Source organism: Roseburia sp. CLA-AA-H209 (assembly GCF_020687575.1).
In the GTDB taxonomy this organism is placed as follows: Bacteria; Bacillota; Clostridia; order Lachnospirales; family Lachnospiraceae; genus Roseburia_C; species Roseburia_C amylophila.
Genome location: NZ_JAJEQU010000010.1, coordinates 1 through 57671 on the forward strand (window position 1 = coordinate 1; position 57671 = coordinate 57671).

The 57671-nt window shown below is 40.7% G+C and carries 50 protein-coding genes, 2 pseudogenes, 1 riboswitch and 1 other annotated feature (1 of these 54 running past the window's edge); of the genes and pseudogenes, 7 read left to right on the top strand and 45 right to left on the bottom strand.

Annotation, left to right across the window (positions count from 1 at the left end; genetic code table 11):
• Positions 1–249: 249 nt before the first annotated feature.
• From LKD41_RS10165 to LKD41_RS10175, 3 genes are all read right to left on the bottom strand, one after another.
• Positions 250–564: a DUF1540 domain-containing protein gene (locus LKD41_RS10165; protein ID WP_022243376.1), complete on the bottom strand. Its 315-nt coding sequence runs from the start codon at positions 562–564 to the stop codon at positions 250–252.
• Positions 565–786: 222 nt separating this feature from the next.
• Complete coding sequence (gene thrS / locus LKD41_RS10170) at positions 787–2748, bottom strand: threonine--tRNA ligase (RefSeq protein WP_227701109.1); 1962 nt, start codon at positions 2746–2748, stop codon at positions 787–789.
• 194 nt (positions 2749–2942) lie between these two features.
• Positions 2943–3145 (bottom strand) — a binding site (T-box leader).
• 93 nt (positions 3146–3238) lie between these two features.
• Complete coding sequence (locus LKD41_RS10175; RefSeq protein ID WP_227701110.1) at positions 3239–3739, bottom strand: SEC-C metal-binding domain-containing protein; 501 nt, start codon at positions 3737–3739, stop codon at positions 3239–3241.
• 191 nt (positions 3740–3930) lie between these two features.
• Here LKD41_RS10175 and LKD41_RS15825 point away from each other — a divergent pair, with 191 nt between their 5' ends.
• Positions 3931–4233, top strand: coding sequence for a hypothetical protein (locus LKD41_RS15825; protein ID WP_331470914.1), 303 nt, complete (start codon positions 3931–3933; stop codon positions 4231–4233).
• Positions 4234–4270: 37 nt separating this feature from the next.
• On the opposite strand, the gene rplT is transcribed toward LKD41_RS15825, so the two are convergent.
• From rplT to LKD41_RS10220, 8 genes are all read right to left on the bottom strand, one after another.
• Positions 4271–4627 carry a 50S ribosomal protein L20 gene (gene rplT / locus LKD41_RS10185; RefSeq protein WP_022244106.1) on the bottom strand — a complete coding sequence of 119 codons (357 nt, stop codon included), beginning with the start codon at positions 4625–4627 and terminating at the stop codon, positions 4271–4273.
• A 24-nt stretch (positions 4628–4651) separates the two neighbouring features.
• Positions 4652–4849, bottom strand: a complete 198-nt coding sequence (rpmI, locus tag LKD41_RS10190) for a 50S ribosomal protein L35 (RefSeq protein WP_022244105.1) — start codon at positions 4847–4849, stop codon at positions 4652–4654.
• 22 nt (positions 4850–4871) lie between these two features.
• Positions 4872–5366 (bottom strand): translation initiation factor IF-3, encoded by a 495-nt coding sequence (infC, locus tag LKD41_RS10195; RefSeq protein WP_022244104.1) that lies wholly within the window; start codon positions 5364–5366, stop codon positions 4872–4874.
• Between the two features lie 238 nt (positions 5367–5604).
• Entirely contained in the window at positions 5605–7245 is a 1641-nt protein-coding gene (locus tag LKD41_RS10200) for a MutS-related protein (RefSeq protein WP_227701111.1), read from the bottom strand.
• A 12-nt stretch (positions 7246–7257) separates the two neighbouring features.
• Entirely contained in the window at positions 7258–9060 is a 1803-nt protein-coding gene (locus LKD41_RS10205; RefSeq protein ID WP_227701112.1) for a hypothetical protein, read from the bottom strand.
• 182 nt (positions 9061–9242) lie between these two features.
• A complete protein-coding gene (locus tag LKD41_RS10210) occupies positions 9243–9425 on the bottom strand; it encodes a hypothetical protein (protein WP_227701113.1) in 183 nt (60 codons plus the stop codon).
• An 18-nt stretch (positions 9426–9443) separates the two neighbouring features.
• Positions 9444–12368, bottom strand: coding sequence for a hypothetical protein (locus LKD41_RS10215; RefSeq protein WP_227701114.1), 2925 nt, complete (start codon positions 12366–12368; stop codon positions 9444–9446).
• Positions 12369–12534: 166 nt separating this feature from the next.
• Positions 12535–13716, bottom strand: a complete 1182-nt coding sequence (locus tag LKD41_RS10220) for an AfsR/SARP family transcriptional regulator (protein ID WP_227701115.1) — start codon at positions 13714–13716, stop codon at positions 12535–12537.
• A gap of 176 nt (positions 13717–13892) precedes the next feature.
• Here LKD41_RS10220 and LKD41_RS10225 point away from each other — a divergent pair, with 176 nt between their 5' ends.
• Positions 13893–14765: a PHP domain-containing protein gene (locus LKD41_RS10225; RefSeq protein ID WP_227701116.1), complete on the top strand. Its 873-nt coding sequence runs from the start codon at positions 13893–13895 to the stop codon at positions 14763–14765.
• Between the two features lie 318 nt (positions 14766–15083).
• Here LKD41_RS10225 and LKD41_RS10230 read toward each other — a convergent pair whose 3' ends face one another.
• Genes LKD41_RS10230 through pheA form a run of 4 tightly spaced genes read right to left on the bottom strand, consistent with a single transcriptional unit; the run spans position 15084 to position 21299 of the window.
• Positions 15084–17279: an RNA degradosome polyphosphate kinase gene (locus LKD41_RS10230; RefSeq protein ID WP_022244097.1), complete on the bottom strand. Its 2196-nt coding sequence runs from the start codon at positions 17277–17279 to the stop codon at positions 15084–15086.
• A gap of 12 nt (positions 17280–17291) precedes the next feature.
• Positions 17292–18821, bottom strand: coding sequence for a Ppx/GppA phosphatase family protein (locus LKD41_RS10235; RefSeq protein WP_227701117.1), 1530 nt, complete (start codon positions 18819–18821; stop codon positions 17292–17294).
• 30 nt (positions 18822–18851) lie between these two features.
• A complete protein-coding gene (locus LKD41_RS10240) occupies positions 18852–20147 on the bottom strand; it encodes an ATP-binding protein (RefSeq protein WP_117698734.1) in 1296 nt (431 codons plus the stop codon).
• 21 nt (positions 20148–20168) lie between these two features.
• Positions 20169–21299 carry a prephenate dehydratase gene (pheA, locus tag LKD41_RS10245; protein ID WP_022244094.1) on the bottom strand — a complete coding sequence of 377 codons (1131 nt, stop codon included), beginning with the start codon at positions 21297–21299 and terminating at the stop codon, positions 20169–20171.
• 304 nt (positions 21300–21603) lie between these two features.
• Between pheA and LKD41_RS10250 the strand changes: the two genes are divergently transcribed.
• On the top strand, positions 21604–22623 hold the full coding sequence (locus tag LKD41_RS10250) for a DUF5050 domain-containing protein (RefSeq protein WP_022244093.1): 1020 nt from the start codon (positions 21604–21606) through the stop codon (positions 22621–22623).
• A gap of 143 nt (positions 22624–22766) precedes the next feature.
• Here LKD41_RS10250 and LKD41_RS10255 read toward each other — a convergent pair whose 3' ends face one another.
• The 12 genes from LKD41_RS10255 to LKD41_RS10310 all read right to left on the bottom strand — a co-directional run bounded on the left by LKD41_RS10255 (position 22767) and on the right by LKD41_RS10310 (position 35176).
• The gene (locus LKD41_RS10255; RefSeq protein WP_022244092.1) at positions 22767–23612 is read right to left on the bottom strand and encodes a nucleotidyl transferase AbiEii/AbiGii toxin family protein; all 846 of its coding nucleotides are present in this window, start codon (positions 23610–23612) and stop codon (positions 22767–22769) included.
• Positions 23609–24241 (bottom strand): type IV toxin-antitoxin system AbiEi family antitoxin domain-containing protein, encoded by a 633-nt coding sequence (locus LKD41_RS10260; RefSeq protein WP_022244091.1) that lies wholly within the window; start codon positions 24239–24241, stop codon positions 23609–23611. Before LKD41_RS10260 ends, LKD41_RS10255 begins: the two co-directional genes overlap by 4 nt.
• 143 nt (positions 24242–24384) lie before the next feature.
• Complete coding sequence (gene ilvA / locus LKD41_RS10265; RefSeq protein ID WP_022244090.1) at positions 24385–25596, bottom strand: threonine ammonia-lyase; 1212 nt, start codon at positions 25594–25596, stop codon at positions 24385–24387.
• On the bottom strand, positions 25590–26561 hold the full coding sequence (ftsY, locus tag LKD41_RS10270) for a signal recognition particle-docking protein FtsY (RefSeq protein ID WP_022244089.1): 972 nt from the start codon (positions 26559–26561) through the stop codon (positions 25590–25592). The genes ilvA and ftsY overlap by 7 nt, the downstream gene beginning before the upstream one ends.
• 29 nt (positions 26562–26590) lie before the next feature.
• Positions 26591–30151 carry a chromosome segregation protein SMC gene (gene smc / locus LKD41_RS10275; protein ID WP_227701118.1) on the bottom strand — a complete coding sequence of 1187 codons (3561 nt, stop codon included), beginning with the start codon at positions 30149–30151 and terminating at the stop codon, positions 26591–26593.
• Positions 30152–30163: 12 nt separating this feature from the next.
• On the bottom strand, positions 30164–30862 hold the full coding sequence (gene rnc, locus LKD41_RS10280) for a ribonuclease III (protein ID WP_022244087.1): 699 nt from the start codon (positions 30860–30862) through the stop codon (positions 30164–30166).
• Between the two features lie 229 nt (positions 30863–31091).
• A complete protein-coding gene (gene acpP / locus LKD41_RS10285) occupies positions 31092–31322 on the bottom strand; it encodes an acyl carrier protein (RefSeq protein WP_022244086.1) in 231 nt (76 codons plus the stop codon).
• Between the two features lie 13 nt (positions 31323–31335).
• On the bottom strand, positions 31336–32355 hold the full coding sequence (gene plsX / locus LKD41_RS10290) for a phosphate acyltransferase PlsX (protein ID WP_022244085.1): 1020 nt from the start codon (positions 32353–32355) through the stop codon (positions 31336–31338).
• A gap of 81 nt (positions 32356–32436) precedes the next feature.
• The gene (locus LKD41_RS10295) at positions 32437–33090 is read right to left on the bottom strand and encodes a YesL family protein (protein WP_227701119.1); all 654 of its coding nucleotides are present in this window, start codon (positions 33088–33090) and stop codon (positions 32437–32439) included.
• Positions 33091–33206: 116 nt separating this feature from the next.
• Entirely contained in the window at positions 33207–33386 is a 180-nt protein-coding gene (gene rpmF, locus LKD41_RS10300; RefSeq protein ID WP_022244083.1) for a 50S ribosomal protein L32, read from the bottom strand.
• Between the two features lie 4 nt (positions 33387–33390).
• Entirely contained in the window at positions 33391–33915 is a 525-nt protein-coding gene (locus tag LKD41_RS10305) for a YceD family protein (RefSeq protein WP_227701120.1), read from the bottom strand.
• Positions 33916–33985: 70 nt separating this feature from the next.
• Positions 33986–35176: an acetate kinase gene (locus LKD41_RS10310; RefSeq protein ID WP_022244081.1), complete on the bottom strand. Its 1191-nt coding sequence runs from the start codon at positions 35174–35176 to the stop codon at positions 33986–33988.
• A gap of 226 nt (positions 35177–35402) precedes the next feature.
• On the opposite strand from LKD41_RS10310, the gene LKD41_RS10315 reads away from it, so the two are divergent.
• Positions 35403–36662, top strand: a complete 1260-nt coding sequence (locus LKD41_RS10315; protein ID WP_227701121.1) for a nucleotidyltransferase — start codon at positions 35403–35405, stop codon at positions 36660–36662.
• 543 nt (positions 36663–37205) lie between these two features.
• Here LKD41_RS10315 and LKD41_RS10320 read toward each other — a convergent pair.
• The 11 genes from LKD41_RS10320 to LKD41_RS10370 form a co-directional block, all read right to left on the bottom strand.
• Positions 37206–38384 (bottom strand): phosphoribosylaminoimidazolecarboxamide formyltransferase, encoded by a 1179-nt coding sequence (locus LKD41_RS10320; protein ID WP_022244079.1) that lies wholly within the window; start codon positions 38382–38384, stop codon positions 37206–37208.
• A 40-nt stretch (positions 38385–38424) separates the two neighbouring features.
• Positions 38425–39138, bottom strand: a complete 714-nt coding sequence (locus LKD41_RS10325; protein ID WP_022244078.1) for an IMP cyclohydrolase — start codon at positions 39136–39138, stop codon at positions 38425–38427.
• Between the two features lie 135 nt (positions 39139–39273).
• A riboswitch (ZMP/ZTP riboswitch) is annotated at positions 39274–39354 on the bottom strand.
• 42 nt (positions 39355–39396) lie between these two features.
• Entirely contained in the window at positions 39397–40590 is a 1194-nt protein-coding gene (locus LKD41_RS10330) for a glycosyltransferase family protein (RefSeq protein ID WP_227701122.1), read from the bottom strand.
• Between the two features lie 24 nt (positions 40591–40614).
• Positions 40615–41979 carry a PFL family protein gene (locus tag LKD41_RS10335; RefSeq protein WP_117698745.1) on the bottom strand — a complete coding sequence of 455 codons (1365 nt, stop codon included), beginning with the start codon at positions 41977–41979 and terminating at the stop codon, positions 40615–40617.
• Positions 41980–42083: 104 nt separating this feature from the next.
• Positions 42084–42368, bottom strand: coding sequence for an ACT domain-containing protein (locus tag LKD41_RS10340; protein ID WP_022244074.1), 285 nt, complete (start codon positions 42366–42368; stop codon positions 42084–42086).
• Positions 42369–42403: 35 nt separating this feature from the next.
• Positions 42404–43201, bottom strand: a complete 798-nt coding sequence (locus tag LKD41_RS10345) for an MBL fold metallo-hydrolase (protein ID WP_227701123.1) — start codon at positions 43199–43201, stop codon at positions 42404–42406.
• Between the two features lie 20 nt (positions 43202–43221).
• Entirely contained in the window at positions 43222–45393 is a 2172-nt protein-coding gene (locus tag LKD41_RS10350; protein WP_227701124.1) for a cell division FtsA domain-containing protein, read from the bottom strand.
• The gene (coaE, locus tag LKD41_RS10355) at positions 45386–46000 is read right to left on the bottom strand and encodes a dephospho-CoA kinase (RefSeq protein WP_227701125.1); all 615 of its coding nucleotides are present in this window, start codon (positions 45998–46000) and stop codon (positions 45386–45388) included. The genes LKD41_RS10350 and coaE overlap by 8 nt, the downstream gene beginning before the upstream one ends.
• Positions 46001–46015: 15 nt before the next feature.
• Positions 46016–48652 carry a DNA polymerase I gene (gene polA / locus LKD41_RS10360; protein ID WP_227701126.1) on the bottom strand — a complete coding sequence of 879 codons (2637 nt, stop codon included), beginning with the start codon at positions 48650–48652 and terminating at the stop codon, positions 46016–46018.
• Positions 48653–48658: 6 nt separating this feature from the next.
• On the bottom strand, positions 48659–49126 hold the full coding sequence (locus tag LKD41_RS10365; RefSeq protein ID WP_022244069.1) for an acyl-CoA thioesterase: 468 nt from the start codon (positions 49124–49126) through the stop codon (positions 48659–48661).
• A gap of 90 nt (positions 49127–49216) precedes the next feature.
• On the bottom strand, positions 49217–49720 hold the full coding sequence (locus tag LKD41_RS10370; RefSeq protein WP_227701127.1) for a cysteine hydrolase family protein: 504 nt from the start codon (positions 49718–49720) through the stop codon (positions 49217–49219).
• A gap of 116 nt (positions 49721–49836) precedes the next feature.
• On the opposite strand from LKD41_RS10370, the gene LKD41_RS10375 reads away from it, so the two are divergent.
• Positions 49837–50019, top strand: coding sequence for a DUF6774 domain-containing protein (locus tag LKD41_RS10375; protein ID WP_227701128.1), 183 nt, complete (start codon positions 49837–49839; stop codon positions 50017–50019).
• A gap of 547 nt (positions 50020–50566) precedes the next feature.
• Positions 50567–50692 (top strand): annotated as a pseudogene (locus LKD41_RS10380) (DUF6061 family protein); the annotation flags it as partial.
• A 143-nt stretch (positions 50693–50835) separates the two neighbouring features.
• Here the strand turns inward: LKD41_RS10380 and LKD41_RS10385 are convergent.
• From LKD41_RS10385 to LKD41_RS10405, 5 genes are all read right to left on the bottom strand, one after another.
• On the bottom strand, positions 50836–51798 hold the full coding sequence (locus LKD41_RS10385) for a carbohydrate kinase family protein (RefSeq protein ID WP_227701129.1): 963 nt from the start codon (positions 51796–51798) through the stop codon (positions 50836–50838).
• Positions 51782–53146: an MFS transporter gene (locus LKD41_RS10390; protein ID WP_227701130.1), complete on the bottom strand. Its 1365-nt coding sequence runs from the start codon at positions 53144–53146 to the stop codon at positions 51782–51784. Before LKD41_RS10390 ends, LKD41_RS10385 begins: the two co-directional genes overlap by 17 nt.
• A gap of 18 nt (positions 53147–53164) precedes the next feature.
• Positions 53165–53557: a VOC family protein gene (locus tag LKD41_RS10395; RefSeq protein ID WP_117841973.1), complete on the bottom strand. Its 393-nt coding sequence runs from the start codon at positions 53555–53557 to the stop codon at positions 53165–53167.
• A 9-nt stretch (positions 53558–53566) separates the two neighbouring features.
• Positions 53567–54595, bottom strand: a complete 1029-nt coding sequence (locus tag LKD41_RS10400; RefSeq protein ID WP_227701131.1) for a zinc-dependent alcohol dehydrogenase — start codon at positions 54593–54595, stop codon at positions 53567–53569.
• Between the two features lie 252 nt (positions 54596–54847).
• A complete protein-coding gene (locus LKD41_RS10405) occupies positions 54848–56056 on the bottom strand; it encodes an ROK family transcriptional regulator (RefSeq protein ID WP_331470915.1) in 1209 nt (402 codons plus the stop codon).
• 1 nt (position 56057) lies between these two features.
• Between LKD41_RS10405 and LKD41_RS16060 the strand changes: the two genes are divergently transcribed.
• Positions 56058–56210 (top strand): DUF6774 domain-containing protein, encoded by a 153-nt coding sequence (locus LKD41_RS16060; protein WP_431978800.1) that lies wholly within the window; start codon positions 56058–56060, stop codon positions 56208–56210.
• Positions 56211–56793: 583 nt separating this feature from the next.
• Here LKD41_RS16060 and LKD41_RS10415 read toward each other — a convergent pair.
• Positions 56794–56889 (bottom strand): annotated as a pseudogene (locus LKD41_RS10415) (cytidylate kinase family protein); the annotation flags it as partial.
• 13 nt (positions 56890–56902) lie between these two features.
• Positions 56903–57671, bottom strand: partial view of an MATE family efflux transporter gene (locus LKD41_RS10420; protein ID WP_227701133.1) — the 3' portion only. Its footprint extends 620 nt past the window's final position; only the last 769 of its 1389 coding nucleotides appear in the window; its start codon lies off the right edge, out of view; its stop codon occupies positions 56903–56905.

The following is a 57671-nucleotide window of genomic DNA, read 5'->3' on the forward strand; positions in this document are numbered from 1 at the left end:
TAAATATCTGCAATTTTCAAGGTTCATTTGAGCCTATTTTTCTTCGGCTCGTTTTTCATAGCTTACTTGACACTATCACCATCTACACCTTACACATTACTTCTGCTTTATTTATGCTTCAATCACATTATACTTTCTTTCATCTCATTTACAATAGTATTTTTCTTAAGATTCTTCTAAATTTCTGTGTCCAATCTGTTAAGAGTAGACACAGAAATATTTTGCTAAAACTTACTGATATTCCACTTTTTAGGAACAGCAGAAGCTTGCACACTCTGTTTCCATACAGGTACAGGCATTCGTTCCGGCTACCTGGATGTCTTTTGCATGACATTTTCTTCCTTCATTGAATTTACAGTTTACTGCCTCACAGGTAACATCGCTCATCTTAGGCGGTTTACCGGTCGAATTGGCACATCCACAGTTTTTCTTCTCTTCAAAACTTCCACAGCTTGTCTCGCTGTTGCGGTTTGCATGTGCACCCTCTACCGTAATATTTCCACGGCAACAGCAATCATCTTTCTGGAAACTGCAGCTTCTTACAGAACATTTTAATTCTGTCACAAAAATCATCTCCTTTCTTTTGTTACACGTTTAGTATCTCCAAAGGAAATCTTTTTATGTTACCAACTTCATGAAAAAAAGAATGTACCTTGACACATTCTCGTGCCTGCGGCGGTCGCTTTCCTGTAAAGCAAAAAAGACTGTTGTCCGGTGCAAATGCCAGCAACAGTCTTTTTGAATCCATATAAATTATAAAATTAAAAATTAGATTTTATTGCATTTTTATTTTTCTTCTGCAACTTCTTCCTTACGGATTTCCTTTGTACGAATCTCTTCGCAGATTGCATCAATGAATTCTCCTAAAGGTTTTACGCCTTCATCTCCTGCAAAACGGCTTCTTACGGATACGGTTCCGTTCTCTGCCTCCTGCTGACCAACTACCAGCATGTACGGCAGCTTATCCAGTCTTGCTTCACGAATCTTGAATCCGATTTTCTCAGAACGGTTATCAACCGTTACATCTACATCATGAGCTGCTAATTCTTTTCTTACCTGCTCTGCATAGTCTGCATATTTTTCAGAAATCGGCAATACTCTTACCTGTTCCGGGCAAAGCCAGGTTGGGAATTTTCCTGCATAATGTTCAATCAGCCATGCAAGGGTACGCTCATAACATCCCATGGATGTACGATGGATAATCCAAGGAAGTACTTTCTCACCCTTCTCATCGATATAGTACATGCCAAACTTCTCTGCACTTGCACAGTCAAGCTGGATGGTAACCATGGTATCTTCTTTTCCATATACATTCTTTGCCTGAATATCAATCTTTGGTCCGTAGAATGCAGCTTCCCCATCTGCTTCTGTATACTTGATGCCATTCTTATCCATAACATCACGCAGATACTGCTGGGTACTGTTCCAATATGCTTCGTCGCCCAGATATTTTTCTTTGTTGTTCGGATCCCATTTGGACAGACGGTAAGTAACATCTCCATCGATACCAAGTGTAGTCATTACATAATGGCAAAGTTCAGTACATCTGGTAAGTTCTTCTTCCGCCTGTTCCGGGCAAAGAATAATATGTGCCTCTGTAATAGTAAACTGTCTGACACGGGTAAGTCCATGCATCTCTCCGGAGTCCTCATTCCGGAACAATGTAGAAGTCTCTGACATCCGATATGGCAGATCTCTGTAAGAGTGCTGTTCATTCATGTATACATAATACTGGAATGGACAGGTCATCGGACGCAGTGCCATTGTCTCTTTGTCGTCGCTGTCCTTATTTAAAATGAACATTCCATCCATGTAGTGATCCCAGTGTCCGGAAATCTTATAAAGGTCGCTCTTTGCCATCAGCGGAGTTCTGGTACGTACATAACCCCACTCTTTATCCTCTAAGTCTTCTATCCAACGCTGCAGTTTCATAATCATCTTGGTTCCCTTTGGTGTAAATAAAGGAAGTCCCTGTCCGATAACATCAACAGTGGTAAATAATCCCATTTCACGGCCAAGTTTGTTATGGTCACGGCGTTTGGCATCTTCTAATTTCTCTAAGTATTCTTTTAACTCTTCCTTCTTATTAAAAGCAGTACCATAAATTCTCTGTAATCTTGCTTTGTCAGAATTACCTCTCCAATATGCCATGGAAGATGATGTCAGTTTAAATGCCTTTACGCCCTTGGTTGTCATCAGATGTGGACCAGCACATAAATCTACGAAGCCGCCCTGGTCATAGAAAGAAATTTCTTCTCCCTCTGGTAATTCTTCAATCAGTTCTACTTTGTATGGCTCATTACGTTCCTGCATGAATTTGATTGCTTCCTCTCTTGGAAGTGTGAATCGTTTTAATTCATGACCTTCCTTGATAATCTTCTTCATCTCTGCTTCCAGATTATCGAGGTCTTCTCTTGAAAATGGGGCATGATCAAAATCATAATAGAATCCATCTTCAATTGCCGGTCCAATCGTAATCTTGGCATCCGGGAATAATTTTTTTACCGCCTGAGCCAGTACATGGGATGCAGTATGGCGGATTACCTTTAATCCTTCTTCATCACTTGCTGTTATAATATTTAAATTGCAGTCCTTGTCAAGAACGGTTCGTAAATCCACCACTTCTCCGTCTACTTCACCGGCGCATGCAACTCTTGCAAGGCCTTCGCTGATATCTGCTGCAATATCATAGACTGATTTTGCTTCACTGTACTCTTTTACTGAGCCATCTTTTAATGTGATTTTCATGTTCAAGTCTCCTTTTCTTATTATATTGGTATTAAAACTACGAGAAACACGCTTTGCGAGTTTCTCGCGCCTGCGGCGGTCGCTTGCGACATTTACCTTATACGCCGCAGTGCGCATCCTCGCGGAGCGTTTTTTGCTTTACAGGAAAGCAATTTCCTGTAAAGTAAAAAATCCCTGATGCATAAAATTTATGCATCAGGGACGATACTCTATCGTGGTTCCACCCTGCTTGCTGTACTTATCGTACAACCGCTCATTCTGATGATAACGGAATCACCGGACCGGATTGGGGTCACTCAGAGCTGGTCTTCACATTACACTCCATCAGAATACTCTCACCAACTGTATTCCTCTCTTTGACTTCCTGTCATGCTACTCGTCTCTTCTTTGTTTTGTCCTTTTGACAAAAGCTATTTTATACTCTTTTTTCTGCTATGTAAAGAGTTTTTCTGTGAAATATTTTCCAAATGTTTTCCAAAATATTTTATTCTTATCTTCCGCAGCAGAATTTATATTTCTTTCCACTTCCACAAGGACACGGATCATTTCTTCCGACTTTCTTTCCAACTACAACAGTGCCGGATTTCTTCTGCTCTAAATAAAGCTTTCTCTTGGTATCTGCATCAAAAATTTCATCCCACTGTGGTAATTCATAGAGCCAGTCAGCTTTGGCATCTACCATGTTCTTGTATAATTTTTCTTTATTGAATGCAAGGCTTACCTTGGTATCCTCTTCCATAGTATCAATTGGGTTTGGTGTTACCAGGCTGTCATTGATTCCATCTAAGAATCCAGTCATATCCATAATGCTGAGGTCGTATTTCTCTGCCAGCTCTTTTACAGTTCCTTCTACCTTCTCATCCGGGTTTGTTAAAAGCTTCTCATATACGCCCTTCTCTAACATAAAATATCTCTGCCAGAACTTCTGTAATTTTCCTCTATCTGCCTGCTGATCATAAGCAATCTTCTGCCATTCTTCTAATAATGCCATTGTTCATATCCATCCTTTAATCCATATTTAGTCGTATAACGCTTGTTTCAGTATAGCATATTTTGTGCTTTTTTCAAGTATTTATCCTCTGCAACTTTACATTTTCTGATTGACTATCCGCTGTCAAATGTTAAAATAATATATATTGCTTTTTTCTAAAAACAGGTCATCAAAGAAAGTTGAGGTCATATATGAAAAAGACAAAACAGATTCTTGCAATTATCGGTGTTGTACTCTTAGTTGCCCTCTATGTTTCCACTCTTGTTTTTGCATTGATTGGAAGCGATCTTGCCACAAACTGTCTTAAGGCTTCCATCTATGCCACTGTGGTTGTCCCGGTTCTCATCTGGGCTTATACCATGGTATACCGCTTACTTAAGAATCATTACTCTTTAAGAGAAGATTTGGATTCCATCAAAAAAGAAGCTTCCGGGCAGGATGCTTCCGCAAAAACTTCAAATGAACCAAACATCAAAAAAGAGGATTGCGAATAACCACAATCCTCTTTTATAACTTGTCCACTTCTTAAAATTAAGCAAGTTTTGTTTTTGCAAGCTCTGCTAATGTTGCAAATCCTTCTGCATCATTTACAGCCATCTCAGCTAACATTTTACGGTTCATATCAACACCAGCTAATTTTAAACCATACATAAATTTGCTGTAAGATAATCCATTCATTCTTGCTGCTGCGTTAATACGGGCAATCCATAACTGTCTGAACTGTCTCTTTCTCTGTTTTCTTCCTGCATAAGAACTTGTTAAGGCTCTCATGACAGACTGTTTTGCTACTCTATACTGTTTGGAGCGTGCTCCTCTGTAACCTTTAGCTAATTTTAATGTTCTATTATGTTTCTTTTTAGCGTTTAAGCCGCCTTTAATTCTTGCCATGTTCTATTCCTCCTTAACCAATTCTTATAAATATGGTAAAATCTTCTTCATATTCTTAACATTTGTTGCATCTGTCATTGCAGGTTTTCTAAGATTTCTCTTAGTCTTAGTTGTTTTCTTTGTTAAGATATGTCTCTTATAAGCCTTGTTTCTCTTTAATTTTCCTGTTCCTGTTAATTTGAAACGTTTTGCTGCTGCTCTGCTTGTTTTCTGTTTTGGCATAATTTATTCCTCCTTAAAATCATTATCTTTTCTCTGCCAGCACCATACCCATGCTTCTGCCTTCCAGCTTTGGTGCTTTCTCCACTACTGCAATATCTGCAAGTGCTTCTGCAAAATCATCCAGAATATGTTTGCTTGCCTGTACATGTGCCATTTCTCTGCCACGGAAACGAAGTGTAACTTTTACTTTATTTCCTTTGGAAATGAACTTTCTTGCGGCATTCATTTTGGTATTCAAATCATTGGTATCGATATTTGGAGAAAGACGAACTTCTTTTAATTCAACCGTTTTCTGTTTCTTACGTGCTTCCTTCTCTTTTCTTGCAAGCTCATATCTGTATTTACCGTAATCGATAATCTTACATACAGGTGGCTTTGCTCCAGGAGCAATCTTTACTAAATCAAGTTCTGCTTCCTGTGCCAGCTTATATGCTTCTCTTGCTGACATGATACCTAACTGTTCACCATCCGCGCCAATCAGGCGGACTTCCTTATCTCTGATTTGTTCATTGATCATTAACTCGCTAATGGTCGTACACCTCCAAAATTAAATTCACCACAGCTTTGCCAGACAACTTTCCGTTTATTTCCGCAAAAAAAGTGGATAGACAGACTATCCACTTCAAAATGATTCGCTCATTGCATACTCATTATAAACACTTAGTCACTTGATTGTGCTAAGGTGAGAGTGGATACTCTACTTTCTTCAACTTGCTTATAGTACCATATGTCATTTCGTTCGTCAAGCATTATTTTTACCGATATTCGCTTCTGATATTTTCCGCCCTCTCAATAATCGTTTCCGGGAACCCGGTAAAGGAAAGCAGGCGGATTGCATTCTGGGAATTTGCCGGTCCCTTCTGCAATTTATAATCAAATACAATATCCTCTTCTCCAAACTCTTCGGAAAAATGATAATTGTCATAACCAGTTTTTTCAAGCTCCGTCAATTCCTTATCATGGGATGCCACAATTGCAATGCAGTTATGATGTGCCAGATATTCCATGATTGCTTTTGAAGCTGCAATACGCTCCTGGGTATTGGTTCCTCTTAAGATTTCATCAATAACACAGATAACCAGTTCATCCTCCGACAAAGCATCCAGAATACGTTTTAAATATTTAATCTCTTTGATAAAATAACTGTCACCGGATAAAATATCGTCTCTTACCGCCATGGAAGTAATCATTTTTGCATGAGGCAGATGCATTCTTTTTGCGGTGCAGGTATGAATGCTCTGTGCCAGTATCACATTGACAGCTATGGTCTTGATAAAGGTTGACTTACCGGAAGCATTGGAGCCTGTGATAATGCAGTTATGCTGAAGTTCCATAGAATTGGTCACTGCTCCATGAAGCAGCGGATGATAAATTTCTTCCATCTCAAGCTGCTTTGTTTCCTCATATTCCGGTACTGTCACAAGAGGCAGACTCTTTCGGAAAGAGCCTGTGCTGACCGCTGCATCCAGTTCTCCTACCACCCGGTAAATCTTAAGATAAGCATCCTGGTTATCCATAAACTGATTCAATACTTTCATATAAGTAAGGATATGCCACTGGGTTACCCCCAGCAGGAAATCCTGCAGCATTTCAAACACATCTCCCATGGCATTTCTGCTCTGGATATTTAGCAGAAATGCCTTCTTATCCATTTTGGCAAATACCGGAAGCAGCGGTGCCAGTTCTTCACAAATTTTGTCTTTCCGGTATTCCTGCTCCAGTTCTCGTGCTACCGTAATCAGGTATGCCGCCGTTCCCATCATATGAATCTCCTGGTCAAACTTCAGCCGGACCGTAAAGATATACACCGACAAATTCACAAGAAATACTACCACCAAAGCTGACAGAGCATATATATTATGAAATACGACTGCCGCCACAACAACTACCACCAGCAATATCCGGAGCATCTGATAAACCCAGAGATTTGAAATTGCAAAATCCTCTACTGTCTGGATAAAGGATGGAATATAGTAAGCCTCGTCTCTCTTTCCAAGCTTTGACAAAGTTTCTTCCAGATGATAGCGTTTTTCATCATCTGCTTCACAAAAAGCTATTCTTTTTTCTAAAAGCTCCTCTTCTTCCTTCGTCTGCTTCGCATAATGAAGCTTTGCATATAAAATTTCTTCTCCCATGGTGGAATCACAGTTGTTGATTCTCTGGTACACATCATCCATATTAAGGTCATTCCATGTGACCTCATCCACCTGCTGTGTTCCACCCACAGTATCCAGATAATTTCTTATCAGTTCTCTTTTGAATTCCTTTTTCTCAGGTTCTTTTCCATATTTTTCTTTCAGTGTCCGTTTGCAGCGGTTCTTCCAACTCTCTTTTGTTTTAATTGCTGAATAAGTAAATCCTGCAATCATAATTACTACAAGGATTGCTGCTTCCATTTCTTCGCCTTCCTACTGCATGATTCCAATGGTATCTATCCAGTAAATATTATCTTTATCCATAATTCCATTTACAGTAACAGTATCTCCCTCATGCAGGAAAATCAATTGTTCATTATCAGAAAACTTCTGCCAGTATACCATACCGTCGTCTCCTGCCAGATAAACATAGGTCTCTCCTGCAATCTCAACATACTGCATTTCACTGATTACAAAACTTCTTGTCTCTGTCTCACCTTCCGGAATTGTTTTTCCCTTGGCTGCTGTCTGTGCATTACCTGCAGTGCTGTTGCTGTCCCCGGAAGAATTTTCTGCCTCTTCCGGATTCCCAGTGTTTTCTGTACCATCACTGCCTGTCATCTTACGATACTTTGCAAAGCACTCATCGAGACTGGCTGCTGTTGTTACCATATTATAAGATTCTACATTTACCATGCCATAAAGCTTCACTATGCCGCTGGCATCTTTTAATACCATAATATAAGTCGGCTGACCATCTACATTAATCAAAGACGGGAAAGATGCACGGTATCCTTTCTCCTGCACTTCTCCTTCTGCAGCAGCCATTGCAGAGCTTTCATCTGCTCCTGCAATACTGTAATAATGTGCTTCTGAAGTCCGCTCATTTACCAGTATAAACCCGATATTGGAGGCATCATCATTGACAGAAGTAACTCCGGTATAAATCCAGATATCCCCGTCTTTGGCAACATAGCCGAAGTTTGCTTCGTAAGATTCCTCATCTCCGTCTTCATCCTCTACTACCGTTTCCGTACATTTCTTACAGCCTTTTTTGCCGAAGATGCTGTTCATAAATCCATTAGATAATTCTCCATACCAGTTATACTGTTCCACCAGAAGATCCCCGTCAAAGACATCATCCATCCAGTTCGGCACTTCTGATGCATCATAATACTGACAGTCTCCGCTGATTGGGTCACAGCTGATTGCACCCTCGACGGTTTCTCCACCAAATAAACCGATGGTGTATTTGTATACACTGGCAATATAGTATGGGTTTCCATCTTCGTCCACTTCAAAATGAAGATTTCCGAAAAGTTTATCCGGGTAATTCATACGGATATGCCTTCTTAAATCCTTGCCAAAGTAAGCAGACGGAACATAAATCATTCCTTCCTTTACCGGAACATACTGCGCCTTCTGTCCTACCGGATCAACAGTTATATAACCCGGAACACCATTTTCCTTATTTCCCATATATTTAAAGAAGCCGGCATACTCTAATGCAGATACTTTCGTTGGTGCCCCCTGATAATCAATCTGTGTGTAGTCTTCCGATACATTATACTGGCTCACCACTTCTGAAAGGCTTCCGATTTCACGATTACCCAGCAATACTGCACTGTCCGTATCCATTAACGCAATCTTTGATACAGAAGATGCTGTATTGATATCGCTGTTAAAATCACTGTCTTCGATGGTCAGGATATCTGCATATGCCTGTGCATGGAACATTTTGCTGCCATAAAATAAAAGAATCAGGAACAGAATTCCGATTACTCCAACTGCTGCAAAAATACCGTTTACCGGCTTTTCCAGCTTTCCTGCGGACTTACCTTCCGCCTTCCTGGCTGCCGATACCAACGCACCTATTATTCCTAACGGGAATAATATAACGCCTAATACAAACAGCCATAAACCTCTGGAATGAATATTCAGTGCCGGAAGCAGAAGATAATACATCACTGCCACCCATAAAATATAAATAACCGGAAGCACAATGGACAGCCCCTTTACATGAGGCAGCTTTACCTGCATTGTTTCAAACTCCATTTTCTTCTTTTTCTTTGCCATACCTAATCTCCCTTTTCTTCTTTGCAATTATTATTGTATTATTTAATTAATACAATAACTCAATTTTAAAATAATGTCAAGTGAAAGCTTTCTTCAAATGGCTGGCAACTAAAAACAGCAGGACGACAAAATGTATTTTCATTTTCTATCGTCCTGCCTGCAATACTTATTTATATTATTTTTTAAGCTCTTGCTGCTTTGCTATCACGCTTTTTATTCTGGATAACCATACATGCTACTGCAGCTGCGGTAACAGCCAGTGCCAGAATTCCCATTGGAAAATCTTTCTCACAGTCTCTCAAGAAAAACAGCACTGCCATAGCAATTACATATATAACAGCAATGATTCCATCTACTATCTTCATACTTTCTGCCTCCTGCTTTTATGCATTTTTCTTCTGACGAAGTACTGCCCTTACTACATTATATCCTGCAAATACAATCGTAAGAATCATCATAATCCAATGGATGATACAGTTATCTTCTCCCGCCGGATTTGCTGCCAGAGGAACTGCTTCATCTTCTAATGCAGTTACTTCCTGTTTTGCATTATCGTCCGTTATATTCGCCAGCGGAACCTCTTCATCTTCTAAAACCACCGGTTCTTCTGCGTCCTGTGGCTGTTGTGCTGCCTGCTGCTGTCTGACTGGTGTCTGTGCCACCTGGGTCTGTGCGACCGGAGTCTGTGCCTGGATTACCGGTGTCTGCGCTGCTGTCTCCGGCTGCGTATTATCATCTGCTGGAGTTACCGTTATTTCTGATGATGCAGACTGGGTTGGATTTTCCGGCTGTGCCGGTTCCGTTGATTCTGCCGGCTGGGTTGATTCGGCTGGCTGGGTTGGTTTGGTTGGCTCGGTCGGCTCAGTCGGTTCGGTTGGCTCGGTCGGCTGGGTTGGTTCGGTTGGCCCGGTCGGTCCAACTGGTTCAGTCGGCTCAGTTTCTTTCTCCTTTTCATCAAAAGAAGCATACACTACGATACTATCATTTAAATCTGCAACATTTACTTTACTGCCATCTTCTAAAGTCCAGCCGGTAAATTCATAAGTTGTTGTCTCTGTCTCTGCCTTTACAGGATCTGTTACAGAAACTTCCGTTCCCTTTACTTCGCGTACTTCCTGATATACATTTCCGTCTACCATAAAAGTAACGGTATAACTGTTATCAACAATTTCTCCATCAATATGCCAGGAATTCGGATTAATCATCCGGTACCATTCGATGCGGTAGAATCTTGCATCATCCCCTGCAATGCCACTGTTTGCTGCATATGCATCTAAAACAGATACAAGGGTTACCGGCATCTTTCCATCATAATTCTTTTCTGCATCAAAAGACGCTGGTGCAGTAAAACCGGACATATCAGTTGTCACTTTCAGCTGATTTAAAGAAACTGCTGCTCTTCCCACATAATCATAATTTGCTGTTGCATCACCAACTGTTCCTTCCGGACGGACAGTTCCTGCTTTCCGGATGTAGAACTCTGCCTTCTGTGTAAATGTATCTGCTACCTTTACATATACGTTATAACCCTCTGTATTGCGGAAAAGTTTTGTATATGTTGTCACTACACCTGCATTTTCATCCTCTAAGATGAATCCACGGATTACGCTTTCCTCTGTGGTTGCATAATCTGCTGCTTCTTCTAATACAGCCGGGTCTAAAATACAGTTTCCGCTTAACAGCAGCAGTTTTCCATTTCCATATTTGGCATATACTTTTGCACGAATCTTACTGATTCCAAAGCTTACATTTACAGTTCCACTATAGTTACCGGTAAAGGTTACGGTTGCCAGCGCAGTTCCCTCTTCTACATTATCTTTGTAATTACCAACAGTATAATCGTTTCCTGCTGTTAATACTTTCCCATTATAAGTTACAGTTACATCTTCTTCACTGAGTGTTACTGCTTTTCCGGTATAATATTTTTCCTTTGCAGTTGCAATCACGCTGTCATTTTCCACTTCTTTCGGAAGAATGGTATAGGTTGTATTTACCGTTCCTTTATAGTTACCGATTCCGGTAATTGCTGCTGATGTCTCTCCTGCATTTGGATTACTTCCACTGTATATTACAGTATAATCTTTTCCTTCTACTAATGTTTTGTCTCCATCCTTTACCACAACTGCAACTGTGTTTCCAGTATACTCAGTATCCTTTGCAGTTACCATTTCATTCGTCAACGTTTTCTGCCGGATAGTAAAGGTTGCTTCATTACTGTCTGCGGATTCAAATTTCTTTGCACTGGCTGTTGCAATTACCGTATAAGTTCCTGCATCCACCGGTGCCTTGCTTAATTTGTTTCCCGCCTCATCATAATAAGTATAAGTAATGGAAATGCTTGGATTTTTTTCAATTCCCCAGCTGTATGCATTAGCATCACAGCTTAAGTTTTTCTCATCATTACTGCCATTATATTCAAAATCACTGACTGTAAGATTTGCATACAATGCTTTTAAATAGGTTCTTACCGGTACAATAAATACAGTCTCTTTATAGTTCTCTGCTGCATTTCCTTCCGGCACAAATACTACATGATGGTCTACATCTTCAAAGATTGCAGTTCCGGTAGTATTAAACCACAGTGTCTCATCCGGGCTCTGCCACTCAAAATGGCCTTCCAGTTCCTGGTTCTCATCATTGACCGCTACTGCCATTCCGCCATTCAGATGGGACTCTCTCAGTTTTCCGGACATATGATTGATTGTTGCAGATGGTTTTTCCTTAATTACTGCCTCTGCCTTATTTACAGTTACCGTATAAGTCCTGCTTCCTGCCTCATATACATCTGTTGCCGGTGTTGTAATCGTATAAGTATAAGTTCCTGCATTTAAAATCTCTTTGTCACAGGTTCCAACAATACCACTCTTTGGACCATCCTTTACAAAGTTCTTTGCATTCAGTGTCTGGACTTTTCCGTTATAAGTCAGATTTGAAATGCTCTCTTCAAATACCGGAGTTCTCTTACTGATTTTAATGGTATATTTTTCTGTTTTCCATTGAAAGAGATAATTCTTATACTTGCACTTCAAGGTAACTGTTCCTGTCTTATCCGCAGTTACAGATACCTCTTTCTTATTTGTATTTTTTAATGTTACCTTATCTTTTCCACTGGTAACACTCCATTTGGTTTCGTAAGCAATCCATGCAGAACACTCGATTTTCTTCGTATCCTGCAGCTGCATCGTAATTGTATCATCCTTTTCGGCAGCTTTTACTGTCATCCCGGTTATTCCGGATAAGGACAATACCATCAATGCCGCCATTACAAAAGCTGTAATTCTTTTTCCCAACATTTTGGCTACTCTCATGTTTTTTCTCCTTTTATTCATTTTATCCATTTCCTGTTGATTTATGAATTGTATAACCAATCATAGCCTACTCTGTGTTATAAAAAGCGTTATATTTTTCTATTTTTTCTTTATTCTTCCGAATTGTACTTAAATCTTCCTGTTTGTATTGTATTTCTCCTCGTATCTACTCGTCTGTTCCATTCACCAATACTTTATGATATTTCACATATTTCTTTCCAGCCGTCCGTTCCATGTTGTCATTGATTCTTTCTATCACAAGTCCGCAATTTTCTTCTTCAATACCTATTAAAAGTATCAGATACTGGTTTGTGCTGTACCTGGTATACAGGTCACCGCTGCGCAGGGAGTTTTTCAATGCCTGCTCCAGTTCTGCCCGGATGTATTCGAAATGAACACCGCCTTCTGAAGCATACCCCTTCCCATCAGTAATGGTGCTCATAAGAAGCCACGCACTCTTTCCCGTACGCTGCAAAACCCGTTTTGCAAAGCGGTAATTTTCAATGAAAACAGGATACGAACAGTAAAATGCTCCTTCCTCTCTCTCTTCTTCCAACTTCTCCTGTATTGCCTGAATATGAGTGGCATCCTCCGTAACACAGCTGCTGATTCGTTTTAATTGTTCCAGCATAGACTTTGAAGGCTCACTGCCAAGCTCTGCCAGCAGCATTTCTTCTGTCTTATGATATAATGCCACCGCCTCTTTGGAACGCTTCATGGCAATCAATGCCTCCATCTGGTATACCTGCCAGTCATCCAGTGGATAAAGTACCGCTGCTTTTTCTGCTATCTCATATAATTTCTGATACTCCTGCTCATCCCGGTAAATTCCGCACAGTCTCTTTACACAGGACATATATAATTTCCGGTATTTCGTTGCCCAGAAAATTACCCATTCTGATGCTCCCAGTGCCGGCAAAAATTCTCCACGGTACAGCCTGACTGCTTCCTCTAATTCTGTTTTTCCAAAATCTTCCGCCTGTTTCAATGCATGCTCTGCCTTCTCTTCAAAAGAAATGCAATCACAATGATACGGAATTTCCGGCGTCCAGCAATAAACTCCCTTTCGGCTTATAATATAATCGCTCTCCGGCAGTCCCTGCTCCTTAAGCAGTTTCCGCACCCGGAAAAGAATTGCCCGGAAACTGTTGGATGGGTTTGCAACCTCCTCATTTTCCCAAAGTCTTCCCACCAGTTCTTCCCTTGTTACCCCTTCTGTACCCGCATGCAGAATGATCTGAAGCAGCCGGTTCGTCTTTGTCGTTGATTTCCGGTCTATGATAAAGGAATGATTTCCATATTGCATTCGAAATGTTCCAAGCATACTTACTTCTAAATTTTTTTTCATGCTTCCTGCCCCCTGCAGATTATTTTTCCTAATTGCAGTATATAGGACTTTGTTTTTATACGCAAAAGATTTTTCTCATTTCTTCCGGATTGTCAAAACGAAAGATTACTCTTATAATCATATTCATAAATAATTCTAAAAAATAATTATTTCGAGCTGTTAGAAAGGATTATACCATGGAAACAGGATTTATTGATTTACATATACATTCAACCTGCTCTGACGGAACTTTTACCCCATCTGAGCTGGTTCATGAAGCCATACGTCATGCGATATGTGCCTTTGCCCTTACTGACCACGACTGTATCGATGGTATTAAAGAAGCACAGGAAGAAACCTTGCGGCTTAACTCCCCGGATGCACCGGAAGTCATTGCCGGTGTTGAACTCTCTTGTGAACTGGATGACCGTGAAATCCATATGGTCGGGCTATATATTAACCCGGACGATAAAGTATTTAATAACAAATTAAATGCATTCCGTTCTTCCCGCACAGACCGCAACCGCCTGATGGTTGATAAACTGCAGCAGGAGGCACACCTTGCCATTGATTATGACAGTCTTATCAGAGAATTTCCGAATGCAGTCATTACAAGAGCACATATTGCAAGATACCTTGTAAATCATGGTCTTGCCAAAGATATGAATACAGTATTCAGTAAATATATCGGGGATGACTGTCCTTATTATGTAGACCGTCCTAAAATCACTCCGCAGGAAGGTATTTCCCTGATTCATCATGCCGGTGGTCTTGCCATTTTAGCCCATCCGGTACTCTATCGCATGAATGCAGACCGATTGGACGCTCTGGTTCAGACACTGGTAGAAGAAAGCCATTTAGATGGTATTGAAGCCGTCTATTCCAGCTACCAGCTTGGCGATGAACGAAACATTAAGAAGCTTGCACAAAAATATCATCTGCTTATTTCCGGTGGCTCTGACTTCCACGGAAGTAACAAACCTTATATTTCCATGGGAAACGGAACAAGACATATGCCGATTCCTTATTATATTTTATCGGATATTAAAAATTCGCTACATTGCAGATAGCTTACTACTCATGTACACCAAGAGGGACTGTCATTTTACAATTTCTGTAAAACAACAGTCCCTCTTTATAGATACTCTCTATTTTTTGTCTTTCACCTCGTCTAATGCATTTCGAAAGATTCGTTCAAATTCATTTTCGGAACATTTTTTCCGGCTGGATTCATCCGAATACCCTCTATTCTGCTGTCTTTCCTGCTCGTGAACGAGCAAAACAACCGGAACCTTAAAATAACCGTCATATCCGTATGCGACAATCCCCTCCCTGGAGCTTTATTTCAATGGTTTCATAATATATATCGGAAAAAGTGTCTGATTTCTTTAGTCCTCTACCGGTTCTGCCGGAATAAAAATACGGTCTTTTACCACATCCGCAGGCTTTGGTGCTGCTTCTTCTGCTTCCCTGCAGAACTGCAGCTGTGAATTCACCAGCACCTTTCCACGTTTGTCAACCTTTTCATAGGTGCCATCCTTCTGAAGGAGATGTGCTTTCGTATTATCTGCCAGTTCCACATCCAGAATATGCATTACTTTATGCTTTAACTCTTCATTTTCTACGGGGAAAATAATCTCTACACGGCGGTCTAAGTTACGCGGCATCCAGTCAGCACTTCCCATGTAAATTTCATCCTGTCCATCATTATAGAAATAGAAAATTCTGCTGTGCTCCAAGAAATTTCCTACAATGGAACGCACTCTGATATTTTCACTGATCTTTGGAATGCCTACCTTCAGGCAGCAGATTCCACGTACAACCAGATCAATCTGCACTCCCGCTGCTGATGCTTCATACAAAGCTGCAATAATATCACGGTCACAAAGAGAATTCATCTTGGCAACAATTTTGGCTGTCTTTCCCGCCCTGGCGTATTTTGTTTCACGCTCAATTAATTTCAAGAAACGCTTCCGCAGCCAGATTGGTGCTACCACCAGCCGGTTCCAGGACAGCGGTTCAGAATAACCGGATAACATATTAAATACTGCTGTTGCATCTTCTCCGATTGCTTCCGAACAGGTAAAGATACCACAGTCTGTGTACAGCTTTGCAGTGGAATCGTTATAGTTTCCGGTTCCAAGATGTACATAACGGCAGATGCCTTCTTCTTCTCTTCTTACGACCAGTGCAATCTTGCTGTGGGTCTTTAAGCCCACCAGACCATAGATGACATGGCAGCCTGCTTTCTCTAATTTTTTTGCCCAGACAATGTTATTTTCCTCATCGAAACGGGCTTTTAATTCTACCAGAACAGATACCTGTTTGCCATTTTCTGCTGCCTGTGCCAGTGATGCAATAATCGGCGAATTGCCGCTGACACGGTAAAGTGTCTGTTTGATTGCCAGTACATCCGGATCTTTGGCTGCCTGACGGATAAATTCGACTACCGGATCAAAGGTCTGGTATGGATGATGCAGTAAAATATCACCTTTTTTAATCGCATCAAAGATACTCTCTCCCTGCTGGATCTGTGGCACCGGCTGTGGAGTATATGGTTTGTAACGTAAATCATCACAGCCTTCCAGTCCATACATCTTCATCAGGTAAGTCAAATCAATCGGTCCATTGATTTTAAAGATATCATCCTCTGACTCTACCCGAAGTTCATCCTTTAAAAATGCCAGCAGACGCTTATCAATGCCATATTCCACTTCCAGCCGGATAACTTCGCCCCACTGCCGTTTCTTTAAGGATTTTTCAATTTCTTTCAGTAAATCCTCTGCTTCGTCCTCATCAAAGGAAAGGTCCGCATTACGCATAATACGATACGGATAAGCACAGACCACTTTATGACCTAAGAACAATTTGGAAATATTCTTCTCAATAATCTGCTCCAACAGGATAAAGGATTTCTCGCCTTCCTTTACGGATGGAATCGGAATCAGCCTTGGTAATACAGATGGCACCTGAACGGTTGCATATTCATAAATGGTTCCTCCCTTTTTACCCTCTGCCTTTAGCTTCTTCTCTTCTGCTTTGCCAAGGAGGTCATCCTTCTTCGGATTTTCTTCCAGTAAAGCTACAATGTTTAATGTCTTATTGCGAATCAACGGAAATGGTCTGGATGCATCCACTGCCATCGGTGTCAGTACCGGATATATATTTTCTTCAAAATAACGGTCTACATATTCTGCCTGAAAATCCTCCAAATCTTCATAGGCATCTACAATATAGATTCCTCTTGCATTCAATAGTGGAATCAGGGAACGGTTATAAGTAGAATACTGCAGTTCTACCAGTTCCCTGGTATCATGATTAATGGCTGCTAACTGTTCAGACGCTGTCATACCGGCAATATCTGTTTTCTTATAGCCCGCATGTACCATATCCTTTAAAGAAGCCACACGTACCATGAAAAATTCGTCCAGATTTGAAGAAGTAATGCTGACAAATTTTAACCGCTCCAGCAGCGGAATGGATTTGTCTCTTGCTTCATTCAATACTCTGCCATTAAATTTAATCCAGCTCAACTCACGGTTTTCATAATATTCCGGATTCGTATATTCTTTTAATTTTTCCATTCGCATACTCTCCTAACTATAGACCTTTTTCACTTTAATCACCGGTTTCATACTGAATACTTCTTCAAAGAAGGACGCCTTGGACTCAAACAGTCCCTTTTCCAAGGTCACATCATCTTCCGTCTCTATGGTAATAATCAGATTTCTTCCGGAAACAGATGTCTTTACATTCTTAAATTTCTGCTTGTGGCTTCTATCCATGGCATTTGCCACCTTAAGGATAGCTGCAAGCTTGGCTACGGTAAGATAGCTGTCATGATCCATCTTATCTGCCAGTCTGTCATAGCTGTCTATCGGTAGTGTATTATAAAGTACCGTAGACGCCACAATTTCACGCTCCAGATGAGTCAATCCAATAATTTCTGAAGAAATAATAATGTCATAGGAGCACTGCGGTCCATTAACCAGACTGACAAATTTACCACAGTCATGGAGAATGGCTGCTGTCCTTAGCATCAGCCGCTCTCTGTTTCCCAATCCATGAATCTTCTTCATGGCATCAAATATCTGGACTGCCATCTGCTCTAATGCTTCAAGATGTGGCTGATAGCCGAAATATCTTTTGGACATACATTCCGCCGCAGATATTACATCTTCTTCGAAATCATGTGTTGCTTTCACCATATTATGCCGCTGCGCATAATCATATGCTATACCATCATTTACATTCACACCCGGAACTACTACATTCTGGGCATTTAATGTGGCAACTAACTGACGATAGATAACCAGTGCCGGAATCAGCAATGTATCACTCTCGTTGGTGATTCCTAATTCTCTTGCAATCTGTCCTGTATTCTTTGCTCTCAGCTTCTCCGTATAACGATAGAACTTGTCCGCATCTACCATACATTTGCCATTTTCTTTACTGATTTTCGGCATAAATGCAGAGATATAATCTCCCATAAAAATGACATAACGGATGCCATCCTTTGGCAGATAAAGAGCTTTAAAGACCTCTAACTCCTTATCTACAACTTCCTGAATCTGCTGCTCATAATTACCGCTTTGCATGCCAAGGTCAAAGAGTTTCTCCTGCACACGCATAATTCCAATCAGAAGATGCTGCGTGGTAACTACCTTTCCTTTTACAAAAAGTGTTATCTGCATACTGCCACCACCTACATCAACTACTGCTGCATTCTGACTGGTCATATCCTCAAAATTCTTCTGGGATGCCACCGTCTTATAACTGATAAAACGATGTTCCGAATTGCTCAGCACTTTCACATTAAGTCCGGTTCGAATCCGTATCTGGTCTAAAATAAATGCTTCGTTCTGTGCATCCCGGATGACAAGACCTGAATATGCTTCATACTCATCCGTCCGGTACATCTCCATAATCCCCACGAATTCTTTCAGCACCTGACACAATTCATCCGCTGTTTCATATCCGACATATCCCTGGGAATAAACATCCCTTCCCAATTCTATTCTATGGCGGACATGGTCAATTTCCCGGATTCCTCTCTTAATGGAAAGCTCAAACACTTTCACGCTGATTTCATAAGACCCGATATAAATTGCTGCAAAAGTCTTCATCCGTGCTCCTCCTCCTGTGTAAATCTTCTGTTACACTTCCTGTCCTAACATATAATTGATAAACTGCTGTGCGGTTCTTCCGGAAAGTCCACCATGACTTAACTCCCATTTGTTGGCTTCTGCTAAAAGCTCTTCTGCCGGAAGATGTACTCCCTGCTTTTCTGCCAGTTCTACTACAATCTGCTGGAATTCTTTCTTGGTCGGTGCTCCAAAGTAAATAGATACACCAAAACGATATACCAGTGAAAGTTTTTCCTGTACGGTATCAGAAGTATGCATATCCTCACGCACTTCCTCTTTATCTGAAAAGTTCTCACGAATCAGATGTCTGCGGTTTGAGGTTGCATAAATCAGCACATTGTCCGGTTTCTTCTCCAGCCCACCTTCAATTACAGCTTTCAAATATTTGTATTCAATTTCAAATTCCTCAAAAGATAAATCATCCATATATATAATAAATTTATAATTACGGTTCTTTATCATGGAAATAACCGTATTCAAATCTTTAAACTGATGCTTATAAACTTCAATCAGGCGAAGTCCCTGCTCATAATACTGATTGGCAATTGCCTTTATGCTGGTTGATTTACCGGTACCTGCATCACCAAACAACAGACAGTTATTGGCACTCTTTCCCTTTACAAAAGCTTCTGTATTATCCACCAGCTTCTTCTTGGCAATTTCATAGCCTACCAGGTCATCGAGTTTCACATGAGCGATTCTGGTAATCGGTGCCAGTTCTACAACACCGTTGGTATTCTGGATACGGAATGCCTTATGTAAGCCTAGATTTCCTACACCAAATCTTGCATAGAATCCGGTTACGCTGTCCTGAAATGCATTGGTATCCTTTGCTCCTGCCAGTTCTACAGCCAGTTCACAGATGCAGTCACGGATACGTTTGTTAAATACGCTTCCATTATCATCCGGTCCCTTGAAATTCTGAAGCACATCCATATCATCAATTTCCAGAGTCTTTGCCACTTCATTTAAGTTATAATCAAACATTTCTTTTAAAATAGCAAAATCATGGGCTGCAATCGCATTGATACTTCCGTTTACTGCTCCTTTCATTTCGCAGGCGGTACTATAGGCATTTTCATTATTTACCATAATAAACGCAAGAAAACAGTGCCACAGATTTCCTTCAAAACCGTGGCTCACTGCCAGTTCAATCAGTTGGTTCAAACATCTATAATACAATTCTACTATATCAGACCGATTGTAAAATTCACTATCATAGTTTTCCAAAATCCATGTAAAATTATAAAATAATTCTCCATTTTCAAAGTTCTTATATAAAATTAATTCTCCTGAATGTTTCATCTTAATGTCTTACCTGTCTTTCTAATAATTTCCAAGAATTTTAAAGTTTTCAGCTTCTTCTTTGATTCCATGCAATGCATTCTTTACTGCACTCTCATTTAAATTTCCTTCAAAGTCAATAAAGAAACGATATTCCCAGTTCCGCTCTCCTAATGGTCTTGATTCTATCTTATTCATGTTCAAATCATTAAAAATAAAATGGGATAACATATGATAAAGAGATCCACTTTCATGCGGAATTTCAAAGCAGATACTGATTTTTCCGGCATTCTTTAAGAATATCTTACGGCCGGTTACAATGACAAACTTTGTACAGTTATTGCTGTTATCCTGGATATGCTCGTCCAATATATCAAGCCTGTAAATATCGGCAGTAAGACGGCTGGCAATGGCTGCCTGTCTTAGGAGACCATCTTCTTTTACTTTTTTTGCTGCCATGGCAGTATTCTTAAAGCTGTGTTTTTCCCAGTTCCGATGCTCGTCCAAATATCTGCCACACTGCATCAGTGCCTGCGGATGGGAATATACCTGTTCAATATCAGATAGCTTTGAGCCTTTCGTTCCGAGCAGGCAGTGGTCTATTGGAATAATCTGTTCTCCCACGATACAATTATCATATTCTACCAGCAAATCATAATTTTCTGACACAATTCCGGCAGAAGAATTCTCAATCGGAAGCACTGCATAATCTGCTTCTCCTTTTGCGATTGCTTCCATGGCATCCCGCCAGGTCTGCACATGATAACTGTTTGTGGTATCATGGAAAAACTGCTGCATTGCCATCTGGCTGTATGCACCCTCTTCTCCCTGATATACGATTCTTATATTTTTATCCGGAAGTGCCGCTACCTCTTCAAATGGTATCGGCTCCATAATGCCTTTTTCTGCCAGCTTCTGATACTGCCTTTTTCTGCTCATGCTCATCAGATGTTCAAAAAGCTCTCTTGTTCCACGCTTTAAAAACGGGTCATCTACCATGGAAGTTACCTTTTCTAACTTTTCTTCTTCCCTTGCCTTATCAAAGACTTTTTTCCCGGTAGAAAGCTTATAATCTGCCACCTGTTCAGTCAGTGCCATACGTTTTTCATACAGTGACACCAGCTCTTTGTCCACGCTGTCAATTTCTGCTCTTATCTCTTTTAAATCTTTCATTGTTATCTTTCACCTTATTATTTTTTTCTATCATATACCATTCCCATTTCGGTTGCAAGTTTCCCGAAAGAAAGTTATAATTTTTATCGTAAGGATTGTGGAATTCGGAAATGTTATAGGAAAGTTCTTTCCGTTGCTTTGACTGGATAGCGACTTTGTCCGGCTGCAGCGGATACATCCTTTCGTCTGCAATCAGCCGTACAAAGCTGCCATTCTGTCAAATATCGGAAAGAAAAACACGCTCCTGTCATATTTCCAAATTTCACAATCAGACGATTACATATGACACCAAAGGAGGATTCTTATGAAAAACAAACAAAAAAAACAGCTCTTTATCACGATTGCAATTATTCTTATTCTGATTGCAGTTTTTTGTCTGATTCATTTTCTTAACCGCACAAAAATGAATTCCGGTTACGTCAATGGAAATTCTGCCGGTAATCTTTATAATGGCGGACTTTTCTGTGAAAGCAACGGCACTGTTTTCTTCAGTAATCCTTCCGACAACCACCGACTCTATTCCATGAATCCTGATGGTTCTGATATGAAGAAGCTTTCCGATGATACCGTCTCTTATATCAATGCAGATGATCACTATGTTTACTATGTCCGAAACAACAAGAGTGAGGATACTAATTTCTCTTTTCTGAATTTTGGAACTAACAGCTTATGCCGTATCAACCGTGATGGAGGCAGGGTTACCATTTTAGATGACGACCCAAGTCTTTATGCCGGACTGTACGGAAATTATATTTACTACATCCACTATGACAAAGAAACGGCTTCTACCCTGTATCGGATAAAAATCGACGGCACAAAAAAAGAACAGGTTTCTAAGTTTCCTTATAAGACCTGCTCCTCTAATGGACAGTATATGTACTTTAATGGCGAAAACGATTCCCACTCTCTCCTGCAGCTTGATACTGCCGACAACTCTGTTGCTACACTCTATAGCTGCACCTGTTATGAACCGACTGTAATCAATGACACGGCTTATTATATGGATGGTGACAACGATTATGGACTAAGCACTTATTCCTTAAGCAGCGGTGCTGCCAACCTTATCATCCCATCCAGAATTGACTGCTACAACGTCACCGGGGATTATATCTATTATCAAAAAAATGGAGAGGGTGCCGGTATCTACCGCTGTCTCACCGACGGAAGCAATGAGGAATTACTGATATCCGGTAATTATACCGCATTACATACCACCTCACAGTACCTTTACTTCTATGAATACGGCAATGACTCTGCCTGTTATCAGATGCCTCTTAGCGGAACCGGAAATGATATCGGTGTATTTACGCCGGAAAAATTATAGTATTCTTTTTCAAGGATCATATTCCAAATGTAGATTAACTCGTTTTGATTAAAGAATCTTTTAATTTATGAAAATAAATTTCAGAAAGGCTGCCCACTTGGATAGTGCGACAGCCTTATTATTCCCATCTATCAGCCTTTCACTTAAAATTCAAGCAGTTCGGCGATTCTTAGAAGTATTTCCATCACATCTTCATAAGAAGCCTCCTCTGCATATGTATTGTTCACGCAATAATTATTCCAAAGAACTTTTAAGGCTGTATCCTCTCTCATATCCTCTATAATCTCTTTCCACTCCAACATTGTCTGCAAGGATTCTCTTTTCTTTGCAGTTCTTGTAACAGCAAGTTTCAACATTTCAGGATGAATCGACTCCTTATACATATGATAAAACATATATAAATCATAAAAGTCTCTGGCTCTTGAAGTTCCAATATTTCTTCTAATAATCGTCTCATACTTTTCTGCTATAATAGTTTCAATATTATATGCCTTAATATTAATTTCATCGTCATCCAGTATTGTTTTATAGGAATACCGAACAGCTCCCGGGGTTATCTCATCTCCTGTAGTAATGTCAACTTTCACCTTATTTGCAATTTTTCCATAATGAGCAACTAAAAATGCCCTGAAATTATTATAGTCATCTTTTTCTCTGATTATTTCAAACTTTTCAAACTCAAACTTTATGCCATCACCAACATCAATTAGAAGAATCTCTCGAATTACTCTTTCTAGCTCATCTTCTTCCATATTGATTCCAGTTATCGTAGTATCCATATCCATGGTAGTTCTTTCTGAGATTCCAATCATTGATGATATTAGAAAACCACCCTTTAATATAAAATTATTTTTATATGATGACTTTGCCAATCTTTCAAGGAAGCGCTCAATTAAAAACATCTGCAATACTTCTTGTGGCTGTAACTTTTTCTTTTCTGCAAAACTCCTTATCTGTCCCTTTAATTGTTCTGGTGTTCTCTCTTTCAACTCAACACCTCCATATATGTCCGAACCTTCTGTTCCAAATGAAACACTCTGGAATATTTGATAATCTTTCTTGGATTACACTTTCCACCAAAATACTCCTTCAGAGCCTGTGTATACACTTGAACATCGATACTCTTTTTATCTCTTATCAAATCACAGATACATCGTTCCAAATCATATGCCTTAACGTCATATCCCTGTGGGCTTTTCAACATCACAATACCTAAATCCCACAGTTCCTTCTTACAATAATGAAACTTTGTATTCTCATAGTTCTTCTTTATCCTGGAAACATTATCTCCCTGAGGAACCGTTAAATCCAGCTTGTGTGGCACTCTGTCTGAAATTCCATGTAAGAATAATGCGGTTCCATGGGAAAATATCAATTTATCAGACCTGCTTTGAATAACCCGGAATTCATCCGGCTGCTCATCTGCCAAAATATAATTTCCATGAGATTCTTTTAAGAGGATTCGTTTTTCCAGACTATCATAAAGCAGCAACCGGTTGATACCTGCTTTATGAAAATCCTTAGCGGATGCAATTCCACCATTCTGTTCAATTACCGACTTCAATTTATCAATGTAATAATCCACAAATACCACCACTCTTTCAAATCGTTCTTTCATTCTATCATATGAAAGAACGATTGTAAATATTGTTCTTTTATTCTATTCGATTAAAGAACGTTTTTCTTACTATACGCATAGAAAAGGACATATCTCCTTCCAATTTAGGAATTTGATATGTCCTGTTAATTTCTTATTTCCCCTTACAGGCTGGTACGAACCTGTTTTGGTTTATAGCCTTCTTTTTCCAAAGCATTGATAATCTGCTGTTTATGCTCCGGTCCAAAGCACTCTAATGTAATGCGAAGTTCAACTGCCGCGGTACGGTTGGTTGTTACAAACTGGTTATGCTCCAGCTTGATAACATTTCCCTGCTCTCTTGCGATGATTCCGGACACTTTACAAAGCTCACCCGGCTTATCCGGAAGCAGTACAGATACAGTAAAGATTCTGTCACGGAAAATAAGTCCCTGCTGAACAACGGAAGACATGGTAATGACATCCATGTTTCCACCGCTCAAGATGGATACGACCCGTTTGTCTTTCACATTCAGATGCTTTAATGCGGCAACGGTAAGTAAACCGGAGTTCTCTACCACCATCTTATGGTTTTCTACCATATCAAGGAAAGATACGACCAGCTCATCATCACTTACGGTGATGATATCGTCTAAGTTCTTCTGAATATATGGGAAGATTTTTTCTCCCGGAGTCTTTACTGCGGTACCATCTGCAATGGTATTTACTGCCGGAAGTGTTGTAACCTTACCCTCCTTAAAGGAAGCCTGCATACAATTTGCTCCAGCCGGTTCTACACCAATCACTTTAATCTTTGGATTCAGTAATTTGGCAAGAGTGGAAACACCGGTTGCCAGTCCGCCTCCTCCGATTGGAACTAAAATATACTCAACCAGCGGAAGTTCTTTAAAGATTTCCATGGCAATGGTTCCCTGACCGGTTGCAACCGTCAAATCATCAAAAGGATGGATAAAGGTATATCCATGCTTCTCAGCCAGTTCATAAGCATGTGCACATGCTTCATCATAAACATCTCCATAAAGTACTACATCAGCGCCATAGCTCTTGGTACGGTTTACTTTAATCAGTGGTGTTGTGGTTGGCATAACGATGGTTGCTTTACAGCCATAGCATTTTGCTGCATAGGCAACACCCTGGGCATGGTTTCCTGCGGAAGCGGTAATCAGTCCCCTCTCTCTTTCTTCTTCGGATAAAGTGCTGATTTTATAATAGGCTCCACGTACCTTATATGCTCCGGTAAACTGCATATTTTCTGGTTTCAGATATACTTTGTTACCGGTCTGCTCACTCAAATAATTGCTGTAAATTAATTTGGTCTCCAAAGTTACTTCTTTTACTTTTTCACTTGCTTCTTCAAATTTATCTAATGTTAACATTCTGTCTCTCCTTCTTCTCCCGAATCTTCCTTTACATCAAACAATGCATTTACAAACTGCCCGGAATCAAATTTCTGTAAATCATCTATGGTTTCACCGACACCGATATATTTTACAGGGATGCCAAGCTCTGACTGAATGGCAACTGCGATACCACCTTTTGCGGTTCCGTCCATTTTCGTTAAAATAATTCCGGTAATGTCTGCCACCTCTGCAAACTGTCTTGCCTGTGCCAGTGCATTCTGTCCGGTTGTAGCATCCAATACTACCAATGTTTCGCGGTATGCATCGGAATACTCTTTTTCCAGAATACGGTTGATTTTGCGAAGCTCTTCCATCAGGTTTTTCTTGTTATGAAGCCGTCCGGCAGTATCGCACAAAAGGACATCTGCCTTTCTTGCTTTCGCAGCTGCTACTGCATCGTATACCACAGAGCCCGGGTCAGCACCCTCCTGGCCGCCAATCATGTCTACTCCGGCACGGTTCGCCCATTCCTTTAACTGGTCTCCTGCCGCTGCACGGAAGGTATCTGCCGCAGCTAAAACCACGCGTTTACCCTGACTCTTTAATTTACCTGCCAGCTTGCCAACAGAGGTTGTCTTTCCGACTCCGTTTACACCAATGACTAAAACGACAGATTTTTCTTCCTCGAAGCGGTATGCAGTCTCGCCTACATCCATCTGCTCTTTGATACTCTGAATCAGAAGCTCTTTACAGTCTGCCGGCTCTTTGATTTTTTCTTCTTTGACACGTTCCTTTAACTTGTCCAAAATTGCCTCTGTGGCATGTACACCAAGGTCTCCCATAATCAGAATCTCTTCGATTTCTTCATAGAAATCATCATCAATATGTGAAAATCCATGAAATACAGAATCAATACCGGATACAATGTTATCTCTTGTCTTGGTTAATCCTGATACAAGGCGGGCAAAAAAGCCTTTTTTCTCTTTCTTTTCTTCTTCCATCTTGTCACTTCTTTCTCTGTTTATTTCTCTTATTTATCTAAATCTTCTTCAATCAGATTTACACTTACCAGTGTGGATACACCCTTCTCCTGCATGGTAATTCCGTACAGGCGGTCGGCTGCTGCCATGGTTCCTCTTCGGTGCGTAATGATAATAAACTGCGTATTCTTCGTTAATTTATGCAGATATTTTGCAAAACGTCCTACGTTAGAATCATCTAACGCTGCCTCAATCTCGTCTAAAAGACAGAATGGGGATGGCTTTAAGTTCTGAATTGCAAATAACAGTGCAATGGCTGTCAACGATTTCTCTCCACCGGACAACTGCATCATGTTCTGCAGCTTCTTTCCAGGTGGCTGCGCAATAATACGGATGCCGCACTCTAAGATGTCCTCATCCTCGACTAACTCTAAGGTTCCTTTACCACCACCAAAGAGATCCTTAAATGCCTTGTCAAATTCATGCTGGATTTCCGCAAACTTCTCGGTAAACTGCTTGCGCATTCCGGTATCCAGATCTTCAATGATACCCACCAGCGTCTGCTCTGCTTCTACTAAATCATCATGCTGCGTCTTTAAAAACGTATAACGTTCACTGATTTCTTTATATTCTTCAATGGCATTGACATTGACATCACCCAATTTTCGGATATCATCCTTGATACCGTAAATCTGTTTCTTAAGTTCCGGCAAATCCTGATATTCTTCATTGCGAAGCAGCAATGCGTTATGCGGAGTCAGCTCATATTCCTCCCACATATAATTGGTCTGGTATTCACCTGCCTCTTCTAACTTCTCTCTCTGGCTGTTCAGTCGGAAAATCTCTTTGTCAAGATTTGCAATCCGCTTGGAAATCTCTTCTCTTCGTTCAAAGAATCCCTTATACTCTGCTGACATCTGTTCTTTTGCAGCAATGCTCTCAGAAAGCTTCTGATTCAATGCCGCATAATTCTCATCGGATGCAAGAATGGTCTTTCGGATGGCTTCTATGTCTGCCTCATGACGTTTTGCATCTTCTTTGGATTCTGCTGACTGATTCTTCAAAGACTCCTGATTCTTGTATACACGCTCTAATTCTTCTTCCACACGTTCTAAGTTTTCCTGTATGAATTCCTGTTTCTGTGTGAATCCGGCTTCCTCTAACTGCACCTTGGAAACAGCTTCAGTTGCAGCCTCTTCCAGTTTCATCTGTTCTTCTAAAATTACCTGGAACTGCTCAGCCTGGGCTTTGATTTCTTCTTCCCGTACTTCTGCTTCTTTGATTTCCTCTTCCGTACGTTCCTTGCCCTTCTTAATATCCGTCAACTGTTCTTCAATATCCTGGCTCTCATTCTTTAAGCCTTCAAATACGCTCTCGCTTTCATTCTTCTGCTGCAAGGTACGGTCTACATTCATCCTGGCTGTATTCTGCTGTAAATACTGTTCCTGTAAATCAGTCCGTACCTTTTCCATATCCTGCATGGCAAGTTCCTGTGCAGTGCGGATTTCTTCGCTCCGCTCCTTGCAGGATGCAATGGTTTTCTTCAGTTCTTCCAGTCTCTTCGTCAAATCGTCAATTTCGCGTTTTCTTCCCAGAAGATTACCGGTATTCTTAAAGGCACCACCGGCAATGGAACCACCCGGGCTTAAATACTCACCCTCCAAGGTTACCATATGTAAAGAATAATGGCTCTTCTTCGCCAGTGCCAACGCATGGTCAATGGAGTCCATAACAAAGACTCTTCCAAGAAGATAGGACATTACACCGTCAAATTTTGCATCATGTTTTACCAGCGTATCTGCCTTTCCGATTACGCCTTCTTCTTTTAAGAATACATCCTGCTTGCTGTTATCCTTACCGGTAACACTGGTCAACGGCAGGAATGTGGCACGTCCCAGACGATTCTGTTTCAGATAAGCAATCATTTTCTTTGCTGTCTGCTCGTCTTTCGTAACAATGTTCTGGATGTTTCCACTGAGTGCAACTTCAATGGCTGTCTCATACTTCTTGTCCACCTGAATGAGGTCTGCCACAACGCCGAGGATTCCGCCTTCCTTATCCTTCTGCTCCATTACCTTACGGATACTGTTTCCATAGCCTTCATAACGCTCTGCAATATTTTTTAAGGTCTCAAGACGGGATTCTCCCTTATTATAATCAATAGTTGCTTTTTCTAAGGCACTCCGGTTCTCTGCTGTTTTCTTACGCCAGCTTTGAATTAAGTCTGCGGTCTCTTTTTCTTTTGCCTTTAATGCTTCAATCTCACGACTTACTTCTGCTAATTTGTCCTGATATTCTGACAATACACTCTGCAAATCTGCTTCTTCGCTTTTACGCTTTAAGAGACGCTGATTCAACTGGGCTTTGCGGATATTTACCTGCTCTGCCATGGTATCGAATTTCTGTAATTTTGCTTTTGTGGAAGCTTTATTATTCAGAATCTCAATAATCTCATTCTTGCCTTCTTCGATGCCCTGTGTACAGCGGGCAATTTCCTTCTGAATCTTTTCTAACTCATCAGAAGCTGCCTGCTTGCGTGCTTCAATCTCTGCTACCTGGCTGTCAATTTCCTGCTTCTGTGCAAGATAATGCTCCTGCTGTTCTTTTCTTTCTTTCCGGTCACTTTCTAACTGATCCAAACGTGCTTTTAAGCTGTCATCTGTCATCTGTGCAGCCTTAATCTGCTCATTTAATACATTAATCTGACCTTCCAGTTTTCCCTTCATGACATTGGTATTGCTGAGTTCTTCGCGGATTTCTGTGATTTTCGCATCCATTTCTTCCATGTCCTGCTCTTTTTTCTCATACTCCGCTTTGATATTCTCGTATGCCTCGTTGTCTTCTTTTAACTGGGTATCTGCAATTTTAAACTTTTCTTCTACTTCTTTGGTCTGGGTCTCAATCCGCTCCATCTCTAAAAGGAACATGTTAACATCCAAGGTCTTTAACTCTTCCTTTTTCTTAAGATAGATTCTTGCGGTCTCTGACTGTTTCTCCAACGGTCCTACCTGACGCTCCAACTCTGTCAAAATGTCATTGACACGTACCAGGTTCTCCCGCTCACTTTCCAATTTCTTCTGGGCGGTTACTTTTCTTCTCTTATATTTTACAATTCCTGCCGCTTCATCGAAAAGTTCTCTTCTTTCCTCCGGCTTACCGCTTAAGATTCGCTCAATCTGCCCCTGTCCGATAATAGAATAACCTTCTTTACCGATACCGGTATCATAAAAAAGCTCGCTTACATCCTTCAGACGGCATGGATTGCCATTGATAAGATATTCACTTTCTCCGGAACGGTATACTCTTCGGGCTACCGTTACTTCTGAATAATCTACCGCAAGCTGATGGTCTGCATTGTCTAATGTAATCGCAACATATGCATAACTTAATGGCTTACGATTCTCTGTTCCCGCAAAAATAACATCCTGCATGCTTGCGCCACGTAGCTGCTTGGCACTCTGTTCTCCCAATACCCAGCGCACTGCGTCCGCAACATTACTTTTTCCACTACCGTTTGGCCCCACAATGCCTGTGATTCCGTTGTGAAAATCAAATACGATTTTATTTGCAAATGATTTAAAACCGTGAATTTCAATACTTTTGAGATACATAACTTCCTCCGTTTAAGAGCGCTTATTCTCCTGCTGTTTCAGCTTAAGCAACGCCTGATATGCAGCTTCCTGTTCTGCTGCTTTCTTTGTATGTCCCATTCCCTCTCCAATGGACTTTTCTCCGATTCTGGCTTCTACCACAAACCGCTTATCATGATCCGGTCCTTCTTCCCGGATCAACTGATAATTCAGTTCTTCATTATATCCTGCCTGTACTATCTCCTGCAGGATAGTCTTGCTATCATAAAAGAGCTGTTTGTGCTCAATGTCTGTCAGAATGTATTTTAACACAAACTCTTTTGCATTAGCAAAACCACCATCCAGAAAAATTGCTCCTATTACTGCTTCCAATGCATCCGAAAGAATGGATTTCCGATTTCTTCCTCCTGTTAAATCCTCTCCTTTTCCCAGATACAGATATTTTCCCAAATCAATTGCTCTGGTACAAAATGCCAGTGTCGGCTCACACACAAGGCTTGCCCGGAGCTTGGTCAGTTCACCTTCCGAATAATCCGGATACTTCTGGTATAAGAATTCACTGGATGTAACCTCAAGCACTGCATCGCCTAAGAATTCCAGCCTCTCATTATCTGAGTGCTTCTTCATATGTCTTTCATTGGCATAGGAACTATGGGTTAATGCCTGTCTTAATAATCCCTGATTGTTGAAATGATATCCTATCACTTCTTCAAATTCATGTAATCTGCTCACTGTTTTCTCCTTCTAACTGTCGATGCTGCCCGCAAACTACGGGAAACACGCTTTGCAAGCCGCCTGCGGCGGTCGCTTGCGACATCTACCTTATACGCCGCAGTGTGCATCCTCGCGGAGCGTTTTTTACTTTACAGGAAAGAAATTTCCTGTAAAGCAAAAAAGAATCCGGCATGCCGGACTCTTTCGCACAATATGCTTCCTTTGAAGAATACTGTCTATTCTGCTTTTAGTTCAGCGCACTCTTTATCTGCTCTACCGCATCGCCTACAGTAACAATTTTCTCTGCTTCTTCATTTGGAATCTCAATATCAAATTCTTCCTCCAGACCCATGATAATCTGGAAAACATCCAATGAATCTGCGCCAAGGTCATCTACAAAAGTAGTTTCCATACTAATCTCTTCTTCGTCCACATTCAGGACTTCTGCAATAATTTTTTTCAGTTTTTCAAATTCCATAATCTTTTCCTTTCTATTCTTCTGTTTCAGAAATTACTATATTTTTTTTGATTTTATTATTGATATCCTGTTCTTTAAATGTAACACACTGAATGATGGAATTCTTTACTTCCTTCGCCTTGGAGCTTCCATGTGTTTTAACCACCAGTCCATTCAGTCCAAGCAATGGTGCCCCGCCATACTGGGATGCATCGAAAGATTTTAATGTCTTCTTCAGTGCCGGCAATGCCAATGCTGCACCAATCTTACTCTTCAGGCTGCTGAGCATTCCCTGCTTTACTACACCAATCAGCGTACTGGAAAGTCCTTCATAAAGTTTAAGGATTACATTTCCTACAAACGCTTCACAGACAATGACATCTGCTCCGCCATGTGGTATCTCTCTTGCTTCAATACTTCCCACAAAATTGATATCCTTGCATTCTTTTAATAAAGGATATGTTTCCTTTACCAGTGCATTTCCTTTTTCTTCTTCTGCTCCGATATTTACGATTGCAACTCTCGGATTCTTGATTCCCACAACATTTTCCATATAAATGGAACCCATCCTGGCAAACTGTACCAGATGTGAAGAACGGGCATCTACATTTGCTCCACAATCAATGAGCAGGGATACTCCTGTCTCGGTCGGAATCAGCGGTGCCAAAGGCGGACGCTCGATACCACGGATTCTTCCAACAATCACCTGTCCACCAACTAATACGGCTCCGGAACTTCCTGCCGATACAAATGCATCTGCTTCCTTCTGTTTTACCATATTCATTCCCACAACAATTGATGAATCCTTTTTCTTACGAATTGCATTTACCGGATGTTCCGCAGTCTCAATTACTTCTGTTGCATTCTTAATTTCAATCTGGTCTTTCTCATAGGTATACTTTTTCAATTCTTCAGCAATAACCTCCTGCTGTCCAACCAGTACAACCTGTATATCTCTGCGTGTATTTACTGCCTCGATGGCACCTTTTACAATTTCGCCCGGCGCGTTGTCGCCTCCCATTGCATCAACTGCCACTCTAATGACTTCCTGCATATACATTCCTCCTGTAAATCTGCCATCACATTAAGCCTATATTGAAATATACTATAACTTTCCATAGAAATCAACAGAAAACTAATTGAAATATTCCCGGTTCCGTTCCTCTTCTTTGGCAATGTCCTCCTCTGACATATAACGCAGGAAAATCTTCTCTATAATTCCATTCTGAATTGCAATAAATGCCGCCGGTGCAAAAATTAATAAAAATGGAATCAGATATACTAAAAATGCAATTATCAGCAAAATCACCAGCATAAGAATGGTCTTTGGCAGATGTGCAAATGACATCAGTGCCGCATTCTTTACAATTGCTTTATTGGTATTTTCAAAACGGGCAATGTTCGGATATACATATAACCAGATTGCAATCTCAAATACCAGCATAACAACAAAAATCACAAAAGCCTTGCCCCACGCTGCTCCGGCTTTCATAAACTGGAACATGATAAACCAGTCTGCTCCCATAACAAGACCAATCAGTAAGAAAATCAGCCAGATTACGGTTGCCTGTTTGAAATTAGAACGGAAGGATGACCAGAACTCTTTCCAGATATATCCTCTGCCATGGCGGATTACTTTATTCACTGCATAATAAAGTGCAGTACAGGATGCTCCAATGGTAAAAACCGGAATACATGCCATGAACCAGATTAAACTCAGGCAGAATATGTTAATCACTTTATCAAATGCACTAAAGAGCTTATTATTATAATTAAAAATATTGCTCATACCTTCTCCTTTTCTATGAATAGGCATTCGCAAAACCTGAATTGTTCTGCAAATGCCTATCTTTTTCATAAAGTAAAAAGGGAGTGTTTTTGCAAACACTCCCGGTCACTTCTTAATTAGTCCTGAGGAATAATTTCTTTCTTGTTGTATGAACCGCAGTTCTTACATACTCTGTGAGGCATCATCAAAGCGCCGCACTTACTGCATTTTACTAAACTTGGAGCAGTCATTTTCCAGTTTGCTCTTCTTTTATCTCTTCTTCCTTTGGAAGATTTGTTCTTTGGACAAATTGACATCTGGTTACACCTCCTTAAATTTATTGAAAATATCTTGAATTGCTGCCATTCTCGGGTCCAGCTCAGATTTCTCGCAGTCACAAGTCTTGACATTCAGATTCGTACCGCATTTCTTACAAATCCCCTTGCAATCCTCTCTGCACAGAACCTTCATTGGCCAGTTCACCAAGATTTCATCATAGACCATTTTATCAATATCAAGCTGAAATCCTTTCATGTAGTCTGCCTCATCCATCTCTTCTTCCGAAGCATCCGCATCTTCCAATGGGAACTTCTTATTGAATACAAGGTGGAAATCTGTTGGAACTTCTTCCAAGCAGCGGTCACATGGTATTGCTATCCTTACGTCCGTTTCTCCGTGAATCAGTAAATCCTTATTCTCTTCATTAACGATACGCAGCTCGAATGGCTTTTTCTCTATGAACGGAAACACACCTAACTTTGAATCAAAGGATGTCAATTCAATTACAGCCTCTTTCGTAAGCTCTTTATTTTCACATGAACATACATCGGTTAAATCTAATATCACGTTTGTCTCCTTTTCACACCTAAACAATTATACATAGCACTATAGCTTTTGTCAACAATATTTTTCCTTTTTAGCCTACCAAAGCTACGGTTTCTCTTGCAATTGCAAGTTCCTCGTTGGTCGGGATAATGCATACGGTTACTTTGGAATCCGGAGTAGAAATAATCTTATCCTCTCCACGAACCATATTTGCTTCCTTATCCATGGTAATTCCAAGATATCCGAAGTATGCAAGAATCTTCTCACGGATGAAAGATGTATTCTCACCAATTCCTGCAGTAAAAGCAATGGCATCTACTCCGTTCATTGCAGCCACATAAGCACCGATATATTTTGCTACACGGTAAGCAAATACTTCACATGCTGCAATTGCTCTTGGATTTCCTTCATGATAAGCAGCCTCGAGGTCACGGAAATCACTGGATACACCGGAAAGTCCCTCTACACCGGATTTCTTATTTAATACATCCATAATTCCGTCGATGTCAAGGTTTTCTTTCTTTGCAATGAATTCCATGATTGCCGGGTCAATGTCACCGGAACGTGTTCCCATTACAAGTCCCTCTAATGGAGTAAGTCCCATAGAGGTATCTACACATTTACCATCTAATACAGCACTGATGGATGCTCCGTTTCCAAGGTGGGCAACAATCAGTCTGGAATTGTTATAATCAAGATTTAAGAACTCAGCCAGACGTTTGGATACGAAGCTGTGGCTTGTTCCGTGGAAACCGTAACGTCTTACCTTGTATTTTTCATAATATTCATATGGCAGACCATAAAGATAAGCCTTCTGTGGCATGGTCTGATGGAAAGCGGTATCAAACACACCTACCATTGGTACACCAGGCATAAGTTCCTGACATACACGAATACCAATTAAGTTTGCAGGGTTATGAAGTGGTGCAAGCTCATTACACTCTTCCACTTTTGCTAATACTTCTTCATTTAATACAACAGACTGGGCAAATTTCTCACCACCATGTACGACACGATGTCCTACTGCATCAATTTCAGAAAGACTCTTTACCGCACCTGTCTTTGGGTTTACCAGTGCATCCAGTACCATCTGGATACCTTCTTTATGGGTCGGCATTGGTGCTTCTGTTATCTCTTTATCATGGCCAGCAAGCTGGTATACTAATCTTCCATCAATTCCGATTCTTTCACAAAGTCCTTTAGCCAGTACAGCTTCTGTATCTGAATTAATAAGCTGATACTTCAAAGAAGAACTTCCACAGTTAATAACTAATACGTTCATCTGTTTTCTCCTCACTGCTATTTTTTTACGGTTCATTGTTACAAATCCGCATATGTATGTTTAGTATACGCCTATTTTAAATGGTGTTCAAGTACAGTGTCTGAAAAAATGCAAAGAAAAATATTTTTTCGAAATTCTTCTTATGAATACTTTCCATAAGTAATTTGCCAAAAATATGGGAATAATGCTATGATAGAACTATATTATTTGTAACTTTGGAGGACTTATGCGCATCATAGGAATCATTGCAGAATACAATCCGTTTCATAACGGTCATGCTTACCAGATAGAAAAAATCCGTTCCCTGACCCAGGCTGACTTCGTTATCGCAGCCATGAGTGGAAATTTCGTCCAGCGGGGAGAACCGGCTCTTATTGACAAATATGCACGAACAGAAATGGCTTTAAGCTGCGGTGCTGACCTGGTGATTGAGCTGCCAGCCCTCTTTGCAACTGCTTCTGCCGAACTTTTTGCTTCTGCAGGTGTTGCACTCATGCGTAAATGTGGCTGCGTAGACACCCTCTGCTTTGGTGCAGAAACAGACAACCTTTCTTTATTAAAAGAAGTTGCTTCCCTGCTCGTATCCGAACCAGAGGACTACAAAGAAATTCTCTCTTCCTGTCTCAAAAAAGGAATGTCCTATCCTGCCGCAAGAAGTCAGGCAGTATGCAGCTATTTAAAAGAAGCCAACCAGCAAATCCCGGCCGATGAACTTGCCTGCCTTTTAAATGAGCCAAATAATATTCTTGCTATTGAATATTTAAAAGCGATTCAGGCTCAGAATGCCGCCATCACCCCTTATCTGATTCAGCGGACCGGAGACGGCTATCACGAAGCGGCACTTAACAGCAGTCTTTCCTCTGCCACTGCCATAAGAAAAGAACTTCTTTCAAACGGCTGGAATGACATCACTACATTAAATCCATATCTGCCGGAAGCTGCTTATTCTATTTTAAAAGAATATCTTAATCTTTATCCGCCGCTTTCTGCTAATGATTTTTCTGCTCCGCTCTCTTACCTTCTGTTACAGCAGAGTGAAGCACAACTGGCTTTCTGTGGTGATTCCAATGAAGCAATTGCCCACCGGATAAAAAATTTGCAAAAACAGTTTCATTCCTTTGAGCAGTTCTGCCAGTTACTGAAAACAAAGGATATGACTTATACCAGAATCAGCCGGATTTTCACTCACCTTCTGCTTCAGATTACATCTGAAGATTATCGTTTGGGAAAATCCTTAGATTACATTCCTTATCTTCGTATCTTAGGATTCCGCAAAGACGCCTCCCGGCTCCTCACGATTTTAAGCAATTATGCGGATGTTCCAATGATTTCTAAGAGTGCCAACGCAGCCTCTATGCTATCTTCTGATGCTGCACGCCTTTTTGATCTGGATGTCTTTGCCGGAGAATTATATGAAAACATCCTGTCCGGAAAAACCGGGCAGGATGCCAGAAGCGAGTTTGTACGCAATATTGTAAGGGTGTGAATTTGCCGTGCCGTCTGATTCCACCATTTGGTTGGTGGGAAAATCAAAAGAGCGTTTGATAAAAAGATTTTGCCATCAAAAAGAGGTGTCTGGTTCCTGACACAAAATTCCGCAGTTACTAAGCAGTTTGTTTTTCTTTTTGAGATAAAAACAGTCTTTCCAATGTTTGACAAGATGTCTGTACGGTTCGTCGAAGTACGGATGCATAATAAAGGCTGTTAGGGGCACTTGGAATTTCGTCTGGCAACAGGCAACGCTGGCACAGGGATGTGCCAGCGAGGCGCATTTGAACATGGATGTGAATTTGCGCCGGTTGCCAGACAAACCAAAATTTTAAATTGAAATTCCTAGTGCCCCTTGCAGGCTTTATAGAGCATCCGTACCCGACGGACAGTGCAGACATCCAGTCAAAGCAACGGAAAGACTGCTTACATTCAAGAAAAACAAACTGCTAAGAACTGCTGAAATTTTATATCAAAGGAATCCAGCACCTCTTTTGACAGCAAAATCTTATCTTTCAAATCCTATCTGATTTTCCAGCTCTTAGTGGTGGAACAGACGGATTCCGGTAAAGCTCATCACCATACCATATTTGTTACAGGTTTCGATTACATGGTCATCACGGATAGATCCGCCCGGCTGTGCTACATACTGCACGCCACTTCTGTGGGCGCGCTCGATGTTATCTCCAAATGGGAAGAACGCATCAGAGCCAAGAGATACTCCGGTATTCTTATCTAACCATGCACGTTTTTCTTCTGCCGTAAATACAGCAGGTCTGGTCTTAAATATCTTCTCCCATTCGCCATCTGCAAGTACGTCCATATAATCCTCGCCAATGTAAAGGTCGATTGCATTATCACGGTCAGCTCTGCGGATTTTATCTAAAAATGGCAGATTCAATACCTGTGGAGACTGGCGTAACCACCAGTTATCTGCTTTGGAGCCTGCTAATCTGGTACAGTGGATACGGGACTGCTGTCCGGCACCAATACCGATTGCCTGTCCGTCTTTTACATAACATACGGAGTTAGACTGTGTATATTTTAAAGTAATCATGGAAATTGCCAGATCTCTCTTTGCTGATTCCGGCAGCTCTTTGTTTTCTGTTACAATATTGTCAAAGAAATGCTCGTCAATATTTAACTCATTTCTTCCCTGCTCAAAGGTAACGCCAAATACCTGTTTCCGCTCGATTGGGTCTGGAATATAGTCAGGATCAATTTCAATGACATTGTAATTGCCATTTTTCTTTGCTTTTAAAATTTCTAATGCGTCATCATCATAGCCCGGTGCAATAACTCCATCAGATACTTCTCTTTTAATTAAAAGTGCGGTTGCTTTATCACAGACATCAGAAAGAGAAATGAAATCTCCGAAAGAGGACATACGGTCAGCGCCTCTTGCTCTTGCATATGCATTGGCAATCGGTGTAAATTCTACATCCATGTCATCTACCCAGTAAATCTTACGCTCTACGTCAGAAAGCGGAAGCCCCACTGCTGCACCTGCCGGAGAAACATGTTTAAAAGAAGTGGCTGCCGGAAGCCCGGTTGCTTTCTTTAATTCTTTTACTAACTGCCAGCCATTGAATGCGTCTAAGAAGTTAATATAACCTGGTTTACCATTTAATACTTTGATTGGCAATTCGCCATTTTCCATGTAAATTCTGGATGGTTTCTGATTTGGGTTACAACCATATTTTAATTCTAATTCTTTCATTTTTATTTTCCTCTCTCGCACGAATCTTATTCACAAAATCCTATTTGTTCTTGTTTACAATGCGGCTTTCATATTTTCCGGTTTCAATATCAATATATCTTACAAATAAAGATACCTTATTGTCTGCATTCAGGTTATTCCATACCAGCTCGGTAAATGCATCAATGTCATCTCCGATATCAACCAGTACCGGTTCGCCCTCAAAGCTTGGTAATGGATTGCCATCATTCATATAAGTATGAATGAAATGTCCTTCCCCAGCTACCGGATTCTCATAAGCAAATGTATAACGGTTGCAGGCATCCGGATTACCATTGTTGCTCTTTAAAATAGACATTGCATAATTGTATTTTCCATCTTCCACATGCATGATTCCGGAAATACGCGGTGTATAGTTAGGTGCGTCCGGCTCAAATTCTCTGGTTCTTAATGCCTGTTCGAAGGTCTGCTGTTTATCCATCAGTTCATAAATGGTATCTGTCTGGTCTCCATTGGTTACAATGGTCTTATTGCCCAGTACACGAACCGGTGCATAAATAATAAGACTTGGGTCACTTAATTTTGCAGGGTCAAATGCCTGGGTACGGATTCCTTCTCCATCCTCAACAAATACACGGTTACGGCTGTTCTCGCTTCTTCCCATGATAAAATAAGCAGTTACCGCATACTTTCCATTCTTCGACTTTCCAATTACAATTCCTCTTCCCGGATAAGTAGTGCTTCCAAGTTCTTCTGCTAATGAAGTCATCTTCATTTTTGTTCCTCCTTCTTACGCTCCATGTAATTTTTAAAGTTGCTGCAGCTTTCCGTCAAAGTCTCTTTCTCTTTCGAATTTTTCCTGTGACTTTTCCTGTTTGCATGCATAAAAAATACCGACACGTATCCCGAGCTTAACTGCCCAGACGGTCGGCTTTCTCAGGTCATACTTCATGTGGTTATTCCCACGGTTCCGTCAGTCATATGACCTGAATTTAGTAAAACATATTCCAAAACACTTGTCAAGGAATTCTTCCTATAAGAACTCTCTCAGACGTTCTGCACGGTTCGCCCAGGTATCTTCCTTAAGTGCTCGTTCATAAGAATATTCTATGATTTCTTTCATTTTCTTCGGATGTCCCAGCATGGATAATACCTGTTCCGGCAATGCATCCAGATGCTCTAACTCATAAAATGCCAGATCTTTTCCATCGCAGAAACGCTCCTTTAAATAAATGCTGCCATCTGTCAGGGATACTGCTTTATTTAACATGGCTGTAAAAATTCTGTCATGGGCTCCATCCTTAAACCACGGCATGGTATTCAATGCAATCTTGGTATTCCGGATGATTTTTACGCATTCGGCAGAATCAAGCTGCCTTCCGTTTAAAATAAGATTCTCCAGATGTTTTACCTTAAGATTCTCCCACCCTTTGCCAAAAACATGTACCCGTACTCCATTGTCTACCAATGTCCGCACTGTTTCTCCACGGAAATAAGTCCGGTTATACATATCCAAAAAAAGCATTCCTGCAAAGCATGCCATCAGCTCCCGCTCCGTTACTTCCGGAATCTCCCGGCGGACAAAATGCTCCATGGCAGAATCTAACGGCTCTGACGGATGCAGGCGGAGATAATTTAATATCTCATGATAGAAATCAATATATTCCTTCGTCTGGCTGGTAAAATGCTCTTCAATTGCCGGAAGATGCACATAGTTTGCGATAAAACCCACTTCATATTCCCGGTTCTCATATGGAATAAAGTCTGTAGAAATACGTTCTTCCTTATCCATCAGAAAATTCCCTGCCAATGGTAAAAAATGACAGGGAATCCCTTTATAAAACCGTTTCATATAAGAAATATGCTGACGGTCGATGCAGAACACAGTCAGATTTGGAATTGTCTCATCAAGCTGCTTATGATAATACAACGGATGGTCCACAAGAATGCAATAGACCGGAATATTTCTGCTGGCAAAGACAGACTGAGACTCTGTCTCCAACAGGAACTCCTCCCCGCTTAATCCGATAAAGTTAAAGGTAATGACTGCGGTCTCGCCACTTTTTAAAAAGCGGCTTAATCGTTTTGTGTCAGCATATTCTGCCTGAATGTCAAAGAAGAAAATCTGATATCCCATCTTGCGAAATGACGCTGCCATCTCATGTGAAAAATAAGTTAATGTTTCTACGCCTCGTTCAAAAAACACAAGTTTACGGATATCACTCATTTTCTTTCTCCATTTCAAAAAATCCTAGTTCTTAAAGCTGTGAATTGGTGCAGGAATTCTTCCCCCACGGTTGATAAATGCATCACAGGAATACTGGTTTACCGGCATAATCGGTGCATAGCCGAATAATCCACCAAATTCTACAGTATCGCCTACTCCCTTTCCGATTACCGGAATCAGACGGGCTGCTGTAGTCTTCTGGTTAATCATTCCAAGCGCCATTTCATCTGCGATAATACCGGAAATGGTAGTTGCCTTGGTATCACCCGGAATTGCAATCATATCGAGACCTACGGAACATACACAGGTCATTGCTTCTAATTTCTCCAGTGTAATGGCATTTGCCTGCACTGCATTAATCATTCCCTGGTCTTCGCTGACCGGAATAAATGCACCACTTAAACCACCAACATAAGAAGATGCCATTACGCCACCCTTCTTAACCTGGTCATTTAAAAGAGCAAGAGCTGCTGTCGTTCCCGGAGCACCTGCATATTCAAGACCAATTTCACAAAGAATATCTGCCACACTGTCTCCGATTGCAGGAGTTGGTGCCAGAGATAAATCTACAATACCAAATGGAATATTTAAAATTCTCGACGCTTCCTGTGCTACAAGCTGACCTACACGGGTTACTTTAAATGCAGTCTTCTTGATGGTCTCACATAATACTTCAAAATTCTCTCCACGGACTTTTTCCAGTGCAGTCTTTACAACACCCGGTCCGCTGACACCAACATTGATTACCGCATCTGCCTCTGTTACACCATGGAATGCGCCTGCCATAAACGGGTTGTCATCCGGTGCATTACAGAATACAACCAGTTTCATACAGTCTACAGAATCTCTGTCCTTAGACTGCTCTGCCACCTCTAAAAGAATCTCTCCCATTAATTTTACAGCATCCATGTTAATTCCGGTTTTTGTGGATGCAAGATTTACAGAACTGCAGACTCTTTCGGTACGGCAAAGTGCCATTGGAATAGAACGGATTAAAAGCTCATCTGCCTTTGTCATTCCCTTGGATACCAGTGCAGAATATCCACCAATCAGGTTTACTCCTACTGCTTTGGCTGCTGCATCCATAGTATCTGCGATGGTTGCAAAATCTTCCGGTGTCTTGCAGGCTGCCCCGCCAACCAGTGCAATTGGTGTAACGGAAATTCTTTTATTTACGATTGGAATTCCAAATTCCTGCTCAATCTGATTTCCTGCTGATACCAGATCCTTTGCCACTGTAGTAATTTTCTTATAAATGTTATCGTTTAACTTCTTTAAATCAGAATCAATACAATCCAAAAGACTGATTCCAATGGTAATGGTACGGACATCTAAGTTCTCATGCTCCACCATTTTATTGGTTTCGCTTACTTCCATTATATTAATCATTTTTTGTCTCCTATATTCTGCCTTTCTACGCAGCTCATTTCCTGTATTTTCATTGATACGCCTTAGTGACCTGCCAACAGCAGTTCCTTTTTATGTAAGTCGTATTAAATTCTGTGCATCATATCAAAGATTTCTTCTCTCTGACATTTGATGGTAACACCGATTTCCTCACCTAATTTTTCCAGTGCTGCAGAACACTCAGCAAATGGTGTTTTGGATGTATTTAAATCAACAATCATCATCATATTGAAGAATCCGTCAATGATAGTCTGTGAAATATCCAGTACATTGATATGCTGTTCTGATAAATAAGTACAAACTTTTGCGATAATTCCTACAGTATCTTTTCCTACTACAGTAATAATTGTCTTGCTCTGTGTCTTTTCCATTTTGTTCTCCTCTTATTTTTGCTTTCTTAATATTCTTAAATCCGGATAAGCTCAGACACTTCGTCCCGCTTTGCTACCTGGATTGGAAAATCATTTCCGTGGTACGGGTTCTCACCCTGTTCTACTTCCTGGCGCACTGTCTCATATGCCAGTTCTGCCAGATTATTTTCCTTGCTCAGATGCCCCAATACTACTTTTTTAAACTTATCATGCAGAAGCTGCCCTAAAAATTGTCCACTGCTCTCATTGGAAAGATGTCCTCTGTCCCCTAATATCCGCTGTTTCAGGGGATAAGGATAACTGCCCACCTGAAGCATACGCACATCATGATTTGCTTCTAACAATAATACATCTAAATCCTGCAGCTTGTCTATAAGATAATTGTCATATTTCCCCAAATCGGTAATGACCGCCATCTTTTTATCTGACTGTTTCATGATGTATGCCACCGGATTTGCGGCATCATGGGAAATGGATACCGGCTCCACCGTAATATCTCCAACCTGAAATTCCACTCCGGCTTCGATAGGATGAAACAATGTCTCATCTACTTTTCCCACGCTGGAAATCCCTTTGACTGCCTCAATGGTCTCTGCCGTGGCATAGATTGGAATTCCATATTTTCTTGCTACCACGCCAAGACCGGAAATGTGGTCTGAATGTTCGTGGGTCACAAGCAGTGCCTGCATTTCCGCGGTTTTCAAACCGATACTGTTTAATCCTGCTTCAATGCGCTTTCCACTGATTCCGGCATCAATCATCAGATGGCTGCTTTCTGTTCCTGCGTAGATACAGTTTCCACTGCTTCCACTTGCAATACTGCATAATTCCATTTTCTTATGTCTCTTTCTATTTAGTAATTCTCTTTCCAGTACACTTCAATTTTATCGCCATCCTGCAATACCTGTGTATACTGGGCATCCATGCCATTAATTAAAGTTACAATTGCTCTTCCATGGGATGCTGACAAATCAAAATCAATATAATCAAAAATATCCACGAATACATATTCTTCTTTGCCACTTAAAGTAATTTCCTGATTGTTTGCAATAATATGTAATTCTTTGCTTTCCGGCTCTGTCGGTTTCTGCACCGGTGCATCGGCTGCTGCTTCTGCTGCAGAATCTGTATTCGTTTCAACTGCCGGCTCATGAACTTCAGCTGCACTGTCTGTGCTTTCTTCCGTTGAAGTTTCTTCTTCCGGTCCGGCATCAAATCTGTGGTCTGCCTGTCCATAGGAAATATGACGTTCACCGCTTTCATAGGCAGAAGCACTCCATTCGATTTCAAAGTTCTCATAGCAAAGGGAACCCATATCTGCCGGTTTTCCATTTAAGATAATTCCGGCTTCTTCATCAATCCGCACATCCATAAACTCTGCCAGCTGTCCAATGGTATAGAAGTTTCTGGTTTCGATTTCGTCCCCTTCCTGAATAACATAATTAGAAGGTTCAAGGCTTCCATTGACCTGAACAAATTTCGGGCAGGTAATATTGATGCCATTGACCTGGAAGGTAATGGTGGAGGATGTATATTCATCTAACTGTTCAATCGTAGATACGGCTTCTTTTCCAATGGTAGAAGCTTCTATGGTAATCTCGGAATTCGGAACCAGTGGTGTATTGATGCTGACTACTCTTCCGTCCACTTTAACAATGGCAGATTCTCCCGGTTCTCCACGGACGATTCTCGGCTTGCCATTTACGGTAAACTCTACTGCCTTGCCCCGTCTTGGGAACAGTGCTTCATTCGGGAAGCCCGCCTGCAATGCTGCATCCACAATGGTAAGATGGCTGTTATCATAAAGCTTTAAGCGTTCTCCGTTAAACCGGACCATAATGAAATTATTCTTCTGGTCATAATAATTAAGACAGATTCCAATCGGCGTTACCAGTAATGGGTCTTTCTTAATCTCTTCCTGTGCAAAATGAACCTCTTTTAAAACTTCTTCTCCACGTAATGCCACACGTTCTCTTGGAATTTCAAGCTTGTCTGCAAGCATTTCCGTAAATCCGTGGATTTTGCCGCCGCCGCCAACTACGAAGGCTGCGCTGACCGATTTATCACCATTTAACTCTTTGATTTTCTCTGCCACCTCGGTAGTAATCTTATCTACCGTATCATGGGTTAAATCCCAGATTTCTTCGGATGGAATCGTATGGGTAATGCTCATGATATCGGTAAATTCCACTTCATCTGCCATACCGGATGTCAGCTTCATATGTTCTGCCATATTAAAATCCACCAGATAATGCTGTACAATTAATTCGGTCAGCTCATCTCCGGCATAAGGAATCATGCCATATGCAATAATGCTTCCGTCTCTGGTGACACAGATGTCGGATGTTCCGGCTCCCACATCAACCAGTGCAATATTTAACATTCGAAAGGCCTCTGGAATTGCTACGTTGATTGCAGCAATAGGCTCCAAAGTCAGATTGGCAACATTTAATCCAGCCTGCCCTACTGCGGAATACAGACCATCTACAACGTCCTCCGGCAGGAAGGTTACGATAACATCCTCCGAAATTTTCTCTGCCTTATGTCCTTCTATATTGGAAAAGACTTCATCATTGATATAATATTTTACAACAGAATATCCCACACAGTAAAATTTGTAACGGGTATCATTCCTCTCTTTTAAAATCTGCTGGGCATGGTCTACTCCCAGTAAATCCAGAGTATGTATATGTTCTGCAGTTACTACGGTCTCTTCTGCGAATTCATATTCCACGCTGGTGGTCACGGTTTTCAGTACACGGCCAGCGGCAGCAATGCAGACATCGGTAAGCTTTGCCTCTAACTGCCCTTCTAATTCTGCCTTTACTTCTGCAATTGTTCTGCCTACTCTTCCGATGTCATGAATCTGACCATCCAGCATAGCTCTGGTTTCATGCTCTTTCATATACTGGGCTGCCACATAGAAGTCTTTGCCTTCCCGATATCCAACTGTTCCAACTACGTTTCTTGTTCCGATATCCAAGCCAAATACAAATTGATTTGCATTCTGTTCTGCATTATCCATTGGTATTTTCTCCCTCATTCTCTATTATCGTTCTTACCTGTGCAATGGTTTCTTCCGTCGTACCATTATTATCAATTACCACTTTGCAATGTCTGCGGTATTCGTTCTCGCAAAGCTGGCTTTCAAACATTTCACTGATTTTTTCATCACTGTAGCCTCTCGACCGCTTCAGCCTTGCTCTGCGATTTTCCTCTGAAGTATAAATATACCATAATTCATCGCAAATTTCATCATAATGTTCTTCGATTAATAATGCCGCTTCCAATACAAGATAACGAAGCCTGCCTTCTTCCTTTTCCTGCTCTAATACATGGAGCACATATTCCTTTACTGCCGGATGCAAAATCTCATTCATTCCATTCCGCCTGGCTTCATCCTTGAAAATAATGGCTGCCGCCTTCGGACGGTTCATCTTCCCCTTTTCATCAAAAACATCTGTTCCCGCAAACAGCTCCTGCAATTTTTCGTTACAGGACTGTCCCGGCTCAGAAAGTTCTCTTGCGATATCATCCGCCAGCATTACTTTCGTATCTTCTCTGCCGGCAAGGTATTTTAATATTTCTGTTTTTCCGGCTCCTACGCCTCCGGTAATTCCGATAAATTTCATAATTTCTGCCTTATCCTATTTTGCTTCGTACCAGTTATTTCCGGCATGCATATCTACCTCTAAGGTTACCGCAAGGTCTGCTGCATGAAGCATTTCTTCTTTCAAAATCTTCTCTACCTGCTGCTGTTCTTCTTTACAGGTCTCAACCAAAAGTTCGTCATGTACCTGTAAAATCAGTTTTGATTTCAAGCCTTCCTCTTTCAGGCGGTCATGCACATGAATCATGGCTGTTTTAATAATATCTGCTGCAGAACCCTGAATCGGTGCATTCATTGCCACACGTTCTCCAAAGGAACGCTGCATGAAATTACTGGAGGATAACTCCGGCACCGGTCTTCTTCTGCCAAACATTGTTGTGACATAGCCTTTTGTCTTGCCATCCTCTACCAGTCCGTCTAAGAATGTCTTGATTCCCGGATAGGTTTCAAAATAGCTCTTAATATACTGTTCTGCTTCTTTTCTTGTAATACTTAAATCCTGACTTAATCCGAAGGAACTGATTCCATAGACAATACCAAAGTTTACCGCCTTTGCATTTCTTCGCTGCAGTGGTGTTACTTCTTCGAACGGCACATGAAATACCTTGGATGCAGTAATCGCATGAATATCTTCTGCATGCTTATATGCATCAATCAGATTTTTATCTCCTGACATATGTGCCAGCAGACGAAGCTCTATCTGGGAATAATCCGCATCTAAGAATACATAACCTTCTCTCGGTAAAAACACTTTACGAATCAGCCGTCCCAATTCCATCCGGATTGGAATGTTCTGTAAATTCGGGTCTGTACTGCTTAAACGTCCGGTGGCTGTTATGGTCTGCTGGAATGTACTGTGAATCCGTCCATCCTCTGCAATAAATGCAGCCAGTCCGTCGGCATATGTGGATTTTAATTTGGTCAGCTGACGGTACTCTAATATTTTTGATACAATCGGATAATCCGGTGCCAGCTTTTCCAGTACATCTGCTGCAGTAGAATATCCGGTCTTGGTCTTCTTGCCATTTGGCATCTGCAATTTTTCAAAAAGAATCACACCAAGCTGTTTTGGTGAATTGATATTAAAGGTCTCACCGGCTTCTTCATAGATTTCTTTTTCAATTTTATCTATGGATACTGCAAGATTCTCTCCATATTCTTTTAAGGCATCTGCATCAATAGCAATGCCTTCCTTTTCCATATCAGATAAGGTATATACCAGCGGCATTTCTATTTTATCAAAGAGTTCTTTCATGCCCTCTTCTTCTAACTGCTTTGCCAGCGGCTCTTTTGCCATTAAATTAATATATGCCTGATAACATGCCATTTTCAAGAATTCTTCCGGCTTTTCTTCCGATGATGTGACAAAATCTTTCTTTCCAAGATAATCCTCTTTCGATGGCACCATCAAATCAAGATAGTCTTTTGCAATATCTTCATAAGCATAGTCATTTTTCAATGGATTTAATAAATAAGCTGCTATTTTCACATCAAAAATATGACTCTTTTCATCGGCTTCTATCCATTTAAGCTGTGGTTTTAAATCAAAGGTGCGAATCTCTGTGCCTGCTGCAAGAAGCTGTCTGCTCTGTTCGAATAGATACTGCTCTGTCACAAATCCCGCAACCGGAATATATGCCACATCTTCTTTTGTGCATGCAACTGCAAATCCAAGCACAACATCCTTTTCATAAATCAACTGGACTCCTGCTGCCTGCTGCTTCTTTGCCTTTGCAAAAAAATCTTCTACCCCAGCAAAATCCTCGATTCGTTTAAAGTTTTCCTCTCCGGTATTTACCGGTGTGTCCACTTCAAACCGTTTCAAAAGATTCTTAAATTCCAGACGCTTACACATCATATAAGCTTCCGGTGTATATAAATTGCCAATTCTTGCTTCGTTGATATCATATGGGATGTCTGCATCTATCTTAATGGTAGCCAGTGTCTTACTCAACTGTGCCATATCATAATGCTCTTTTAACATCTCTTTCGCACGGTTTGGCTTAATCTCTTCTACATGGGCATACGCATTTTCAATGCTGCCATATGCCACAATCAGGTTCGTTGCTGTCTTTTCGCCGATTCCCGGTACACCCGGAATATTATCTGCGGTATCGCCCATCAGCGCCTTTACATCAATAAACTGCAATGGTGTAACCTGATATTTTTCCAATACCTCTTTGGTATTATAATCTTCGATTTCCGTTCCGGTCCGCCTGGTCTTTGGAATCCGGATCTTAATATGGTCACTGGCAAGCTGCAATAAGTCCCGGTCTCCGGACACTACAGACACTTCATAGCCTGCTGCTTCACTGCGCTTTGCTATGGTTCCCAATAGGTCGTCTGCTTCTAAGCCTTCTTTTTCAATTACCGTAACTCCCATGGCACGCAGCATTTCTTTCATCAGCGGTACCTGCTGCCGCAATTCTTCTGCCATCGGTTTTCTCGTTCCCTTGTATGCATCAAACATCTTATGACGGAATGTTGGTGCATGCACATCAAAAGCAACCGTAAGATACTCCGGCTGCTCTTCCTCTAATATTTTAAATAAAATGTTTAAGAAACCATATACTGCATTGGTATGAAGTCCCTCTGCATTGGTCAAATCCGGTAATCCAAAAAATGCCCGGTTTAATATACTGTGTCCATCGATCAGAACTAATTTTTCGCTCATCTTGTCCTAACTTTCCTCATCCATCATCTGGAAGAATTTTGTATCTATTTCAGGGTATGACCGTTTCAAGGAAATCGGCTTGCCACTACGATTTAAGAAGCAGTGCTCACTGGCTGCAATGGTACGGAGTTCTCCGGTCTCTTTGTCTGTCATACGATAACGGACACTGAGTTTGATTCCATTGTAACCTGCAATGGCTGTTTCAATAACAACAGTATCTCCGAATCGCACCATGCTCTTATATTCACACTGTACAGAAAGCACCGGACTGATAATTTCCTGGTCTTCCATCTGTTTATAGCTGAAGCCCATCTGATCCATCAAGTCCATGCGTGCCTCTTCCATCCAACGGATATAATTGGAGTGATGCACAATCCCCATCTGGTCTGTCTCATAATATTTTACATTATGCTCATACGGTTTTACCTTAATTGGTGTTACTCCATGATAAATATCAACTCTTGTATCCTTCATATCTGTCACCTTCCTTACGAAACGATTATACTCAAAAAACGAACGACGTTCAAGCGTCGGAGGGATTCTTTTGGAATTATTCCGCCTTTTCTACTCTCCAATTACATGAATCTGACACATTTTCATAGTGGTAAGCGCTGCCTCATGGGATTCCGGCGTCACTCCGGCACAACATGTAGCATCTACCGTAATCTCTACATCCGGAAATTCTGCTTTCAAAATCAGGGCATTGGATACCACACAGATATCCGTACAAAGACCGCATAATTCTATTTCTTCAAAGTTTCTCTCCGACCAGTGTGTCCATCCAAAGGTCGGTTTATTAATATAGCTGCATCCCGGCACCTCTAAACCTTCTGCAATTTTCCAGCCCTTTGTGCCTTCGATGCAATGTTCCACCGGAAGCTTCTTTCCCTCCGGTGTGTTAAGATAATCTGACTGATGGGTATCCCGGGTAAAAATGATCTCGTCCCCGCGCTCCTGATACTCTTTGATTTTCTCTTTTACCTTCGGTACAATTGCCTGCGCTTCCCTGGTTCCAAGTGAACCATCGATAAAGTCATTCTGCATATCTACTACAATCAGTGTTTTCATATTTGATTCCTTTCATTCCTTTTTACAAATGATTATCCTGAAGTTATTTTCTTTTATTATACACATTTTCTCTGACAGTTGCATAACATATCATAAATATCTTATGGTCAACCGCTATGTCAAACTGTGCAAATCTTTTTTACCTCTCCACAATTTCCTGCCAGTTGTCCGAATGCCTGTCGACCGATGAGCTTACGCTTCTTGCCGCAGACCTGGTGGTATTAAGTGATATGCTCGCAAATCTTGCCGCCCGGAAATCAATCTGTGAGCCTGCTGCTTCTACGGAAGATGTACCATAACTTACCTACCGGACTTGCCACCGGCAGCCTCTTTCGGATACCTGACAAAAAAATGCAGAGAAGTATCTCTATAAACTACTTCTCTGCATTCTTTTATAATGTCTTTGCGAAACAAATGATTCTATTGTACTGCTAAATTTGCCAGTATTTCTAAATTCTGTTTTTCTGCTTTTCGTACCATATTGTTCCTCCAAACTGGAATTGAGATTTCACCTGTTTTAAGAGATTTAATAACTGTTATATTTTGTTATTAAATTCTCCGCAAACCCTTGAAAATACTGAATTTATCGCAGGTGAGTTTTCCCTTATTGTTTCCCTTGTATTATATCATCGCACCAGTGTTTACGAACTCTGATAAGGGCAAATACAAGGGCACAAGAGGTCCAGTGGACCTCTGCTCTGTGCCGACCGAAGCGGCAGCGGAGACCAAGAAATCTGATAACACATTATAACACAAAATGAAAGTGACATGGTGAACTGATTGAAATGCTTCTGATTTTTGTAACAAATGATTGATTGAATGATAAGGAGATAAAATACGACGAGAATAATATTTGCAGAATACAATCCACAGCTTAATAGTATTGATGTTTATATATCTGCTGGCTATATGCTCCGCATTGATTGTTGGGAATCAGAAAAGCATTTAAAGACTACACCAGAATCAGACTGTACATGGGGCGAAGAACACAGGGAATAAAACTTATCGTAATTTACATAAAATACAGGCAGGAGCAAATATCGAAAGTTGTCCTGCTTATATTTTTGTTAAAAATAGGGGCGTTTTTATAGCCCCAATTTTGTCATATACATTCATTATTTCTGCATAAATTCAAACACTGCTTCTTTTGTCGGAATCGCAGGGATGCCACCTCTCTTTTGCACACACAATCCAGCGACTGCATTTCCCAAAACAGCACATTCTCTGATTTCTTCCCATTCAATGTTTTCAATGGACTTATTCATAGAAAGAATCCCGCATAATACGCCTCCCAAGAATGAATCACCTGCCCCAGTCGTGTCGACCGCATGTGTCTGAAATGCTTTGATGATTTCTTTTCTGCTTTTTGTTGCCATAAGAACACCCTGTTCTCCCAATGTAATGGCTACCAGCTTTGGTCCCATAGCAAGGAGTTGGTCTGCGGCCTGCTCATAACTTTCGGCCTCTGTCAACAGGATACTCTCTTCATCCGATACCTTCATGACATCTACCAGTTCTATGACAGATTTCATTTTTTTCACTGCACACTCTTTGTTCTTCCAAAGAGACGGGCGGTAATTTGGATCATAGGAAATAAGTACACCCGCTGCTTTTGCCATTTTTACCGCTTCGATCGTTGCGCTTTCTGCAGGTTCATCTGTTAGCGATAATGATCCAAAATGAAAAATTCTACATCCGGAAATTAACGCCTGATCCAGTTCTTCTTTTTTTAACTGTGTATCTGCCCCCGGTTTTCTTGCAAAAGAAAAATTCCGTTCTCCATTTTCACCTATTTCCACAAATGCCAGTGTTGTAAAATAATCCGGATCTTCGACGATAGCATCTGTATTGATTCCTTCCTTTTGCAATGTCTTCTTTAAAAATTTACCATGCATATCGTTTCCAACTTTTCCAATAAAAGATGTGCAATACCCGAAGTGGCTTGCAACGGTCAGAAGATTTGCCGGAGCACCGCCTGGATTCTGCTCAAACAGTTTCCTTCCATCCTGACTGTATCCTGCTTCCGTAAAATCGATCAGCAATTCTCCCAATGCCACAATATCAACCTTTTCTTCCATTTTTCAGTTCCTCCACAATCTCGTTATAACGTTTTTTATTTAGCCGATAGAAAAATAATACAACTGCCGTCACAATCCAGAGCACACCCGGAATCGTAGTAAATGCATGTTTCATAATTGAAAGTACAATTGCATTTTGTGTCTGATTTGCAATATAACCATATTTTCCAAGTAATCCTGCTAAAAGTGCTGTTCCAACTGCCATTCCGATTTTATTTCCAAGTGAAATAAATGCATACTGAAAACCATCATTTCTAAGTCCGGTTTTCCACTCCCCATATTCCACACAGTCTGGAATAATTGCATAGATTGCAGTATTAAATCCAGAGAAGAAAAACTGTGTCAGACCAGATAAAGCATAAAAAATAGCCGGTGATTCTTTGGCATTAAAGAAAAACATAGACAACATGGAAATTCCTGTAAATAAAGCAAAGAGAGATGCTGTTCTTCCTTTGTTATTCAACTTGCGGAATAATGGTTGAAAACAGGCTGCCCCGATGATAGAAGGAATAATGATGCACATCGAATAAGTTGTGTAGTAGGAGGCATTCCCTTCCACATATGTAAAGTAATACAGAATATCTGCGTTTCTACCATACAGTGTAAATCCAAATAATATCTGTCCTGCCAATGCAAGAAGATATGGTCTGTTCTGCACAACCGCTTTCAACTGAACCTTTACAGAAATTTTTTCTTTTTCCGGAGTAATCACTGCCTCTTTCGTCTTCGCAAAGCAGAAGAAATGACAGGCTGTAAAAATACATCCATATATGACCGCAACCGTCAGATATCCTGTCTTTGCACTATGACTGCCGAATTTGCTGAGCAGTGGAACTGTGATAATATTTAACACACCAATTGCAATCATCGCTGCAACCGAACGGGATGTATTTATTTTTGCACGTTCATCAATATCCTGTGTCATAGCACCACACAAGGTTCCATATGGAATATTCACACAGGTATACCCCAAAACCAGCAGACAATATGTAATTACCATATAAATAATCTTTCCATTCTGCGGCCAGTCGGGTCTTGCCCAGAATGTCATAACAAGAAGAATCGCTGTGATTGGTGCCGCTACTAACAACCATGGACGGTACCGTCCCCATCTCGATTTTGTTTTATCTGTAAGTCCCCCGACGATTGGATCATTGATTGCATCCCAGAATCTTGAAAAAAGCATAAGTGCTGACACAGCCGCCATACTGATTCCGAACACGTCTGTATAAAATATCATCAGAAAATTACTGACAAACATCCAGCTGAAATTACATCCAACATCACCAAACCCATATGCAATCTTACTGATCAGCGGTACTTTTCCATTTTTGTTTTCGCTTCCCATATGTCCCTCCTGTTTTTATCAGAGTTTCTGACAGAACTCTATTCTTTCCTCATTTGGTCCCTTAATCATAAAAAACTTCACACCATTTTCCCAAAATGGCAGTTCTTCGATTCCGTCTGTGATAACTGTGTATTTTTCATTGCAGATTTTCTGATATATACTCTCAATGTCTTCCACATCAAGAGCAACATGCTGGTATGCACCGTCTGACATTGCCGCCTGCCCATTTTCAAAAGTCTCTATACAGTAATTTTTTATCTGTAAAAATGCCACTTTTTCCCCTGCTTTTTCATTATAAGTCTGCATAATTACTTCAAATCCAAGACCCCTATAAAACTCAACTGTTTTCTGTAAATCGTTTGTCGGAAGCCCGACATGGGCAACTCCGACAATTCCATATTTATTTTCCATACGAACTCCTTACTTTTCACTGACGTTGATAATTACTTTCATCGTTGTCTCGCGGTTATCATCAATATACTGGTATGCCTTCAGATAATCTTTAAAAGCAAATGTCTTTGAGATGAGCGGTTTCAAATGAACTTTGCCCTCATTTACCAATCTGATTCCATCTATATAATCATCATGGCGGTACATCATCGTGCTCTTAATGTCAAGTTCGTGGTCATTTGCCACTGCAAGATCTACTTCTGCCATTCCTGCAAAAACTGCCACCAGTACAATCGTGCTTCCTTTTCTTGCATATTTAATTGCCTGTCCCATTGTGATATTGTTTCCGGCACAGTCGTAGATCACATCCGCCTTGTCCGGTCCAAATGCTTCGAGCATTGCCGCACCGAAGTCTTTATTTTTGGTATTCACACACACATCAATTCCACATTCTTTTGCCTTTGCCAGTCTAAGATCACTGATATCTGTGATCATCACTTTCGCTGCTCCCATTCCTTTTGCTGCCTGTGCTACAAGATTTCCGATCGGTCCCGCTCCAAGGACTGCAATATTCATGCCAGCCACATCGCCCATCTGTTTTACACCATGAACTGCCACAGCAAGAGGTTCGATCATAGCTCCTTCTTCATAGGACATATCTTCTGGAATAGGTGTTACTTTAGATGCATCCACTGCAAAATACTCAGATGCTGTTCCTGTCGTTTGAAATCCCATTACTTTTAATTCCTCACAGAGATTATACTTTCCATGACGGCATGGATAGCAGTGTCCACAATATACCTGTGGCTCTATCGTCACCTTCTGTCCAACATGAAACTCTGTGACATTTTTTCCAAGTTCTATAATCTCACCGGAAACCTCATGTCCTTGTGTTACCGGATATTTTGTAAACGGATGTTTTCCATGATAAACATGAATATCTGATCCACAGACACCAATATTCATAATCTTTACCAAAACCTGATTTTCCTTTACCTCCGGAACCGGAACCTCTCTGAAAATAATTTCTCCTGGATTTGTCATTACCTGCTGTAACATAATTGCTTCCTCCTTTTTTATATTGTTTTATTTTATGTTTTATTAAATGTTTTATTAAAGTAATTACATTATTATCCTTTAAACATATTTTGTCAATATATTTCTCTCAATTTTACGCATTGCACAATTTGCAGATATGCTTTTTGTATATATTTTCTAATCAACGCACAAAAAAACGGAAAGAAAACCTCACTTACCGTTTCCTTTCCGTTTTTTTGCTCACACTTCACTCTGTTTTCACACTATAATAATTTATATTTCCATCATATGTTCCGCAAAAAAATATTTCGCAGCTCCAACAGCCGACGCTTCTTTCCTGTACGAACAGTTCTTCAGGTATGAAACATCATGTTCAAAACCATTATATGCCATCACTTTTTCTCCCAAAGGTATCATATAATCTGAGAGTACACCTCCGACATCGCCCCCCAGTATGATATCCATATCATATGCCATCCGTAGATTTGATATCAAAACAGCAAGATGATCCAGATACTCATTCCATATCTGTAAAACCTTTTTATCTCCACTTTCAAGATTTTCCATAAATGCATCCAGCGACTGCCTGTTATCTTCCGTCAGTACACTTGCAGCACAATATGCATCCGCGCATCCTGATTTACCACAATAACATTTTTTTCCACCGGGAACAAGTATCATATGACCAAACTCTCCTGCTTTCTGGTTTTGTCCGCGATACAACTTTCCATCTATGCAGAAAGCACCGCCTAATGTATGATTCAAAGACAGATATATCGCATTGGGATACTTCTGCTTTTTTTCTGCAAGCATGGCTGCATTGGCATCATTTTCAAAATACACCGGCATTCCCACAGCCTGCTCTAAAAAGCGGAGACTATAGTTCTCTATCCCTAACGCGTGGGATTTTAAAACAATCCGTTCTTTCTGATCGATAATTCCCGGGATCGCAATACCAATTCCAAGCAGTGTCTCCTTCGCAGGCTCGTCTGCCAGAAAAGTTTCAACCTTTTGTGCCACCTCTGTACAGTAGGATAATTCTGCCGTAAATTTTAAACGGATGCGGTCTTTTTTTACGATCTCATCTCCAAGATTTACCAGTACCATTTCGATATGATTCGCAGTGATCAAAAGCCCCATTGCATGACAATATGACTTATTAATTCCTATACTTTTTGCCTTTCGTCCGCCTGTCGACGCATACTCGCCCACTTCTTCTAACAGTCTTTTCTCCAACAGGTCATTTACGTTTGCTAACACAGTCGGCATACTCAGATTTAATTCTTTCGCGAGCTCCGCTTTGGACATAACCGGATGATTCAGCACATAATTGATAATTTTTTTTCTTGCTATATTTCTTTTATCTTTATTTTCCGTTTTTCTGTCCTCTTTTATTAAATATTTTATAAAAGAATTATATGCTTTTTTCTTCTGTTTGTAAAGGGACGATCCGTTAACGCTAAATATCTTATGGACAACCACTATGTCAAACTGTACAAATCTTTTTTACCTCTCCACAATTTCCTTCCAGTTGTCCGAATGCCTGTCGACCGATGAGCTTACGCTTCTTGCCGCAGACCTAGTGGTATTAAGTGATATGCTTGCAAATCTTGCCGCCCGAAAATCAGCCCTTTGATATGCTATTCTTGCTGTTCCATTTTTTACATATATCGTACCGCATTTTATAAAACCATTCTTTTCAATCAGCCTTTGCATAGTTTTATTATCCGCATGAGTATCAACCCTGATATTTAAAGAAATCTTTTTACAATAGTTTAAAGCACACGGGAACAAGCCATGTACCTGACCATCTCCGGCAAGCCTGTGAATCGTCAGATATGGTTCTTCATTCAGCCAGTTACCGCCCTCAATATGCTTATAAGTAGGTTCTGTACCATCAAACACCGAAAATACCCCATGGATTCCATCCTTGTCATATATTACCTTACATGCATTTTTATCAATATCAGATTTTATCAGATCTGCATCCGGGTAAAAATGTCCCCACTGAGTCGGATTTCCGGACTTTATCATATAATCCTGTGCATATCTGTAAATTTTCATAATTTGCTCTAAATCTGCCATTTCAGCATTTTTCACATTCAGCATGCCTTTTATTTACCTCCACATTTTTCTTATGTTACCCAATTCTTCTGTCGTCAAGCAGCTACTCTTCCTCTGTATCATACTTCACTTTCCAGAAAAAGAAAAGGTACTGCAAAAAATACAGTACCAAGTTTTTTTGCCACTTCTTCCCCGATAAATCGACCGCCGCTTCCAAACTCTCTGCTGATTGTAATGATTCTTTTTGCCATAGCTGACTCCTCCTTAACTTAAACTTTCCACTTTATTCTTCCGGATTCTCTTTAAAAATACATATCCCACAAGGCATGCAGCAATCTCTGTTATCGGGAATGCCCACCAGATTAAGGAAACGCCCATCTGTCCGCTTCTGACCAAACTGGAGAAAACACCTGCCAGTGGCAATATGATGACAAGCTGTCTGAGCAGTGAAATCACAAGCGATTCCATGCCGCCATCCAGAGCCTGATAAATTCCCTGATATGCTACATTGATTCCGGCAAAAATAAAGCTGATAGAAATAATTCTCATGGCTCCGATAAAATATTCTCTTGACTGTCCTGCATTAAATAAAGTTGCAAAAGCCCCCGGGAAAATTTCTGTAATTGCCACACCCATAATCATAAGCACAATCGTATAAATTAAGCCATATCTAATTCCATCCTGAATTCTCTTTTTACTATGCATTCCGTATGCAAATGCAATAATCGGCGTGATTGCATCTCTAAGTCCAAAGGCAAGGAAGAGTACAAACTGCTGTACTTTATAGAACAATCCATATGCGGTCTGAGCCGAAGGACTGAATTTTAAAATCAGATTCATCACATAAACCATAATAGACATAAGCGCCTGTCCAATAATTGCCGGAAGTCCGATTGCATAGATTTCCCTGATAATTCTGCCCTCTGGTTTCATAAGCTTTACACCATGCTCAAATTCCTTATTTAATTTTACATGGAAAATAAATAACAATGCTGCTGATACCACCTGTCCGATTACGGTTGCATAGGCTGCA

Bases quoted from the DNA above. Each gene is read 5' to 3' on its own strand.
- thrS (WP_227701109.1), bottom strand. From the start codon at position 2,748: ATGAAAATCACATTAAAAGATGGCTCAGTAAAAGAGTACAGTGAAGCA.
- LKD41_RS10235 (WP_227701117.1), bottom strand. From the start codon at position 18,821: ATGAAGACTTTTGCAGCAATTTATATCGGGTCTTATGAAATCAGCGTG.
- LKD41_RS10205 (WP_227701112.1), bottom strand. From the start codon at position 9,060: ATGGCAAAGAAAAAGAAGAAAATGGAGTTTGAAACAATGCAGGTAAAG.
- LKD41_RS10295 (WP_227701119.1), bottom strand. From the start codon at position 33,090: ATGAGCAATATTTTTAATTATAATAATAAGCTCTTTAGTGCATTTGAT.
- plsX (WP_022244085.1), bottom strand. From the start codon at position 32,355: ATGCAGGAAGTCATTAGAGTGGCAGTTGATGCAATGGGAGGCGACAAC.
- LKD41_RS10315 (WP_227701121.1), top strand. From the start codon at position 35,403: ATGCGCATCATAGGAATCATTGCAGAATACAATCCGTTTCATAACGGT.
- LKD41_RS10210 (WP_227701113.1), bottom strand. From the start codon at position 9,425: ATGAAGATAGTAGATGGAATCATTGCTGTTATATATGTAATTGCTATG.
- LKD41_RS10325 (WP_022244078.1), bottom strand. From the start codon at position 39,138: ATGAAGATGACTTCATTAGCAGAAGAACTTGGAAGCACTACTTATCCG.
- LKD41_RS10345 (WP_227701123.1), bottom strand. From the start codon at position 43,201: ATGGAATTATGCAGTATTGCAAGTGGAAGCAGTGGAAACTGTATCTAC.
- pheA (WP_022244094.1), bottom strand. From the start codon at position 21,299: ATGAAAGATTTAAAAGAGATAAGAGCAGAAATTGACAGCGTGGACAAA.
- LKD41_RS10365 (WP_022244069.1), bottom strand. From the start codon at position 49,126: ATGAAGGATACAAGAGTTGATATTTATCATGGAGTAACACCAATTAAG.
- LKD41_RS10225 (WP_227701116.1), top strand. From the start codon at position 13,893: ATGGAAACAGGATTTATTGATTTACATATACATTCAACCTGCTCTGAC.
- LKD41_RS10390 (WP_227701130.1), bottom strand. From the start codon at position 53,146: ATGGGAAGCGAAAACAAAAATGGAAAAGTACCGCTGATCAGTAAGATT.
- LKD41_RS10215 (WP_227701114.1), bottom strand. From the start codon at position 12,368: ATGAGAGTAGCCAAAATGTTGGGAAAAAGAATTACAGCTTTTGTAATG.
- acpP (WP_022244086.1), bottom strand. From the start codon at position 31,322: ATGGAATTTGAAAAACTGAAAAAAATTATTGCAGAAGTCCTGAATGTG.
- rplT (WP_022244106.1), bottom strand. From the start codon at position 4,627: ATGGCAAGAATTAAAGGCGGCTTAAACGCTAAAAAGAAACATAATAGA.
- rpmF (WP_022244083.1), bottom strand. From the start codon at position 33,386: ATGTCAATTTGTCCAAAGAACAAATCTTCCAAAGGAAGAAGAGATAAA.
- LKD41_RS15825 (WP_331470914.1), top strand. From the start codon at position 3,931: ATGAAAAAGACAAAACAGATTCTTGCAATTATCGGTGTTGTACTCTTA.
- LKD41_RS10375 (WP_227701128.1), top strand. From the start codon at position 49,837: ATGTCAAACTGTGCAAATCTTTTTTACCTCTCCACAATTTCCTGCCAG.
- smc (WP_227701118.1), bottom strand. From the start codon at position 30,151: ATGTATCTCAAAAGTATTGAAATTCACGGTTTTAAATCATTTGCAAAT.
- LKD41_RS10230 (WP_022244097.1), bottom strand. From the start codon at position 17,279: ATGGAAAAATTAAAAGAATATACGAATCCGGAATATTATGAAAACCGT.
- polA (WP_227701126.1), bottom strand. From the start codon at position 48,652: ATGAGCGAAAAATTAGTTCTGATCGATGGACACAGTATATTAAACCGG.
- LKD41_RS10385 (WP_227701129.1), bottom strand. From the start codon at position 51,798: ATGGAAGAAAAGGTTGATATTGTGGCATTGGGAGAATTGCTGATCGAT.
- LKD41_RS10260 (WP_022244091.1), bottom strand. From the start codon at position 24,241: ATGAAAGAACGATTTGAAAGAGTGGTGGTATTTGTGGATTATTACATT.
- LKD41_RS10240 (WP_117698734.1), bottom strand. From the start codon at position 20,147: ATGAAACATTCAGGAGAATTAATTTTATATAAGAACTTTGAAAATGGA.
- coaE (WP_227701125.1), bottom strand. From the start codon at position 46,000: ATGAAATTTATCGGAATTACCGGAGGCGTAGGAGCCGGAAAAACAGAA.
- LKD41_RS16060 (WP_431978800.1), top strand. From the start codon at position 56,058: ATGTCAAACTGTACAAATCTTTTTTACCTCTCCACAATTTCCTTCCAG.
- LKD41_RS10310 (WP_022244081.1), bottom strand. From the start codon at position 35,176: ATGAACGTATTAGTTATTAACTGTGGAAGTTCTTCTTTGAAGTATCAG.
- LKD41_RS10335 (WP_117698745.1), bottom strand. From the start codon at position 41,979: ATGATTAATATAATGGAAGTAAGCGAAACCAATAAAATGGTGGAGCAT.
- LKD41_RS10200 (WP_227701111.1), bottom strand. From the start codon at position 7,245: ATGGAAGCAGCAATCCTTGTAGTAATTATGATTGCAGGATTTACTTAT.
- ftsY (WP_022244089.1), bottom strand. From the start codon at position 26,561: ATGGAAGAAGAAAAGAAAGAGAAAAAAGGCTTTTTTGCCCGCCTTGTA.
- LKD41_RS10175 (WP_227701110.1), bottom strand. From the start codon at position 3,739: ATGGCATTATTAGAAGAATGGCAGAAGATTGCTTATGATCAGCAGGCA.
- LKD41_RS10330 (WP_227701122.1), bottom strand. From the start codon at position 40,590: ATGAGTGATATCCGTAAACTTGTGTTTTTTGAACGAGGCGTAGAAACA.
- LKD41_RS10370 (WP_227701127.1), bottom strand. From the start codon at position 49,720: ATGAAAACACTGATTGTAGTAGATATGCAGAATGACTTTATCGATGGT.
- LKD41_RS10400 (WP_227701131.1), bottom strand. From the start codon at position 54,595: ATGTTACAGCAGGTAATGACAAATCCAGGAGAAATTATTTTCAGAGAG.
- LKD41_RS10395 (WP_117841973.1), bottom strand. From the start codon at position 53,557: ATGGAAAATAAATATGGAATTGTCGGAGTTGCCCATGTCGGGCTTCCG.
- ilvA (WP_022244090.1), bottom strand. From the start codon at position 25,596: ATGTTAACATTAGATAAATTTGAAGAAGCAAGTGAAAAAGTAAAAGAA.
- LKD41_RS10220 (WP_227701115.1), bottom strand. From the start codon at position 13,716: ATGAAAAAAAATTTAGAAGTAAGTATGCTTGGAACATTTCGAATGCAA.
- LKD41_RS10340 (WP_022244074.1), bottom strand. From the start codon at position 42,368: ATGGAAAAGACACAGAGCAAGACAATTATTACTGTAGTAGGAAAAGAT.
- LKD41_RS10250 (WP_022244093.1), top strand. From the start codon at position 21,604: ATGAAAAACAAACAAAAAAAACAGCTCTTTATCACGATTGCAATTATT.
- LKD41_RS10320 (WP_022244079.1), bottom strand. From the start codon at position 38,384: ATGAAAGAATTAGAATTAAAATATGGTTGTAACCCAAATCAGAAACCA.
- rpmI (WP_022244105.1), bottom strand. From the start codon at position 4,849: ATGCCAAAACAGAAAACAAGCAGAGCAGCAGCAAAACGTTTCAAATTA.
- LKD41_RS10350 (WP_227701124.1), bottom strand. From the start codon at position 45,393: ATGGATAATGCAGAACAGAATGCAAATCAATTTGTATTTGGCTTGGAT.
- infC (WP_022244104.1), bottom strand. From the start codon at position 5,366: ATGATCAATGAACAAATCAGAGATAAGGAAGTCCGCCTGATTGGCGCG.